Here is a 55,749-nt window from a genome sequence, read left to right as displayed (position 1 = left end):
CGTACGAAAAACTCCCCGATTACTCGCTCGTCTTCGGGGTGCGCGACGATGCCGCCGGCATCTGGTGGGACTGGGACATGGTGACGGCGCAGGCGACCGACCTCGGCCTTCCCACGGCGCCCGTGCTTTTCCGCGGCGTGGTCTCGTCGCTGGACGAGCTCCGTGCGCTCACCGATCGACTCTCACGCGAGCCCTCGACGTTCGGCGGCCCGCGCGAAGGCGTCGTCGTGCGCGTGGCTTCGCAGTTCCCCGACAACGCATTTGGTCGATGCGTGGCGAAGTGGGTGCGCAAGGGCCACGTGCAGACGGACGAGCACTGGCTGCACCAGGCGATCGTCCCGCAGCGCCTCGCCCGGTCCGAGTAGGGCGACTACCGCTTCCCGCCGAGCTTCGTGAGCTCGGCGCAGAGCGCCTCCCGCGCCTTGCCGAACGTCTCTTCGTACCACGCGAAATCGTCGTCGGGCCCCTCCCAGAGCTCCGCGAGAAAGTGGTTCGCGGCCGCGTAATCGGTGATCTTGCCAGTTTTCGCGACCTGCAAGGCGAAGACCGGCACGCGCAGCGCGTGAAACGCCTTCTTCCGGGACGGGCCGGGCTCGTCGACGAAGCGCTTCTTCGCTTTCTGCCAGTCTGCCGTCGATCGACCGATCGCCGAGGACGCGAGTTTTTTTCGGTCGAGCGTGAACCGGAACGGCGGGCGGGGCGCGACGAGCACGTGCGCCGGCGGCGCGAATTGGCATTCGAGCGCGAAGACGCTCTGGTCTTCGAGCGCGTCCTCGAACGTCGCGACCCCGTGCATCACGATGTTGAGGCCTGGGGCGAAGGCGAGGTCTTGCCTTTGCCCCGGCTTTCCGAGCACCACGAGGAAGTCCTCGTCGGAGGCCGGTCCGGCCGTGCCGTACACGCGCGAGCCCACGCGGTACGCCGCGCGGATCTCGGCGCGCGGGACCCGAAGAACGGCGAGCAGGCGGCCGAGGACGTCGTCGGACACGATCGCATCTTACAACGGGAGGGCCGCGCTGGAAAGTTCCCACGTGCCGGCATTACGGAGGAGCCTCGGCGCGAAGAAACGAGTAGCATTCTCGGCGGTTTCGTGATCCAATGGGCGTCGTGGTATCCTTCTCTGCCTTCCGCCAGGCCGGGCGTCTCTTCGCGCTCGGAATCGGAGCGGTATCGCTCTTGTCGGGATGCTCGCCGGAAGCCCCTCCTGCAAACCCCGACACGGGGCCGAAGATGCCGGAGGGAGGCCTGCTCGACTACCCCGTGGATGCAATCGGCCCGTTCCGGGTCGGCTATCGCTCCTTTCTGCACACGTACCAGCCGAAGGGCGTGGAGGGGCCGCGGGAGATCCGCATCAATCTCTGGTATCCCACGCTCGACGAGGAAGGTACGTCGCCGAAGTACCTGAACGTATTCCCCGACGACGACGTGTTCGAGGGCGCGAGCGTCGCGCCGCCGATGGAGGCCGCGGGATACCCCGTGCACCTGCATTCGCACGGGTATTCGGGGTTCGGTGGGACGAGCTCCGACATGATGCACTGGTTCGCCTCGCACGGCTGGGTCGCGATCGCGCCCGATCACAAGGGCAACACGCTGCCGGAGCACGAGGATACCGTGCCGCTCACCATCAGCTTTTGGCGCTCGATGGATTTGACAGCGTCGCTCGATGCCCTGGAGGCGCTGCCCGCGGAGGATCCGCTCGCCGGCAAATGCCGCACGGACGAGGTTCTGCTCTCCGGGCATAGCTTCGGCGGTCGCACGGCGTGGGCGAGCGGCGGCGCCGCGCACGATCTCGCCGCGATTCAGGCCATGTGCGACGACGGTACGAAGTTCTCCGAGCCTTGCACGCCCGAGCAGATTGCCGTCTTCGGCGAGGGGCTCGGGGATGCGCGCGTCAAGGCGGGCATTCCGATGGCGAGCGGTGTCGGAGACGAAGAGCCGGGCTGGTTCGGGTTCGATGGGTACGATTCCGTGAAGAAGCCCTACATGCAGATGAGCGGGTCGCTCGATCCTGTCGGCGCCGAGAACGTGTTTGCCCGCGTGACCTCGATCGATTTCACCTGGCTCGATTTCGAGGGCGGATGCCACCAGCTCTTCGCGCTCGGCGGCTGCCAGGAGTTCGATTCGTACGAGGGCTGGCGGCTCGTGAACACGTATGCCTTCGCGTTCGCGCGCCGGCACATCCTCGGCGATACGAGCGACAGGGTCCAGAAGATCCTCGACGGCACCGAGGTCCTCTCGCCGAAGGTCAAGTTTCAGCACAAATGAGGTGTGCGATGTCATTCCGGGACGAACCTCTCCAAACGACCTATCTCTCCCGGGCGCTCCTCCCCGCGGCGCTCGCGGCTTCGCTCGTCGCGTGTAGCGAAGAGGCGCCCCCGCCGAGCGGCGGGATCGGGCCGCGTCCGCCGATGCCGGAGATCGCCGCGCAGACGGGGGCGCAGCGCCTCACGGTCGCGCAGTATGGCAATGCCATCCGCGACCTCTTCGGCGAGGACATCAACGTGCCGACCTCGATCGAGCCCGATGCCCCGCTCGACGGCTTCGTCACGCTCGGCTCGTCGGTCAGCACCATCTCCTCGCGTGGCGTCGAAAGATACGAAAAAGCCGCGTTCGCGATTGCGGAGCAGGTCGTTTCGGACCCGGCACGGAAAGCCTCGGTCCTCCCGTGTGCGCCCGCGGGGACGAACGACCTCGATTGCGCGAAGAAATTCGCCGCCTCGCTCGGGCGCCGCGTCTACCGCCGTCCGCTTGCGGCCGCGGAGGTCGATCGGCTGGGCGGGCTCCTCGTGCAGGCGGCGACCACGCTCGGCAGCTTCGACAAGGGGATCGAGTTTGCCCTTGCGGCGATGCTCCAGTCGCCGAATTTCCTCTATCGCCCCCAGGTCGGCGAGCCGGACCCGAAGAATCCGGACAAGCGACGCTACACGAGCCTCGAAATGGCCTCGAAGCTCTCGTTTTTCCTGTGGAACAGCATTCCGGACGAGGAGCTGCTCGCGGCGGCCGAGGCCGGAAAGCTCACGGAGGACGAGGGCCTCTCGGAGCAGGTCGTGCGCATGATCGAATCGCCGCGGGCGAGGGAAGGCCTGCGGGCGTTCGTCACGGATTGGCTCCACCTCGGCGATCTCGACGCGCTCTCGAAGGACCCCACGGTCTTCACGTATTACAGCCCCGAGGTCGGCCCCGCCGCGCGCGAGGAGACACTGCGGGTCTTCGAGCACTTCGTCTTCGACCTCGACGCCGATTACCGCGACGTCTTCCTCACGCGGACGACGTTCGTGAATCCGAAGCTCGCCTCCATGTACGCCGTGCCCGCGCCGACGGACGAGGGCTTCGGCAAGGTGGACTTCCCCGCGGATTCGCCGCGGATCGGCCTGCTCGGGCACATCAGCATCCTCGCCTTGCATTCGCATCCGCGGTCCACGTCGGCCACGCTCCGCGGCAAGTTCGTCCGCGAAGATCTGCTCTGCGACGGCATTCCGCCGCCGCCCGTCAACGTGAACACGGGGTTGCCGGATGCCTCGACGGAGGCGCGGACCCTGCGCGAGCGCATCGCGCAGCACAACACCGATCCCACCTGCCGGGCTTGCCACACGCTCATGGATCCCATTGGCCTCGGCCTCGAAAACTTCGATGGGATTGGCCGGTTCCGCTTGAAGGAGACCGACGCGGTGATCGACCCGTCCGGCAACCTCGACGGCGTGGCGTTCGCGAACGCGCGCGAGCTCGCCTTGCGCGTTCACGACAGCGACAAGGTCGCGCCTTGCTTCGTGCGCAAGCTTTATTCGTATGCGACGGCGTTCGAGCCCACGAAGGAGGAGACCGCCGCGATCAACACCCTCACCTACGATTTCCGCGCGGCGGGGCATCGCGTGAAGTCGCTTCTCTCGTTCATCGCGACGAGCCCGGGTTTCCGGCTCGCGCACAAGCCTTGACCACCGGTGACGAAGGGGATCATGCCATGAAGCGAACCAAGCTCAGCCGAAGGACGATGCTCCGGGGCATGCTCGGGGGCGCGGCGGTCGCCATCGGGCTGCCGGCGCTCGAGATTTTTTTGAACGCGAACGGGACGGCTTATGCCGGGGGCGACGCCCTGCCGAAGCGATTCGGAATATTTTTCTGGGGCAATGGCACCCTGCCCGATTTCTGGGTACCCAAGGGGACGGGGCCGACCTGGGAGCCCTCTCCCACGCTCGCGCCGCTCGCCGAGGTGAAGGACAAGCTCTCGGTCATCACCGGCATGAAGGTGTATACCGGGAACACCGTGCCGCATTTCTCGGGGTCGGCGGGCATCCTCTCGGGCGCCGCGCCGCTCAACAATGGCACGGAGCTCCAGACGTTCACCCAGCCGAGCATCGATCAGGTGATCGCCGAGGCCGTCGGACAGGACACGCGCTTCCGCTCGCTCGAATTCGCGGTCCAGCCCGGCGGACGGAGCCTCTCCTATTCGGCGCCGCATAGCGTGAACCCGCCGGAGAACTCGCCCGCGGCGCTCTTCCAGCGTGTCTTCGTGGACGGGTTCGTCATGCCCGGCAGCACGCCGATGCCCGATCCACGATTGCCGCTGCGGCAGAGCATCCTCGACGGGGTGATGGAGGAGGCCGCATCGCTCCAGCAAGTCCTCGGACAAACCGACAAGGAGCGCCTGGAAAAGCACCTCGACGGCATCCGCGCGCTCGAAAAGCAAATCGAAAAACTCCAGCAGAATCCGCCGAGCCTCGCGGCGTGCATGGTGCCCGAGAAGCCGCTCGACGAGTATCCGGACGTGGACGGCAGGCCGCCGATGTCCGAGATTTCGCGGGCGATGGTGGATGTCCTCGTCATGGCGCTCGCCTGCGACCAGACGCGCGTGTTCAGCCAGTGGTTCTCGAGCCCCGTCGGCAATCCGCTTTATCCCGGGGCGACCGCCGGCCATCACCAGCTCACCCACGACGAACCCGGCGACCAGCCGCAGGTGCAGAGCATCTTGCTCTACATCATCTCGGAGTTCGCTTACCTCGTGAAGGCGCTCGCCGCTGTCCCCGAGGGCGACAGCACACTGCTCGACCATTGCGCGATCCTCGGGACGAGCGATTGCTCGTACGGCAAATCGCACCTGCTCGAAGAGTATCCGATCCTTATCGCGGGGACCTGCAACGGGGCGCTCAAGACGGGGCTCCATTATCGGTCTCCGTCGGCCGAGAACGCGAGCAAGGTGCTCCTCTCGCTCGCGCGGGCGATGGGGATGACGCTCGACAGCTTCGGCCAGGGCGATGCGCGCGCGACCACCAGCTTGACGGCGATCGAGGTATGAAGACGAAAGCTGTTTCCAGGCTCCTGCCCGTGCTCTCCCTCGGCCTCTTCCTCGTCGGCTGCGGCGAGGAAGAGGCGCTCGGCGCCGCGGCTTGCACGACCGGCGAGACGTACGGCGCCATTACGACGAAGCTCGCCTTCTCGCGCCTGGTCTCGCCGACCGTGGCGCCCGGCTTCGATCTCGACGGCCGGACGAGCGATTCGACCGACTCGCTCTCCTGCGGAAAGGCCGATTTCACCGATGCCGACGGGCGGAGCGGCGTGGACAACCAGCTCGCGCCGCTCGTCCCTGAAGTGGAAAAGTTCGTCGGCGACGCGATCGACGGGCTCTTGCAAGGGTCCATCAACGACGGGCAGCTCGTCATCTTGATGGAAATGGAGAACGTCGACGATTTCACGAACGACACCTGCGTGAACCTCGGCGTGCAAGTCGGCGTGAAGAAGCGGCCGACCCTCGGCACGGACGGCATCATCGAGGCGTATCAAACGTTCGAGCCCGACCCGGCGGCGAGCCGCAGCTACGTCATGAATGCGCGCATCGAGAACGGCGTGCTCGAAACCGGCCCGTTCGCCCTCGCGATTCCGCTCGCGATTTTCGACGTCGCGTTCACGTTGAACGTGCAAGACGCGCGTTTCCGTTTCACGATCGACGAGGAGCACAGGCTCAAGGGCATCCTCGGCGGTGGCGTCTTGCCGCAGGAGATCATCGACGGCGTGAAGGACGGCGACGGGCTCGAGGATCTGCTCCCGCAGATCAAGCTCCTGCTCGACGCAAACACGGACCTCGCATACAACGAGGACACCGGCAAATGCGAGCAGCTCTCGGCGACGCTCGATGTCGAGGGCGTGCCGGCGTTCCTCCGCCGCTGACGTGCCGCGCGCGGGGGCGAACGTGACCTCCGCGCGCGTGCCGTCGCACGGGCGGCCGCGTGTTCGTCCACCATCGCCATTGAGCCTCGGCGCCGCTGCCGATATGCTCACGTGATGCGACTTCCCCTGCGAACCCTTGGTAAGGTCGCCTGTGTCCTCGCTTTCTCGGCCCTCGTGGGCTGCGGGGACGACGAAGGCGGCCCGAGCACGACCGGCGGCGAAGTGCCGCGCAAGCCTTTGTTCCTCGTGGCGAACAGCCGCGGCGACGATGTCCTTCGATTCGAGCAGGACACGGGCGCGTTCGTCGATGCTTTCATTCCGAAAGGCACGGGCGGCCTCTTCCACCCCGACGCCATGACGCTCGGCCCCGAGGGCGACCTCTACATCGCGAGCGGCGATACGCCCGAAAACTCCGCGGTCCTGCGGTTCGACTCCTCGACGGGCGCATTTTACGGCGAGTTCGCGAAGGGCGGCGGCCTGCACCGTCCTTATGGTATCGCCTTCGGGCCGGACGGAAGGCTTTACGTTTCGAGCTTCCTCACGGACCAGATCCTTCGTTACGACGGGAAAACCGGCGATTTCATCGACGTCTTCAAGGAGGGCAATGGAATGCCCGGCGGCCTGAACGGGCCGAATGGGCTGCTCTTCGGGCCCGACGAAAAACTTTACGTCACGACCGAGGGCTCCGTCGCCGAGAACGGCATGCCCACGTTCCCGGGGCTCCCGAGCCAGGTCTTGCAGATCGACGTCACGACCGGCGAAATGAAAGTTTTCGTCGACCAGCCCGACCTTTCGCCTGCCGGGCACGGCTACATCAGCCTGCTCGGCCTCGCGTACGGGCCCGATTGTAACGCTGGGCTCTGCGAGCTCTATGTCAGCGATTACGCGAACGACATCCGGCGCTACGATTTCACGACGGGGATGTTGCTCGGCACGATCTCCACGAACTACACGGGTAGCACGCCGAGCGGCAATTACCTCGGCGGGGTGAGCTTGGGCGACGGCGGGCGTATTTTCACCGTCGGCTTCGACGAGGACGAAGCGAAGGGCAACCCGGGGACGGTGTTGCGTTTCGAGGCCGATGGGACGCCCTTGCCCGCGTCGGGGCAGTCGGGCGCGGTGCTCGTGAACGCGGATGCGAGGCTCGCGCGGCCGATCGGGATCCTCGCGCTGCCCTGAGAAATGCTAGAAGGGGCGGCGATGTCCGATGCCGCCCTCGCGCCCGCCTCCTCCGCGCTCGCCGACGCGCTGGCGATCGCCCGATATCACATCGTGCTCGTGGCCATGGCCGCGTGCGTCGTCTTCGGATGGCTCATGACGGGCCGTTACCTGCCGCTCGTCGCCCTCGTCGTTGGACTCGACTGGTTCCTCATCAACCTGATGAACCGGATCACCGACATCGACGAGGACCTCAAGAACGGAATCCGCGGCACCGAGCGCGTCGCGCGCCAGAAGCGTTTGCTCACCGTGGGCGCCGTCCTGCTCATGGGCGGGTCGTTCGTCGCGACGCACCTGGTTTGGCCGGGTCTCACGCCGTTCCGGATCGCCGTCCAGATCATCGGCCTCGCCTACAATTACAACATCGTCCCCACGCCGCGCGGTTTCTCCCGGCTGAAGGAGATCTACTTCTTCAAGAACTTCGGCTCCTCGGTCCTGTTTGTCCTCACGTGTTTCGTGTATCCGCTCGTCACGAGTCCCGGCGCGCGCGTGATGCCCTGGAGCGGGGTCGTTTGCCTTGCACTGTTTTTCGTTCCGTTCGAGCTGACGTACGAGATCCTTTACGATCTGCGTGACCTCGAAGGGGATCGGCAAGAAGGAATCCCCACGTATCCCGTGGTGCACGGGCCCCACCGCGCGCGGCAGATCATCGATGGTCTGCTCGTCGGCGCGGCTGCCATTCTCGTCGCCGGAATCGTCTCCGGCTCGATCGGCGTCCGCGAGGGCTTGATGCTGGCCGCGCCCGCGACGCAGCTCGCGTTTTATCGGCCCCGCTACTGGCGAGGCCTCACTTCGCATGATTGCATCGTGCTCACGCACCTCGGCACGGCCCAGCTCGTTTTTTATCTCGTCGGTACGGCGCTCTGGGAACACGCGGGAATGCCCGCGAACATTTTTCTTTGATCAGCGCAGCGTGAGCTCGCTCGCGGCGAAATAGGGGATCGCCACGATCGCGGTGTGGTGCCAGAGCGAAAGCTCCGCGGGCGCGGTCGAGAGGAGCAGCACGAAAAAGAGGCCCGCCGCGACCAAACGCGGCAAGGCGACGGAGAGCGGAATCGCGCCGCCCCGACGGCGCGCCAGGACGACGGATGCGAGAACGAACGCGCCAATCACCGAGAGTCCCCAGATCGACGCCACGCCGAGCGCTTCCCGCTGCGACCAACGGAAAAACCCCCACCACGTGATCTGGATGAGCGCATGCGCCACGAGCGGAGCCGCGACGATCGTGGCGAGCGCGCGCCGGATTCGCCCGTCCCCGGACGAGAGCCGGCCCGACAAGGCGAGGTCCGCGCCAATCGCAAAATATCCCCACCCGAGAATGCCAATGATCGGCACGCCGAGGTGCCCCGCCTCGGCCCACGACCAGAGCCCCGCGCGCACCGCGATCACCTCCACGAGCGACGCGTCGAACGCGACGATCGCGAACACCACGAGCGGGCGGAGCCGCTCGATCCGCGGCCAAACGCAAGCCGCGACCTCCCGGGCCGAGAGGATCACGAGCGGCCAGATGAGCGGCACCAGGATCGGCACTCGGTCGAGCCGGACGTGCCACCCCATCGCGTAATGGTAATATTCGTAAAACGCGACGCACGTCTCCTCGCCGATCCATCCCGCGACGGCGAGCGCCGCATAATCGGTCAAGAGATCCGCGGGCGGCCGCCTCCGCGCCATGGCCGCGAGCGCGAGCAGGACGACGGCGACGCAGGCAATCTCGAACACGAGCAAAGGCACGGGCCGACGCTAGCACGCCACAACGAGCGGCGACGTCACGACTTCAGCGTGAAGATCCGGATCCCCTGCTGCCGCCCGCGCACCGGCACGATACCGAGGTCCTCGAACGTCACCTCGGGCACGCGTTGCGCGGTCTCCTCGCTGACGAGCACGTCGACGCCTTTTTCCTTCGTCATCGCTTCGAGCCGCGAGGTCGTGTTCACCGCGTCGCCGATGACCGTGAACTCGAGCCGACTCCCGCCGCCGAGGCAGCCCGCCACCACGGTCCCCGAGTGCACGCCGATGCCGATTCGCAGGCCCGCCGAGCGGATGCGGTTCTGCTCGTCGAGCGCGGCGCGAATGCGGCGCACGGCCTCGATGGCGCGGCGCGCATGGTCGTGGCCGGGCTCGGTCGCGCCGAACACCGCGAGCATGCCGTCGCCCATGAACTTGTCGACGATGCCGCCGCACGCGTGCACGGCCTCGGAGAGCGCGCCCTGGAGCTGGTTCAGCATCTCGAAGACGTCGCTCGGCTCCATGCGCTCCGAGAGCGACGTGAAGCCGCGCAGGTCCGTGACGAGGAGCGTCGCCTCCACGGACCGCGGCGCATCGAGGAGCGAGAGCGGATCCTTGAGCGCCGCGCGCCCGACGGTCGGCAAGAGCCGATCGAGGAGCAATTGCCCGCGCGTGGCCTCCATCGCGCGACGCACCTGATCGGCGAGCCAGACGTTGAGCATTCCGATCGCCACGATCGCGACGCCCGAGTAAAGCAGGTGCACGCGTGAGGCATGATCGCCGAGGAGGCGGACGAGCAGGACGACGGCGAGAAACGTGGTCCACGCAGCCGCGCGGCGATCGAAGCGGATGCCGCCCGTCGCGGCGAAGAGGCCGCAGGCGAGCGCGGTGACCGCGGCCATCGCGGTCGTGACGCCCTGGGCCGCGATACGCGTGTCGAGGATGCCGTCGATGAGGAAGAAGTCGACGACGGGCACGATGAACCAGTACACGCGGCCGTACGGGAGCCGCAGGGTCGCGAGGAGGAGCACGCCCGAGAGCAGCACCCAGAGCGCGCCGCCGCGGATGTTCGTCGCGGGCCTGAGGCCCCGGGCCCAAAGCGTGACGTCGAGCATGAGCACGAGCGAGTAGGCCGACATGCGGACGACCGCGACGCGCATCTCGTTCCGGCGCGCCTCGCGGTTCAACGCCTCCTTCATCGCGGCGGCGAGCTCGCTCCGGTTCGAGGCGTGGGCCACGGTTCCCATGTCGGCCCCACCAACGCAAATCGGATCCCGTGCGTCAAGCGTTATTCGCGCGGATCCCTCGTTTGCTTTGGCCTTGACCCGTGCGAGATCCGGTGACAGACCCGCAGGGCAAACCATAACGAGAGGAGTTGCCCGTGTCCCGACCCATCAAGAACCTCGACGAGCTCCAGTATTTCCCGATGGGCAACGGCGAGCGCTTCGCGTGTCGCGTGAGCCTCGTCGGACAGCAGATCGGCGCGCAGAAGCTCGGGTACAACGTGACGATCATCCCGCCCGGCAAGCGCGCGTTTCCCTGTCACGCCCACCGCGTGAACGAGGAGATGTTTTTCGTGCTCGAAGGCGAGGGCGAGATGCGTCTCGGCGCGGAGCGACACCCGATCCGGCGCGGCGACATGATCGCGTGTCCGCCCTCCGGGCCGGAGTCGGCGCACCAGTTCATCAATACGTCCGAGACCACCGAGCTCAAAGTGCTGTCCGTGAGCACACGGATGTCGCCTGATCTCGTGGAGTACCCCGACACTGGCAACTTCGGCGTCGTCGCCGATCTTGGTCCGGGCGCGGACGGAAAACCGCGCCTGTTCCGTTATGTCGGACGTGATGGCGAGAGCCGCGATTACTGGGAGGGGAACGAGTAGGCGAGCAGGTCAGGCCGAGGCCGAGGGTTCGTCCGGATCGGGGAGCAGGAGGCCCATGCCGATATCGTCGACGAAGTTGCCGTCGTCGCGACGAATGAGCCCGCGGCGGGAGCCTTCCTCCTGGAACCCGAGGGATCGATAAAGGGCGACGGCGCGCGGGTTGTCCGCGCGGACGTGGAGCTCGACGCGACGGATGCGGCCTCCGTCCGCGTCGCGATGGTCGCGCACCCAGCCGAGGAGCGCTTCGAGCAGCGCGCGGCCGAGGCCGATTCCTTGCGCGTCAGGATGCACGCCGATGCCGAGAACGGCGACGTGGCGAACCATGCGGAGCGTGAGGCGAAGGATCGACGCCTCCGCCACGATTCCGCGTCCTTCCTCTTCGGCGACCATACAAAAGGCCGAACCGTCCGTCGCCGCCATGCCCGCGCGAATCTGTAGATCGCCGTAGGTGGTCGGGTCATCGGGCAGCTCGTCGGGGTATTTGACGATTCCTTGCCGGGCTTTTACGATCGCGCGCTCGAGGTCGAGCAGTCCGGCGGAATCGGCGGGGTAGGTGGCCATTCGGAGGAGGGCGCGGCGGCCTCCCCGGAGCGGGACGTGCGAGGGCGTGAGAGGCGTGAAGGACATGGGCGTGCGGCCCGAGCAAGCGCCCGCAGGCTTCGGATGTCAAGCATCCGTGCACGCAGACGCCGAGGTTTCACGCGGACGTCACGCGGCGCGACGGATGCCCCGGCCCTGGTGACGTTCGGGCACGAGGGCACAACGTTCGAGATTTCCTCGGGTTGGATGCTCGATCCCGGCGCCCGACGAGCCACCCGTTCCCGCGAGGTCCGCGCCCACCGGCGTGGAAAGAAGCACGATTCTCCCGCTCGCCTCCAGCCGGAGAAGACCCTGATCCACGGACGAACGCGGGAGCCCGAGGAGTTTGTCCCGGAGCAGTGCGAGGGACACGATCTCGCCCGGCGTGGGCATGAGGCGGGCGAGCACATACAGGATTCGAGCGTCCACTGCGGCTTCCGCGCCCGCGTTGCGGGCCACGCGTACGTGTTCGGCGAGGCGCACGACGGCGTCGAGCTGCTCCGGCGAGAGGCGCCATAACTCCGAAAGGATTTCCTCGAAGGCAAACACGCCGGAGGATACGAGCGTGGGCGAGCTGCTCATGCGCTCGCGCGCGGGCGGGAGAGGCGGCGGGGCGGGGGTGCGACGGAATCGGGCACGGAGGCGATCGAGGAGATCACGAAGGCGAGACCTCCATCCGTTTGGGGGGACGCACGAGGGATCGACGATGGTCGGCCGCATGTCCTCGGGCCAGGTCGGTCGTTCGTGGATCCCGAGCGGGACGTCGTCGTCGTCCGATTCCGGCAAAATCGTGGGCATGGAATCCCTCCCATTCTTTGATCACCGCTCGTAGGCGACCCGCCGAGACATGCTTCTCGGATTGGCCTTGGTTTCGTGCGCGCGAGCAGGGGTCCTCCGTTCCGTCTCTGCCACGGCGGGCCGCCTGCGAGCGGTGATCGTCTGTCGAAATCGTGGATCGTCGTCCCCAGGCGACCGCGCCACCAAGCTCGCCCAGAATGAGTGGCAACGCGGCCGGCTGCGAACGACGATCCTTCGCGTCAGGGTTTGGGTTTGTCCTCGGTTGAAGCCTGTTTCTTTGCGGCTTCTTGTGCAAGCATCCGAGCGAGTTTTTTTTCTGCTATGCTTTTGAGCTCTGCGCACTCGTCCAAATGCGTGCTTTTGGGAAAACGGCGCGCGTGCTCCTGGAGGAGTTCGAGGGCTGCTTTCGGATTTTCGTCTTTGAGGGCACGCCGTATCGTCCAAAGCATCGGAACTTCAGGATCCCCGGGGCGAGCGGGGGCTGGTTCCTGCGATGGCGGTGCAGCCCGCGGCGCCCCGGAATCGCCCTGCGGCGTATTCCTCACGAGAGCATCGGCGACCACGGCGATCGGCGTCGTTGCCGCGTGGAGCGATGGGGCCGCGGTGGTATGCGCCGAAGCGACACCTGCGCCGAGATGCCCGAGCAGCATGCCCGCGAGCGCGGACGGCAGTGCCACAGCAAACGCGGTCGTGAGTTTGAACGGAAAACCTGCCGCCCCGATGCCCGGTTCGATCGCCTGAGGCGCCTCGCGCCTCGGCGCGCCCGCAGCGATCTTTGCAGCGTCGATCGCCCGCGACAACCGTTCCCAGCCGTCGAGCTGGGCCTTGGCAAGGACCTCGCTCGACTCCCACACGCGCGGCAGGAGCCCGGCCAGCGAGAACGAGGCAAACAAGCTCTCCCGCGAGCTCTTCTCGGGATCCACCCCGAGGAGCGTCTTGATCCACCCTTCGAAGGCCGTCTCGGCGGCGGCGAGGCGGAGCTGCACGGTCGAACGCGCGATCCCGAGGCTCTTCGCGAGCGCGTGAAGCGGCTCTTCGCGAACGTAGTACCGCAGGAGGAGCATGCGCTGGTCCGTGGGCATCCGTTCGAGCGCTTCGAGGACGACCTCCGTCATCGTTTCATCGGAGGCGTGCTGGTCGACCGCGGCATCGATCACCTGCGGGGCGAGCCGCTCGAGACGCCGCGCAGCCTTGCGCCGGTAGTTCCGGACCATCTCGTAGCAGACGCGCGCGAGCCATCCCTGGGGATAAGCGGGGATCTCGTCGAAGTGGTTGTACGCGAAGACGAGGACGTCGTGCGCGATGTCCGCCACATCGGCTTCCCGGACGCGGAGGCGATGCAACGTACGCCACACGGTGGGGAAGTTCTCCTCGTAGAACGTCCGGAACTCCTCCCGTGTGGGTGTGGTGTCGACCGCGGCAAGCATGATGGGCTGCGCCTCCGCTTGCTATATGTCGTCAGACCCCCCGGATGTACCGACGGTCGGCGAAAATTTTTGAGGAGGCGGTGGGGGAGGGGGTTTGGCGGTGGGGTTGGTCACGTCGAAGGCGTAGACGAGACCAACCTGGAGGGCGGCCGAGGCGTAGGGGTAGGTCCAGATTTCGCGGTCGAGGACAATTTCTTCGGGTGGGTCGGGCACGAAGAGAATATCTAGTCGAGTCTGGAGGGTGACGGACTGTCCCAGTGGGAACGACAAGCCACCGCGGAGGCCCACACCCCAGGTAAAGGTTGGTTTCTCCTCCAGAAAGTTCCACACTTTACTATCGTGCTCAATACTGCGATCCAGATATCCAACGGAGATGAGGATACATTTATCCAGTTGAAGCCAAGAACGTACCCTCGCATGCTGGCAGGGTATGAGCATTCCAAACCGCTGTGATCCACGGATGCGGTATGGCTCTTCAATGCGCTCACTCTCTGCGTCATAGCGGATTTCTACGCCTAACGACAGTTCAGCCTGTCGGAGTCCAAGGCCGAACACCAGCGAGGGTGACCAAGTCGGTGTACTGCCGGACGCAGCGCCTCCAGCAAACGAAATCAGGATGCGTGTGGGTGGCCCTGGCCGGGGTAGCGGCACTGCACGCACGGTTTGCGCGGCGGTAGGCGGAGGTGGCGGGCTCGATGGTGGAAGGGATGGCGCCGGAAGCGCAGGTGGCGCAGGTGGCGTAGGTGGCGCGATGTGCGGCTCAGGCTCCGGCGGTTCGAGCGGCTCGATGAGCATCCCGGCGCTGAATGCCGCATGATGCAACAACCCAGCACATTGCCAGGTGGGTTTTTCGTGCTCAGGTGCGCGCTGTTCCGCACCGGAAATGCTTTTCGCGACGATCTGGACACGAACGTTCTTTTCAGAACGTCGGAAGACGACCGTGAGCAGATTCGGCGCGTCAGGCTGGAACGGATCTCGTCCAACCTCGCGGGAGACGGCAGCACGGAAGACCGCCTCGTTCGGGCAAATCTCCGTGCCGGGCTCACGTACGTAGTCGAGGCGGTAGGTCTCCTGTGCGGCGGCAGGCGCTGCAAGGAGGCAGATCGAGGCTGCCAGTACCGTCCCCCCGCGGAGAGCCATGGTGCCCGACCCTACCAGCTAGGGGTGGGATCGAGCAAGGCGGCTTTACGCGAGGCAGCAGAACGTGATGGGTTTCCCCATCTCGACCTTGCCCGTGGGCTCACCACCCTGGGGCATGCACACGCCGGGCACCCTCTCGATGACTTCAACTCTCTTGCTGCCGAGAGAAATGCCTTCCATCAGATCGTAGCAGGGAGCAGGCATGTCCGAGGACACATACGGAGACAGTTGCTCGTTCATGCAGGCGCTGTCCGTATATACGTGAATCTGAACGGTGCACATGCCTCCCGTGGGTGGAGAACAAGTGCAAGAGCTGCACTCGCGTTTGTCGGTGCCATCCTCGAAGAACACGAGGCGTTTTGTCCAGTCTTGAGGACACTCAACGTCCTCTGTGGCGTACACGCAGACATCGAAGGGGGACGGCGGCTCCGGCGAGCAGGATGCATATTTGCACGGTTTTTTCACGTCATTCGCGCAAGCCAGCGCTGCAACCGAGATCGGCGTAGGCCACTCGTTGATGCTTCCGTTGTAGGGGATCGGGAGGTCCGTTGGTTCGTCGCCCTGGGCCAGGACGAGACAATCTCCCTCCACGACCACGGGCGGAGCCACGGAAAGGGAGCGGACACAGGGCACACCACCACAGAGCTTGCCCTCCGAGAGGGCATTGGCGGTCGTGCACGATCCGTCCCAGCTTGCCGGCGCGTCGAACGACGCACTCGCTGGCATGGGATCCTGACAAACGGTGGCGTGTGTATTCCAGGAAGTCGGGAGCTCGCAGGTTACTGGGGGTTCGCCGCAAGCGCATGTTGGGCAATCACGAGGCCCGAGCACCGGGTCGGCCCAGGCCCAAACTGCCTCTTTCGTGCCTACCGGACAACCAGGCAAGCCGATGGCTGGGCCGGTGGCCACGAGAACGGGACCTTCCCAACCGGCGGGCTTTTCCGGGGCGCACACACCTGGGCAGCCGACTGTGCCAGCGTCCGCGGGGCAGGTCTCCGGATCGGGAGGCCAACCCTCGGCAAGGCATTTCGCAAATTCTTCAGGTGTGCCAACACCGCAGACACACACGGCTTCATACTTGGCGTCTTCGCTCCAGCCGACATCACCGCAGGCTAGCGCCAAGAAAGGTAGAGCGGCAGGCAAACTGAGATACGGCCACAGGCGCATAAAATACCCCCGATTAAAAGGATGCATGACCCGATGACGTTTCTTGCGTACACATTTCAAAGCATCCTATCGGGTCAGGCATCAGTTGCACCATCAGTACCAGCGTCCACAGGGCAAGTTTCAGGATCGGGCGGATAACCCTCGGCCAGACAGTCCGGAGGCGGTGGATTGCCATTTTCGCAGGGGCACCAGACTCGCGAGTCGAAGTCCTCCCCCCACCCGACGTCACTACAAGCCAATACGATAAACGGCAAGCCTAGCGGGAGAGCGAGGATTTTCCACAGACGCATCACCGGGTCCCGTTCATTGAAATCAACCACCGTTCAAGCCAAGAATACTTGCACCTTTTATTGGTGCGTCTCGGGATCGGTACCATGGGGTTTGTCGATGGGGAAAGAGACAAACACCAACCTCGTGCAAGTTTCTGAGCAAGATCCCGACGCGGCCAACGCGGTTTTTCCGCGAACTACCAACTACCTGGACAAATGAACCGTGCCCGGACCAACCTCCCCAGATCGCCCTCAAAAATCGGCCCGGCCGTGTCGTTTCCGGTGGACGATCCGCCTTCTCAACACACTTCCCCAACAGGGAGTTCTACCTCCCAAACCCGTTCGTCCGAGGACCCCCCGCCGAACCCCCCGCCCAGAAAAATCACCGACCCCGTACGATCTTTTCGGACAAAACGCCCCCTCAACACACTTAGGGGTACAGGAGGAAACCTCACCCACTAGGGTAGGTGAATGTGTGATGAGTGTTTGGATCGAAGCTTCTGGTGAGCCCCTTTGCCTGCACTGGACCATCCTGCCCGGGCTCGAGCTCGTCGTGTCGCGCCTCTTCGGCAAGATCACCGTCGGCTACATGCTCGGGACCGACGGCGACGAGGTCCTGCTCCGCGCCCGCCGGGACGACATGGAACGAAGCCGCGAGCTCTTTCACCTCGCATTCACCTGGGGCGAAGCATGAAAAAGCCCCCCGAGCCGCCGGCCGCCTCTTTATAGAGAGGGCGAGGGCGCGTCGAGGTCGAGGACGACCGGCTCGTGACCCGTCGCCCGGAGAAACCGGACAAGGTCCGCTCCCCGGATCGCCGTCGTGTGGTCGTTCGTCAACGGATGGCAGTGCACCGGATCCCGCGCGAGGACCTTCGCGTCGAGGACGACCTGCACCACGCCCTCCTTGTCCATCAACGCAGCGAGCGGCGTGACCGACCCAGGCTCGACGCCAAGGTGCTGCCGCAGGCGCTCGTGCGAGCAGAACGAGACATGGCCCGCGCCGATGCGGCGGCCAAGGTCCTTGAGGTCCACCGCGCGATCCTCGTCGAGCACGACAAGCCACATCGCGCCCTTCTTGTTGCGCAAGAAGAGGTTTTTTACGTGCGTGCCGTCGTGCCGCACGCGATGCGCCTTCGCCTCCTCCACGGTGAAGACGGGCGGATGCGTGACCGTCTCGGTCTCGATGCCGAGGGCCACGAGCCGCTCGAAGAGCGCATCCCGGGGGGAGGTCGTCATGCGCGACTCGTTACCCCGCGCAGGGCCGTCGATCAACGTTTCGTGCGGGGATCTCCCCGGCGGCACACACGTGCGCTACAGATGCGGCCTCGACCAAGGAGCGACGCGATGGCGAAGGATCTCGAAGGCAAAGTCTTTCTGGTGACGGGCGCGACCGAAGGCATCGGCAAGGCCGCCGCCCGGGATTTCGCGCAGCGAGGCGCGACGCTCGTGCTCGTCGGCCGGAGCCGCGAGAAGAGCGAGCGCGTGGTGAACGAGCTGAAGGAGGCGAGCGGGAGCGAGAAGATCGAGCTTTTGCTCGGCGACCTCTCGAAGATCGCCGAGACCCGCGCCGTGGCCGACGCCTTCCGCGCGAAATACGACCGGCTCGACGTGCTCGTGAACAACGCCGGCGCCATCTTCACCGACTACAAGCTCAGCCCCGACGGCATCGAGATGACGTTCGCGCTGAACCACATGGCCTACTTCGTCCTGACGACGAGCTTGCTCGACCTGATCAAGAAGACGCCGAAGGCCCGCGTGGTCAGCACGTCGAGCGACGCCCACAAGATAAGTAAGATGGATCTCGCGACGGTCGCCAAGCGAAGCGGCAAGGCCGGCTTTGGCGCCTACGGCGACTCGAAGCTCGCCAACATCCTCTTCACGCGCGAGCTTGCCCGGCGCCTCGCGGGTTCGAGCGCGACGGCGAACTGCATGCACCCCGGCTACGTTCGCACGGGGTTCGCGCTGAACACCGGCCCGATCGCGGCGCTCTTCGTCAAGGCGGCCGCCGCGCTCTTCGCGCGTACGCCGGAGAAGGGCGCGGAGACGATCATCTGGCTCGCGACGAGCGACGATGCCGCGTCGTACAACGGGGAGTACTTCTTCGATCGCGCGCTCACGCGCACGACGAGCCACGCGCGGAACGACGCCCTGGCGAAAGGCCTGTGGGAGCTGTCGGAGAAGCTCTCGGTCTGAACGCGGGGTACGATCCCCGCATGACGTTTTCTCCCGACACGTACGCGCGCGCGCTCGACTTCGCAGCCGAGGCCCACGGCGCGCAACGCGTGCCCGGCAAGCAGCATCCGTACATCACCCACGTCGCGACCGTCGCCGCGGAGATCCTCGCGGTCGCGACGAAGGACTCGTTCGACGTGGAGCTCGCCGTCACGTGCGCGTTGCTCCACGACACGCTGGAAGACACGAGCGCGTCCGAGGACGAGATCACGCGGCTTTTCGGCGCCGCCGTGGCGCGTGGGGTACGCGCGCTGAGCAAGGACACGCGCCTGCCGAAGGAAGACCAGATGGCCGACTCGCTCGCGCGCATCCAGCGCGAGCCCCGCGAGGTGTGGATGGTGAAGCTCGCCGACCGCATCACGAACCTCGCCGCGCCGCCTCCCTACTGGTCGCGCGAAAAACGGATCGCATACCGCGAGGAAGCACGGCGGATCCTTTCAGCGCTGGGCCCGGCGAGCGCGCCGCTCGCTTCGAGGATGGAAGCGAAGATCGAGGCGTACGGCGACTACATCGAAGGCGCGCCGTGACCTTCGCCCGCGTCCCTCATCGCTCGCCGAGCCAGATCGCCGCGAACTCCATCACCCGCGCGTTGTCGGGCACCTGCTCGAGGAAGCTCTGCCGCCAGCGCGGATCGCTGATCCGATCGGCCCGCTTGAGCAGCCTCCGCCGCGCCTCCGTGATGCGGTGGAGCGCCTCCTCCTCGACGCCGTTCACCCGGAGCGCGAGCGCGTAGGTCCACTGGATCAGGCTCTCGCCTTCCTCGATCCCTTCGAGGCGACTCAAGATCTGCATCGCCTCCGACGCCTTCAGGTACGCCTCCCGCACGTTGTTCCGCGCGATCGCGATCCCCGCGATGAGCGCGAGCGCGCAGGCCCGGGCCGCGGGGACGCCCTCGGAGACCTCCATCGCCAGTCGCGCCATCGTGAGCGCCTCGTCCGTGCGCCCCGCGAGCCGCAGGATGATCGAGAGGTACCCCCGCACGAACCCCTCGCCGCGCCGGTTGCCCTGACGCACGAGGAGCTCGAGCGCCGCCGTCTCCACGGCGATCGCCTCCGTCAGGTTCTCCATGTGCGCGAGCGCGTAGCCGAGGTTCGCGAGGAGCGAGGAGACGAAGTCGAGCTGCATCGGCTCGGCGATCGCCTGCGCCTCGCGGAAGGCCGCGACCGCGAGGGCATACGCGCCGAGCTGCAGGTACGCGTTACCGATGTTGCAGCGCTGCAGGCAAGCGTTCCGCATGTCGCCCGCCGACGTGAAATTCTCCACGGCCGACTCGACCCGCCGCACGTAACCGATGAGATCCCCCTCGTGCAGCGCGATCTCGACGCGCGCCACGTCGAGCCACGCGAGCACGAACGGGCTCACCACGCTGTGCCGCTGCGCGAGCCGCTGCGCGCCCGCGAAGACCTCGTGCGCTCGATCCGGCAGGCCCGCGCGTACGAGCGCGATGACCAGGCGTGCCGCCGTGACGATGTGCGCTTCCGTGGTCACGCCCTCACGCGCGAGCGCCGCGAGCTCGTCGACGAACGCCCCGATCCGCGCGACGTCGCCCATGCTGCCCGACGCGATGACGAGGTGCCCGAGCGCGGCGTGATAGGCCGTGCTCCCCCTCGGCAAGCGCGTGATCGCCTCCTCCGCCGCGCGTCGCGCTTCGGCCATGTGCCCGAGCCAGCGATGCGCGATCGCCTGCACGAGCCGCATGCGCGCGATCGTCTCGGGCGTGCCCGACGCCTCGATCGCGCGCGCCGCGTGCGCCTCCGCGTCGCGCAGCGCGTTCACGCTGAGGGCGTCGAACGCGGCCGTCTCGTCGGCGGTCAGGGGTGAACCGGGGAACAACGCGGCCGCGTCGCGCCACTCGATCTCCGAGCGCGGGACGGTGGCGATTCGCGTGGTCGCGAGGCTCGCGATGGCCTCGTCGAGCTCGCTCACCGTGTCCTCGTCGAGCACGAGATCCGCCGGATCGAGCTCCAGCACGTCCGCGCCGCCGGCCTCGTGTGTCTCCGCCTCGCCCGGCTGCGGCTCGGGCGCGACCTCGCCGTCGTCCTTCGGGCCTCGCGTCGGCGCGAGGACCACGCGGTGCGAGATGTTCTCGTACGCGAAGACGAATTTGTCGCGGAATGCCTGCATCGACGGATAACGCCCCTCGCGCTGCTGCACGAGCGCGCCCTGGACGACCTCCAGGAAGGCCGAGGGGATGTCGTCGACGAGCATCGACAGGATCGGCGGCGCCTCCGTGACGATCTTGATCAGCACGGCTTGATGCGTGGGTCCGTCGAAGGGGCGCCGGCCCGAGAGCAGCTCGAAGAGGACGGCGCCGACGGACCAGACATCGGCGCGCGCGTCGATGCCGGGATCACCCTTCGCCTGCTCGGGCGCCATGTACTCGGGCGTGCCCATGACCACGCCGCTCAGCGTGAGCTTGCGGTTCGGGTCGAGCGTGTTGACGCGAGCGAGGCCGAAATCGATGAGCTTCGGGACGATCTCGCCGGACGCGGACTCCGTGAGGACGATGTTCTCCGGCTTGATGTCGCGGTGCACGATGCCCCGGCGGTGCGCGGCGATGAGCGCGCCCATGATCGGGACCATGATCGTCATCGCCTCGTGCTCGGTGAGCCTTCCGCGCGGCATCAGGTATTCACGCAGGCTCTCGCCTTCGAGTAGCTCCTGCACCATGTAGAACGTGCCGTCGCGGCGTTGCCCGACCTCGTGCACGGTGACGACGTTCGGGTGCTGGATCGCGGCGGTCGTCTGCGCTTCGCGGCGGAAGCGGGCGATCATGCTGGGGTCGCGGTCGTAGTTCGGGTGCATCAGCTTGATGGCGACCCGCCGCTCCACGAACATGTCCCAGGCCTCGAAGACGGTGCCCATCGAGCCCGCGGCGATGAGGCGCTGCAGCGTGAACTTGCCGGCGATCTGCATCCCCGGCTTGAACGTCGCTTTTTCGAGCTCCGCCGCGCGCGCCGCACCGTCGTCGGCCCCCTCCAGGGACGGAGGGCCCGCGCGCGGGTCGTCTTTGCGGCGTTGCCAGAAGCGAAGCATCGGTGCTCCTCCTCAGCGAGCAGCCGTGAGGACAACGCGAGCCAAGGTAGGTGTCAAGGTGCGCGGCCTTCGAGCATCACACCGTCGCGTCCGCCGCGGCCTACGCTTCGTCCTCGCGCACGCGCGCCACGATCGCGTCGAGCGTCGGCCGCTCGCGAAGAGCCGCGAGGCGCGCGGGTTGATCTTCCGCGCGAACGGCGGCGAAGCGGTTCGACCCGAACACGGCGAGCGTGACGTCGAGGTACGTCTCGAAGGACATGAAATCGGAGCTGACGAGGTCGGCGCCATGATCGGTGGACACGAGGACCACGGGATCGGGGCCGATGATCAGGTCGGCGTGGTTGAACTTGCTGAAATTGTCGATCGTGATGGCTTTCAGCGGGCGCTCGGGATCGAGCTCTTGGCCGAAGAAGAGCTCTTCTTGTCTGTGCGAGAGCTCGTTCACGTGGAAATTCCTCTGCCAGTCGGGCGTGAATGCGACGTCGATGGGGACCAGGTTGATGCACCCCGGAGGCGTGCCGTAATCGGGGTAATCGTACGGATTGGTCCGGGTATACGTACTGCCGCGGAGGCCCCATTCCAGAAAAACGCCGTCGTGCGCCGCGTAAAACTCCAGAATGGAGTCCGGCAGCTTCATGCCGGCGGCTTGCTCCGCGCGCGCGAGCGCGGCGCCTGCGGCCGGGGAGCCGAGACGGAAATCGAGAACCTCGATGTCCGGATGCGCGCGCAGCGCTTCGACCATGGCTTCCAGCCGTTCACGAAATGAGGTGGCCATGGGGGCGGATCAGACGTCCCCGCGCGCCGCGCTGTCAAGCGCCGCGCGATGGACCTTGCGCGTGCGGCTGTCGTGCGCTACCACGCTCGGGCTCACGATCCTATCCGGCGAGCATGCGCGGGCAGAGCCCCGCGTGCTTGCGTCCGAACGAAGGCGACCGGGAAGGCGTGGCGGAGCGCACCGTGATGAGTGTCGCCCCGCGGTGGAGCGGCCAGACGGGTCGTTTCACGCCCTTCCCGAACCCTGGCGGCTCGGCGGGAGGGGGAGAGCGACAAGCACACCCTTTCACGGGTTCGGGCCGCGAGAGAGCATTTTCATCGTGACTTTTTCCGTTTCCGGGCGGCCCACGTCGGCCCCCGTCGAGGCGCCGCGTGCCGACGGCAGCGCGCCGATCGCTCCCGTTTCCATGGCCTCCGAGGCCCCCGGCGCCGCGTTTGCCACGCTCGGCCTCGCGGCGCCGCTCGTGCGCGCCCTCGTGAAAGAGGGCTACGAGCGCCCGACGCCCATTCAATTGCAGTCCATCCCCGAGGCGCTCTCCGGCCGTGATTTGCTCGGCTGCGCGCAGACCGGCACCGGCAAGACGGCGGCGTTCGTCCTGCCAATCCTCCAGCGACTCTCGAAGACCCAACGCCACGGCGGCATTCGCGCGCTCGTGCTCACGCCGACGCGCGAGCTCGCCGCGCAGATCGGCGAGCGCGTCACGGCGTACGGGCGGCACCTCGGACTCCGTCACACCGTCATTTACGGCGGCGTCGGGCAGCGGCCGCAGGAGGAGAACCTCGCGAAGGGCCCCGACTTGCTCGTCGCCACGCCGGGCCGGCTGCTCGACCTGATGCAGCAGGGGTTCGTGCGTCTTGATCGCGTGGAGGTCTTCGTCCTCGACGAGGCCGATCGGATGCTCGACATGGGCTTCATCCACGACGTGCGGCGCGTCGTCGCCGCGCTGCCCAAGCAAAAGCAGACGCTCTTCTTCTCGGCGACGATGCCGCGCGAGATTGCCGCGCTCGCCGATAACATCCTCGTCGATCCGGCGCGCGTCTCGGTCACGCCCGCGCGCGCGGCGGCCGACACGGTCGAGCAATCGATCTTCTTCGTCGAGAAGGCCGAGAAACGCGCGCTGCTCGAGCGGCTTTTGCGGACGTCGAGCGTCGAGCGCGCGCTCGTCTTCACCCGCACGAAGCACGGGGCAAACCGCATCTCCGAGCAGCTCGTGCGCGCCGGCATCGAGGCGCTCGCCATTCACGGCAACAAGTCGCAAGGCGCCCGCGAGCGCGCCCTCGATCGGTTCCGCCGCGGCGTCACGCCCGTGCTCGTCGCGACGGACATCGCCGCGCGCGGCATCGACGTCGAGGGCGTCTCGCACGTCATCAATTACGACCTGCCGAACGTGCCCGAGAGCTACGTGCACCGGATTGGCCGCACGGGGCGCGCGGGCGCGACGGGCAGCGCCATTTCGTTCTGCGATCGCGAGGAGCGCGCGTTGCTCTCGGACATTGAAAAGCTGCTCCGCCGCCGCATTCCGGTGGCCGAGGGACAGACGCCTCCCGCCGAGGAGACGCCCGCCCCGCGCCCCGAGCCGCGCCGCGCGTTCGCGCCCGAGCAGCAGCGCCCCCGGGGCCCGCGCCCGCCGCGTCCTCCGCGCGGCCGTCGGAGCTGAATTCCGACCATTGAGCACGGGCCGCTCGCACGCTATGTTTGCGTGCATGGCCCGTGCTCCGACCAGGCGCCACTTCCTCCTTGCCGCGGGGGCTGCCATTCCCGCGGCGACGTTCGCCTTGCTCTCGCGTGAATCCGACGCGCCTTCGCCGCTCGGCGCGGGGGTCGGGCTCGATCCTGACGCGCGTCCCGTGCGGCGGATCGTACAAGCGCAGCCCACGCGGGACGGCGCCGGCGTGCGCCTCTCGCGCGCACTCGGGGGCCAGGCCCTTCCCGATCTCGACCCGTTCCTCCTCCTCGACGAGTTCCACACCGACCGCGCCGACGATTACATTGCGGGATTCCCCGATCATCCGCACCGCGGGTTCGAGACCGTCACGTACATGATCCACGGCGCCATGGAGCACCGGGACAGCGTGGGTAATCGGGGGCGGCTCGGCCCGGGCGGTGCGCAATGGATGACCGCGGGGCGTGGCATCGTTCATTCCGAGATGCCGAAGCAGGAGCAGGGGCTCATGTGGGGCTTCCAGCTCTGGGTGAACCTCCCGGCCGCGCGGAAGATGGTGAAGCCGCGGTATCAGGACATCGAGCCGTCAGCGATTCCCGAGGTCGATATCGCGGACGCCCGGGTGCGGGTGGTCGCGGGGGAGGCCGGAGGGCGGCGCGGGCCCGTGGACGGCGTCGTCGTCGCGCCGAGCTTGCTCGACGTCACGCTTTCGGCGGGCGCGAGCTTCCGGCATGCGCTCCCTCCGGAGCACAATGCATTGATCTACGTCATCGACGGCGCTGCGCGGATCGGACCCGAGGGCACGCCCGTCGCGCGGGGCGAGCTCGCCGTGCTCGGCGCGGGTCGATCGGCCGTGTCGACGAGCGCCACGGGGGCGCGCCTCCTGCTTCTCGCGGGTCAGCCCATCGGGGAGCCCATTGCGCGCCGCGGGCCTTTCGTGATGAACACGGCCGAGGAAATCCGACAGGCGTTCGAGGATTATCGCTCGGGGCGCCTCGTGGGCGGCTGACCGAGCGGACGCGTTTCAACGCATCTCGACCTCGATCGACATGGGTTTGCCCCCGCGGACGATCCGCACGTCGAGCCGATCGGCGGCGCGTAGCCGCGTGAACGCCTCCATCATCTTCGTGATATCTCCCGCCTCGAATCCGTTGATGCTGTCGAGCCGATCCCCATTTTGAAGCCCGAGCATGCTGGGGAGCGAGCCGGGCCGAACTCCGCTGACCCGCATGCCTACGACCCGGTCGCCTTCGCGGGCCGGCACGAAACGCGCCGCGCCGAGGAGGTCCGGACGTTCGAGGATCGTGTCGACGACCGAGCGCTCCACGGTGTAATGGTTGTCCGCGTCCTTGCGAATACGGTCGGCGATTTCGGGCGGCACACGCGAGGCGGGTTTTGCGGGTGCATCGCCGCGCTCCTTCTGCGCCACGGGGCCCTCGCGCCTCTCGTGCAAGGGGAGCTGACACCGCGCCTCGCCCTGCCGGAGCCATACCCGATCCCACGCCATCGCGTGCACCGTGCGCCCGCCGATGTCGTCGCCGAGCCGCCGCAGTGCCGGCTTACCGTCCGACCCTGCAATGGCCGCGAACGACCAGAGCGCGTCGTCCGCCTCCGTGATGAGCAGGACTGTCGCGGCGTCGCAGATCGGATCGGCATAAGGATCGCCGAGCGGTTCGGAAGGTTCCGGGGCCCCATCGTCCGGCGGGCCCTGGCGCGCGAGGGGGCCGGTGATCGAATCGAAGGGATTTCGCCCGAGAATGGCCTCGCCATTGTTCTCGTCTTGCACCGCGGCGAGCGCGTTTCGCACCTTCCTGGGCGGCTGCGGTGAGACCGGCTCGAACGGCGGGCCCGAGAGGCTCGACGAGACGAGCCGCCCGAGCCCGGCCGCCTGGAAATAGGCGGCGAGACCCACGAGCAGAACCAGGACCGCGGGGAACCATCGTTTCAAGCGCGCGTCGAATCCCATGAAAACGGGAACAAGCGAGCGCCGTGCCAGCTTGAAAGCGCGGAAGATCCTCGCGAAAACGGCGCGGGACCCGTCCGGACGGGCGACAAAATGGCCGTCGCGCCGCGGATCAGCGCCGTGCTTCTGTCAGCTTGGCACGGGCGGCGTGGGTATCGAGGAAACGCGAGACCTCGGCGAGCACCTCGGGGGAGATGTCGCGCCCGATGTCGTCCGGCTTGATTCGCGTGGCGTCCGGCTGGGTGATGCAGTTCAGGGCGTGCGTGACACAATCGAGCACGCGCACCCGGTGCGGAGCGCGCGACGAGCCGTCGAGCCACTTCGCCCAGCTCTCGATTTCCGAGGGTGCGACGTTGTAATCGTAGCTCCCGCCGAGCACGAGCAGCGGCCTGTCGAGCTTTCGGGCGAGGTCGGGCGCACGCCGTGCGAGCTCGATCCACGATTCCCACAGGCCCGGCGGCTGCCCGAGGATCGGCGCGCCGAGGTGCGTTCCTCGCTCGATTTGCCGGAGCGCCTGTGCGGCGGCGAGCAATTCGCGGCTTTCCGCGTCGGCGCGCTCGGGCTGCCCGGCCATGGTGAAGGACCAGCGCACGCGCTCGCTTTGCTGCTCCAGCACGACGGTCATCGTGTGAAAGGGCGGCGCGAGCATGACGCCTGCGCGCACGCGCGGCCTGTCCGAGAGCAGCACGGGCACGAGCTCTCCGCCCTCGCTGTGCCCCGCGAAAAAGAGGCGATCGGGATCGATCTCGGGGCGTTCTGCCACCGCGTCGAGCGCGGCTTCGGCGTCGAGCACGTATTCGGTCGTGGCGAACTCCACTTCGAGGAGCGTATACGGCACGGACGTGAAGCCGCCGTCGGAGCAATCGTTGAATGTGCCGCACGTACGTTTGTCGTAACGATACACAGCGTACCCGCGGTCGGCGAGCGCGTCGGCGAGGCGCTGGTAGACGGGGATCTGGAAGCCGAAGCCGAGCCCGATCTGTCCACGCATCACGCCGTCGCGCGACATGGGCCCGCTGCCGTGCACGATGACCACGGCCGGCACGCGCTCCCCCTCCTCGCGCGCGGGCAGCGTCAACGTCCCTTCGAGACGCCACAGGCCTCGATCGAAGGAGACGGCCACTTCTTCTTTCGGCAGCCGCGGCCGGGCGGGCGCGGCGACGTCTTGCGCGGGCGCGGCCTTGGGGACGACGCGCGCGGGCGGGGCCGCGGGCGGCGCCGAGCCGCAGGCGCCGAGGAGGAACACTGCGAGCGGCAGCGAGGCGAGACGCATGGGATTCCTCCAGACAGCCGAGCAGCGCACGCCTTGGATGGTGACACCCTCGGGCGCGGGGTTCAATCCCGCGTCGTGGCGAGCGCGGCCGTGAGGGCCTGGATCTTCTCCTCGTCGGACTTGTCGAGCGGCAAGGCGATATCCGGGGCGATGCCCTCGACCTCGTTCGTCCCGTCGGCGAGGAAGCGCGCGCAGTTCGGCATTCGCACCTCGAAGCCGATTTCGCGGAGCTCGAATCGCCCCCCGTCATTCACGTATCCACATCCCGCGCCTGCCGTGCGGGCGCCGAGGATCGTGGCGGCCTGGTTGTCCTTGAGCCAGGCGACGAAATCCTCGGAGGCCGAGGCCGTGCCGCGATCTGCGAGGACGAACAGCGGCCCCTTCCAGGCGCCTTTGCCTTCGAGCGTCGCCGTCCCGGGCGGGTCGCCGAAGATCGAGCAGACCTTTTCGCCCTTCCAGATCGGCGTGCGATTGCAGGTCGGCGCGACGATGCGGGCCTCGCTCCGTCGCATGGTCTTTTCCGTGAACAGGGCGACGGCCTCTGAGACCCACTCGGTTCCGCCGCCATTGCCGGTGAGATCGACGAGGAGCCGTTTGGCCCCGCGATCTCGCAGCGCTCCGATCGCCGTCTGCAAGGCCTCCTGGAGCTTTGCCCGGACCGCGAGCCGCAATGCCGTGTCATCGATTCCGGCGGTGAAGACTTGCTCACACGTGGTGAGGTACCTGTTTTCCCCGAATTGAGCGATACGAATCACACCGAGCTCGCCGGCCACCCCGGCGGGGAAGGGCGCTTCGTGCACCGCCGTGAAGCCGGGCATTTTCTTGAATGGAAATCGGTAATCGACCGCGCGCGCCTCGTATCCGGCCGCCGCGCAGCTCGCGACCGGCGCGGAGGGCGCCTCGGGCGGCGAAGCGCTCTGGGAAGGAGGAGCGCTCGGGCGGTTTTCGCCTTTCGTCAGCTTGAAATGGGGATCCTGGAACGTACGAACGAAGCGGCGGAGGGCGAGGAAGGCCTGCACCCGCGAGAACGCGCCGCCGAGCGAGGCGCGCGTGTCGTGGTCGAGCTTTGCGAGATCGACCCCGCGATGCTCGACCATCCAGTCGAGGTTCGCGTACTCCTTCGCCATCGCGGCCTCGAGCGCCTCGAAATCGCGTACCCACGCACCGCGGTCGAAGGTAACCACATCCCAACCGAGGAGCCCGAGCACGATCGACAGCAATCCGATCCCGATCCAGCGGAAAACCCTGCGCACTGTCTTTCGGCTCGCCTTCGGCGGCGAGGCGCTCCCGCTTTGCGTGTCGCTCATGTGCGGGCGATGTCTACCGCATCCCGGCCGGCGATGCACCTTTCGAAAACCTCACGGCCAAGGTGCTCGGGGATCTGGCGGACGAGCTTGCGTGGCGCCTCCGGCTCCCGGCGGAAACGGATTCTGAGGTTATTTCTTCGCGGGTTTCTTGCGCGCCTTCGCGGGCGCTTCTCTCACGCCGAGGCCCCCGAGTACGAGGGACCAGACGCCCTCGAATGCAGCATCGATGCCCGGGTCGAACCATTCCGACGCATGGCTCGGTTTGTGGAATTTCGTCGTCGCGTTGAACACGGCCCAACCCGCGGCGACCGGATCCTCGATCGTGAACGCGCCCTGTTCCACGCCGTCGGCGAGGATCTGGGCGATTTGCGAGGCGAGCGTCTCGACGTGCACGCGGACCACGTCCCGCGCGTCGGCGACGAGCTCCCTGTACGTGGCGAAGAGCTCGGGATCGTCGCGCGCCTTTTTTCGCTTGAGCTCGATGAGCAGGTCGAGCCAGCGCCGCAGGCGCTCGGGAGCCGGGCCCTTTTCGGCCGCGACCTCCGCGAGCGGCTTCGACACGCGGGCGAGCCAGCGCTCCGCGACGGCGTCTCGCAATGCCGTCTTGCTCGGGAAATGCCGATACACGCTGCCATGACTGACGCCGAGCGCGCGGGCCACGTCGACGACCGTGGCCTTGGCGGGCCCAAAGCGGCGGAGGACCTCCTCGGCGGCTTCGAGAATACGTTCGGCGGTGAGCGCTTCTTCGACCACGTCAATGCGCCTTGCGTTCGCTGTCGAGATGCGCCATTTGCGCCGCGGCATACCGCTCGCCCGCGGCCGCGCCAGCCGGTACGGCGCGCTCGATCCGCGCGAGGTCCTCGGGACCGAGGTCGATCGAGAGTGCGCCGAGCGCCTCGGCGAGCCGGTCGCGTCGCCGCGCGCCGACGAGCGGGATGATGTCGCTGCCGCGCGAGAGCACCCACGCAATGGCGATCGGCGCGACGGTCGTGCCCTTCGCCTCGGCGACCGCGCGGAGCGCTTCGACGAGCGCGAGGTTTTGGTCGAGGTTCTCCGGCGCGAAGCGCGGGCTGTACTTGCGGAAATCGGTGGGCGCCATCGCGCGCTCCTTCGACCAATGCCCGCTGATGAGGCCGCGGGAGAGCACGCCGTACGCGGTGATCGCAATGCCGAGCTCGCGCGCCGTGGGGAGGATCTCGGCCTCGATGCTGCGCGAGATCAAGGAATACTCGATCTGCAGATCGCAGATGGGGTGCGTCGCGTGGGCGCGGCGCATCGTCTCTGCGCCCGCCTCGGAAAGACCGATGTGGCGGACGTAGCCGGCTTTGACCATGTCGGCGATGGCGCCGACCGTGTCCTCGATCGGCACGTTCGGATCGACGCGGGCGAGGCGGTAGACGTCGACGTAATCGGTGCCGAGGCGGCGCAGCGTGTAGGCGAGGGAGTTCTTCACCGCGGCGGGGCGGCCATCGATGCCGACCCAGTTGCGGCCCGGATCGCGCATCGCGCCGAATTTGACGCTGATCCGCACCTTGTCACGGGCCCGCCCCTCGAGCGCATCGCGGATGAGCAGCTCGTTGTGGCCCATGCCGTAGAAATCGCCCGTATCGAGCAGGTCGATTCCTGCGTCGAGCGCGGCGTGAAGGGTGGCAATGCTCTCGTCCCTGTCGGACGGGCCGTAGAGATCGGACATACCCATGCACCCGAGGCCCAAGGCCGACACCTGGGGCCCCTTCGAGCCGAGCGAACGCGTGATCATGATGGACTCCTGTCGCGAACCTGAACGAGCAGGAGTATCAGCAACGCGATGACAAAAGTCAACATCTGTCAGTCGACGTTTGTCTGCTCTTGAAGAATAGTGTGCCAGGATACTGTGTGCTGCTTCGGGGCTTCGAGCGGCGCGGCAGGTGGAGACGCCCGCGCCGACGACCTGGAAGCCGATGTTCGACTTCAGGTTCACGGTGGTCCCGTCCTTGGGGCGATAGCGATCGATGCGCGAGGCCACGCCCGGACACGTGAACAGGTAGAAATCACCTCCCCAGAACGCGAAGGCCCACGCCGTGCCGATGTCGAGGGTCGGCTGCGACGACTGGGAGATGATGTGGGACGTCTTCGGGTCGAGCTCCGCGACGATCGGCGGGGATGTCGTGAAAAACCCCCAGAGGTGCCCATCACCCGTGCCCGAGAGCTCGGCCGAGTCGAGAGCGCGTCGTAAAACCCGAGCGTCTCGAGCTCCATCGTGTCGCGATCGATCCGCCCGAGCCCGCTGCCGCCGAAATCCGCCACGTAGAGCGTCTCCTTCGTGATGTCCGACCCGTCGGTCGAAAAACCCATTCCGAATCGCCCGAACGCCCCGGTCTTCGGCACGAACGACGTGCTCTCGCACGATGCGTCCTCCGTGCTCACGCGAAACAGGTGACCATCGTCGTACAGCACGTACGCCGTCGCCGTCGCGATCGATGGCCATCGAAAACGGCGACGCGCCTTGCGTCGCCGCTCACCGTGAAACCGAACGACATGAGGCCCATGCCGTCCAGCGTGACCAGATCCAGATGGCAGTCGTCATCCACGTCGCACCCGGCAATGGCCGAGGGCATATGATTCCCCTCGGTCGTCAAATACGACGTGTCCTCCTCCGCCCGGCGACGACGAAGAAGGAAGGTCGCCCACGTGTCGCCGCGCAAACCGCCGCCGAGCGAGCACGGATTCTACAACATTCCGCCGCATGGACATCCGTTGGGCACGAACTCGGTCATGTGAACGTTCATACAAGCGTGTCCGCGTCGCGCCCGGGTCGAACGTCATTCCTTTCATAATTTCGATGTGCTCACGATTTCGACCAAGCGAACATGCCCGGCGGCTGATTCCGTGTCATGTCGAGCCCGCAATCAGGGAGGGCACGATGGCGCAGAGCAAGACCGCTTCGATCGACGAGCAAGCCAAAATTCGCGATCTGGAACCCGAACGGAAGGATTCGACCGGTACGCACCTGACAACCGATCAGGGGATCCGCGTCGACGACACCGACAATTCGCTCAAGGTCTCCGCCCGTGGGCCCACGCTCCTCGAGGACTTCCACTTCCGCGAGAAGATCACGCGATTCGATCACGAGCGAATCCCCGAGCGCGTGGTCCACGCCCGCGGCTCGGGCGCGCACGGGTATTTCCAGGTCTACGCGTCCCTGAAGGACCTCACCCGCGCGCGATTCCTGAAGGACCCTGCCGTGAAGACGCCGGTCTTCGTGCGTTTTTCCACGGTCGTCGGCTCGCGCGGCTCCGCCGATACGGTCCGCGACGTGCGCGGATTCGCGGTCAAGTTCTATACCGAGGAGGGCAATTTCGACCTGGTCGGCAACAACATCCCGGTCTTCTTCATCCAGGATGGAATCAAGTTCCCGGACGTGGTTCATGCCGTCAAACCCGAGCCGGATCGCGAGATCCCACAGGCCTCGTCCGCGCACGACACATTCTGGGATTTCGCTTCGCTCGTCCCCGAGACCACACACATGCTGATGTGGATCCTCTCGGACCGCGCCATTCCGCGCAGCTTTCGCATGATGGAGGGCTTCGGCGTCCACACGTTCCGGCTCGTCAACGAGGAAGGCAAGTCACGATTCGTCAAATTCCACTGGAAGCCGCTCCTCGGCGTGCATTCGCTCGTCTGGGACGAGGCCCAGAAGATCGCCGGCAAAGACCCCGACTTCCACCGGCGTGATCTCTGGGACGCCATCGAAAAGGGCGCCTATCCCGAATACGAGCTCGGCCTTCAGATCATCGAGGAGGACGAGGCGGACAGCTTCGATTTCGACCTGCTCGACCCGACGAAGATCGTCCCCGAGGAGCTCGTGCCCGTGCGGCGCGTGGGCAAGCTCGTCTTGAACAGGAACCCCGACAACTTTTTCGCCGAGACGGAGCAAGTCGCGTTTTGCGTGCAGAACGTCGTGCCTGGCATCGATTTCACGGACGATCCGCTCATGCACGCGCGCCTGTTCTCCTACCTCGACACGCAGCTCACGCGGCTCGGGGGGCCGAATTTCGCCCAGATCCCGATCAACCGGCCCGTTGCGCGCGTCGACAACCACCAGACGGACGGCTTCCACCAGCACCGCATCCCCACAGGGCGCGCGCATTACACGCCGAACTCGCTCGGTGGCGGCTGTCCGATGGTCGCGGGCCCCGGCGCGGGCGCGTTCACGCATTACCCGGAAAAACTCACCGGCGTGAAGCAGCGCGCGCGTAGCGAGAGCTTCGGGGACCATTTCACCCAGGCGACGTTGTTCTGGAACAGCATGTCGATGCCCGAGAAGGAGCACCTCGTGAAGGCGGCGGTCTTCGAGCTCGGCAAGTGCGAGAGCAAGGACATCCGCCAGCGGATGGTCGAGCGATTCACGCGCGTCGACGCGGGCTTCGGCCAGGCCGTCGCCGCGGGGCTCGGGCTCGCGGCGCATGCGGGCGTGGGCGCGACCGTGAAGAAGGCCGCGCAAGCGGTGGCACAGAAGCTCACGACGAAGCGCACGGTGGACGCGTCGCCCACGCTCAGCATGGAGAACACCGTGAAGAACTCGATTCGCACGCGCCGGATCGCCATCCTCGCGGAGAAGGGCGTGAGCCTCGCGGAGCTCTCGGCGGTGCGCAATGCGCTCGTCGCCGAGGGCGCCGAGGTGCACGTCATCTCGTCGCGGCTCGGCACGATCGAGGCCGCGGAGGGCGGCGACATCGAGGTGGATCAGGCGAGCATCCACGTCGGATCCATTCTCTACGACGCGGTCTTCGTGCCCGGGGGAGCCGCGAGCGTCGAGGCCATGAAGAAGCTCGGGGACCCGATCCATTTCATCAACGAGGCATTCCGGCACAACAAACCCATCGGCGCGACGAGCGAGGGCGTCGAGCTGCTCCTCGCCTCGAACATCAAGGGCGTGACCGTGGCGAGCGCGCAGGCGGCAGGACAAACCTTCCAGGCCGATGGCGTGGTGACCGTGCGCGGCGCGAGCGACCTCACGACCTTCATCCAGGACTTCGTGAAGGCCATCGCGCAGCACAGGCACTGGAACCGCGGCGAGAAGGAGGCCGTGCCGGCTTGAAGTCCGGGGCCGCCGAAACCGCGCTTTTCGCGCGAACGCGTCCGGTTTTTCGGTTCCTGGCGCGCGTCTGTGGCAGGATGCCGCCTCCCGGCGCGCGCGCCGACAAAGGACGGAGACGGAGATGAAGAGAGTCGCGGTTGCCTTCGTGATGATGGGTGGGATGCTGCTTGCCGCCGCTTGCAGCAAAGAGGAGAAGTCAGAGGCCAAGCCGACGGAGGCCGCGGGCGCGGCGGCGCCGGCTGCGGAATCGATTGGCGTCCCGGAGTGTGACGCGTACTTCAAGAAGGTCGCGGAATGCATGGGCAAGAAGCCCGAGCTCAAGCCCATGCTCGAGCCGGCGATGAAGCAGAGCGCCCAGGCCTGGAAGCCGCTCGCGGCGAACCCGGCCACGCGCGACGGGCTCATCAAGGGCTGCAACGCGGCCGTCGAGCAGCTCCAGAAGCAGTGTAACTGAAGAGCGATCGCGGGCGCCGGCGTCCACGCTGGCGCTGCGCCGAAAGGCGCGCGGTTAAGGCATGCACGTTCCGCAGGTGCAGGTCCCTGCGCCGCAATCGCCGCCCGCGCAAGCAAAGCCGGACATGCACGGGGTTTGCAGGCAGGGCTCCGGCGGCGGTGCCATGCCGCCGCTCGCGAGGTCGAGGCAGGCGCGGCCGCGATCGAGCGCCCGGAGCGCGTCCTCCGACATGCTCACGAGCTGCGACGTCATGAGGCTGAGCGCCAGGCTCGCGATCGTACCCGACACACCCGCGCCGCAGATCTCCACGGCATCCTCGAGCTGCGAGCTGTTCACGGCGAGCGTGGTGACCGCGACGGGCTCGCACCCGAAACGGATCTGACCGTCCTCGGACGCGACGGCATTGCCGTCGATCTGCACGCCGATGTCCGCCCATGCAGGGGAGCCGCAGGTCCCGCCGACCTGCACGGTATAGTTTTGCGTGAAGCCGGCGAACGTCGATTTCATCGGCAGATTCGCGACGCGTATCTTGATCGCACCGACGTGCGACACGGCCTCGCAGGCGCCCGCCGTACCCGATCCGAGCGAGAGGGAGCCGACCTCGACCTCCAGGATGCAGCGGGGCGGTGAGGCCAGGGGATCGGGACCGCCCGGACAAACGGTGGTCGTGACCCCGGAGCTGTTCACGGTCTGCGTTTGAATGGGGATCGTGAGCAGGCAGGAGCCCGGGATCTTGCACGCCGCGACGGTCCCCGCGTCCATTTCGGAGCCGCCGCTGCCGCCCGCGCCGCCATTTCCGCCGGTGCCGCCTGCACCCCCGCTGCCGCCTCCGCCATTGCCGCCAGCGCCGCCTGTCCCGCCACTCCCGCCGCCGGTGCCGCCCGCGCCGCCAGCGCCCCCGCTGCCGCCATTTCCGCCGGTGCCGCCCGCGCCGCCATTTCCACCGGTACCGCCGCTACCGCCTGCGCCGCCGGTGCCGCCTGCGCCTCCGGTCCCACCGCTCCCGGCCGTCCCACATTGACACGGCTCGAACCCGCTCCCCTGCGCATTGCATACTTGCACCCCCTGCGTGTCGCCCGGACACGCGCACGAGACCTGCGCGCCGGGAATGCAAAGCGGGCTGCCACCCGCGCCGCCACCGCTGCCGGTCGGGCCCGAGGAAGCGCCGGCCGTGCTTGTGCCTCCGTCGCCCGACGTGCAGGAAACTGCGAGCGTGAGAGCGCTGAAAAGGCCGAACAGCCATCCGTTTGCGTGGTTCGAGCGGCCGCGAGCATGAACACGTTTCATCGTCACTCCCAGGCAGGTTCGCGTGAAGAACGCGACCATGATCCCGCGCTCGGGCTCGCTTGACAAGAGTCCCCGTGCCAAAGGCACCCATGGTGCCCTCGCATGCCCGCTGTCAGCATTCGTCTGCCGCCATAGCGCGAAATCGAGAGAGATGTTTGTCGAGCACATCCATTGCGGCTCGCGTCGACAGGTGGCCGATGAGCACGTGGGTGGTCAAGCCGTCCGCGAGGGCGAGCAGGGTGCGGGCCTCGGTCCTGGGGTCGAGGCCTGGGATACCGAGCGCGCCGATGAGGCGCTCGAGCAGCCCGTGGAGATCGGCGTAGCTCTCCCGGATGACCTCGGCCAATGGTGGCGTGACCGCGGCTTGCGACACGAACACGAGCCAGACGCCCGCCTCGGCTCGGTGCTTTGCGTCGAGGAGCGCCACCTCGGTCACGAGCTGGGTCAGCCTCGCCCGAGGCGTTCGCGCGCGCGACGAGGCGAGCCTCTCCCTGGCACGAGCGGTCACACGTTCGCCCACGTACTGCAGGGCGAAGACGAGCATCTCGTCCCGCGTGGGAAAACATCGCTGGACCGCGCCCATCGAGACCCCCGCCCGCTCTGCGACGTCGCGCAAAGTGACGCCCCCGAGGCCGCGCTCGTGGGCGAGCGTGCAGACCGCATCGGCGAGCTGTCGCCGCCGGCTCTCGTGATCGACTTGCTTCGGCATGGCCGCTGGTTCTCTCCCAGGTCGTTTTTCCGATGCACATGCATCGGATCCGCGCTAAGCATACGATGCAAGCGCATCGGATCCAAGGACCTGCCGGCGAGGACATCGTGCAAGGAACATTTTTCCGTTGGAGCGCACTCGAGCTTTCGGCTGCCGTGAGGCGCGGCGAAGTCAGCGCCGCCGAGATCGTGGAGAGTCACCTCCTTCGGATCGCCGAGGTGAACCCGACGATCAACGCCATCACCCAGCTCCTCGGCGATCGGGCACGCAAGGAAGCCGCAGAGCTCGATCGGCGGCGGGCGGCAGGGGAGGCCTTGGGGCCCCTCGCCGGCGTCCCGTTCACGGTGAAGGACAACATCGCCATCGGAGGGGTGGCGACGACCCACGGCATTGCTCGTTTCCGTGAGCTCGTGGCGACCGTCGACGCGCCGCCCGTCGCGCGACTGCGAGCCGCCGGTGCCATTCCCATTGCGCACACCAACCTGCCGGACCTGACGATCGGCGGCATGCATACCCGCAGTGAGCTGTTCGGCGAAACCAGAAACCCGTGGGACCGAGCCTGCACGCCGGGTGGAACGAGCGGCGGCGACGGGGCGGCCGTGGCCTCTGGCATGGCGCCGCTCGGGCTCGGGAACGATTCGGGCGGGTCGATCCGTATTCCGGCGGCTTTCTGCGGGGTGGCCGGCTTGAAGCCGACGTACGGACGATTCCCCGCGGATCATCGCATCGGGCCCGACGACCCGACGCTGGCCTCGCAGCTCATTCCGGTCGACGGTCCGATTGCAAGAACCGTCCGTGATCTTCGCGCCGTTTACGAGATTCTGGCGGGCCCCGATGCGCGTGATCCGCGCGTGGTCCCCGTGCCCCTCGCCGGACCTCCGCTACCGTCTTTTCCGCGGGTCGCAGTGGTCGCAGACCCCGGTGGAAAGGGTGTACATAGCGACGTTCGCGCGGCGGTGGAGCGAGCGGCGGCCGCGCTCGAGGATGCGGGTTACCCCGTCGTCGAGGTGCAGGACGTGCCGCGGCTCGAGGACGCGCTCTCGGCCTACGGGCAGATGATCATGACGGAGTTCAGCCTGATCTGGCCGATGTTGAAAACGATCCTCCCGAGGAGCAGCCTCCCCTACATCGAAATGTCCATGGAGAGGTCGAAGCCCGTCGATCTCGCCGGATACCTGCGACTCACCAGCGTGCGGCTCGGTATCCAGCGAGATTGGGCGCGGTTTTTCCTGGAATACCCCCTCGTGCTCGGACCGGTGTTCACCGAGCCGCCCGTCGCGCCCGGCCTCGAATCCAGCGGGCCGGAAGGACATGCGCGTGTGACGTCCGGCATGCGGCTCTGCACGGCTACGAGTTTCGTCGGGGTGCCTGCCGTCGCGGTCTCGGCGGGGCTTTTCGGCGGCATGCCCCAGGGCGTGCAGATCATCGGCGCGATGTACCGAGAGGACCTCTGTCTGGACGCGGCGCAGGCCATCGAGGAGCGAATCGGCCAAATCACCCCCATCGACCCTCGTTGAGCCCCGAGGACATCAAAGCGCGACGGCCATGGCCATCTCCGGTTCGCGCGTGAGGATCTCGCAGCCTTTTCGGGTCACCACCACCGTGTGCTCGAATTGCGCCGAGAGCGAGCCGTCCGCGGTGACCACGGTCCATTCGTCCTCGAGCAGCCGCACTTCCGCGCTCCCGAGGTTCACCATCGGCTCGATCGTGAAGACCATTCCCGCGCGCAGCCTGATGCCCGAGCCGCGCCGGCCGACGTGGCTCACGTGCGGCGCGGCGTGCATGGAGCGGCCGATCCCGTGCCCGCCGTATTCACGCACCACGGAGCATCCTTCTTTGCGCGCGAGCTCGTCGATCGCCGCGCCGATATCGCCGAGCCGCGCGCCGTCGCGGACCTCTGCGATTCCCGCATCGCGGCAGCGGCGCGCGACGTCGACGACGTGCCTCGCCTCCGGCGACGGGCGGCCGATGAAAAACGTCGCCGAGGTATCGCCGTGATATCCGCCGAGCTCCGTGGTCACGTCGACATTGACGATGTCCCCGTCGGCGAGGACCTCACGCGCGGTGGGGATGCCGTGGCACACCACGTTGTTGCGGCTCACGCATACCGAGGCGGGAAAGCCGTGGTAGCCGAGCTGGCTCGGACGTCCGCCGCGGCGCGCGGTGTCTTCTCGCACCCACTGATCGATCTGGTCGGCGCGTACGCCGGGGGCGAGGCGCGCGGCCACGGTCGCGAGGGTCGCGGCGGCCGCGCGGCCTGCGAGGCGCAGGGCTTCGACCGAACGGGGCGTATGAATCTCGATGGACGGCATGGTGCGGGCGAGGATGCTGGCGCTCGCGGGCGAGATCCAATACCGTTTCGATATGGCTCACGCGGGGCGCTTGGATCCCGGCGCGAGTCGTGGTAGCGATCTTGGCATGAGCCTGGCGCAGCTCAAGTACTTCGTGGCGGTGGCCGAGGAAGGGAACGTGACCCGCGCGGCGACGCGCCTCCGGATTGCGCAGCCGCCCTTGACCCGGCAGATCCGCAGCCTGGAGGACGAACTCGGCGTCCCGCTCTTCGAGCGGACTGCGCGCGGGGTGCGCCTCTTGCCGTCGGGGGAGACGATGCTCGCGCACGCGCGCGCGATTCTGGCGCAGGTCGACGCGGCCGTGATGGCCGTGCAGGCGGGCGCTCCGGTCTGCACCGGAGCGCCCGTCCTGGATCGGTCGCGCTGACGTTCAGCCGGTCGAGATCCGCTTGAACGCCGGCCGCTCCCTACAGCGGTCCGTCCACGCCTGGACGTGGGGCCAGCGCGCGAGCGAGGGCACGATCACCATCTGATACCACCAGAGATCGGCTGCGAGGAGCGCGTCTGCGAGCGTGAACGCGTCTCCGGTCAGGTAGGGTTTGTCCTTGAGCTCCGCGTCGAGCAGGTCGAGCAGCCCTTCGAACTCCTTGCGCGCGCTCTCCCCCTGCGCCGCATTCTTCTGCTCGTCCGGGACCTCCGGGGACGTATTGTGCATGACCCGCGTCCCGGCATTGAGGAGCGAGGCGGCGGCCCATACCGTCCACGACATAGCGCGCCCGTGCGCGTGCGTGCCGGCCTTCGGCCAGAGTCCCTTTGCGACGCCGTATTTCTCTCCGAGGTAGATGTTGATGGCCGCGGACTCGAAATACGGCACTCCGTCGTCGACGATCGTCGGAACCTTGCCGTTCGGGTTCAGCTTGAGGAAATCGGGCTTCTTCTGCTCACCCGCCTTCAGATCCATCCGCACCCCGTCGTACGGGATGCCGAGCTCTTCGAGCGCCCAATGCGTGCGAACCGCGCTGGAGAACGGCGAAAAATAGAACGTGATGGCCATGTGATGGTTACCTCCCTGGGCATCGCTGTTTGGCATGAACGGACGGCGAGCACAAGAGGGTAGCTGTCTTGACGCGCGCTGATAGTTAGGTTCCCATCCTCTTGTCATGTTACGGCGCGCGTTCGTGCCAGGGTTCGTCGTGACCACCCTCCTCTTCGCCGCGTGCAGCAAAGGGGCGCCCGAGGTGGAGGCTGATCCGAGCGCGGGCGCCGCGCCGGATGGCGGGGCGCCGTAAAGGAGGTGCGTGTCGTGTCGTTCCACGTCCCTTTCCCTTCGAATCCGGATACGTCCGGGCAGGAACGCCTCCCTGGGCTGCACACGCGGCTCCTCGCCGATGATTTCGTGGTTCTTCACCGGTTCGCCTGGGACGCTCCGAATGATTTTTGCGTGTCCAGCCGCCTCGCGGTCCAGTATGCGCATCGGTACAAGGAATTCTGGTCACCTCTTTACTGGGTCGAGCAAGGCGCCGATCCGGCCGCTTGTTTCGCCCTCCTCGCCGAGCAGCTAGATCTCACCGGGCCGGGGGTCTCGCGCGCTCTCAAGCTACGCGCCCTCGGGGCACACCTGCGACGACAACACGAGGCCTTGCTCATCGTCGATAACGTGGACGACCCAGGCCTGCTCCGCGCCGAGCTCGACGCGCTCTTCGGATGTACGCCCTTTCCGACGCACGTGCTTGCCGTGACGCGGACGCCCGATCCCAACGAATCAGCCGTCCCGGACGAGGGGCCCGAGGCGCTTCGGCCCCGTTGGGATGCGCTCGAGAACGCCCATGCGCGGCGCCTCTTGCAGGCGGCGGCCATGCTCGAACCGAGAAGCTCGCTCCCTCGGGAGCTCTTCGAGGCGCTGCTCGGGCTCAAGCCCTCCGAGGTCGTCGCGGCGCTCGACGCGGCGAGCGCGCAAGGGCTCGTCGAGCGGTTCACGGCGCGTTTGTCCCGGCTACCTCCCGCCGTGCTCGGGTTCGTCGTGACGACCCTCGACGACCTGCCGGGCCTGGCTGCATCCATGGTGGCGGAGATCAGCGTGAAACTCCTCGATCCGTCGCAGCTCGTGGCGGAGATGCAGCGGCGCGGTCCTTACGACGTGCTCGGGGATCTGCGCACCGCCTTGCGCCTCTGCGCGCTCACCGGAGACGAGGGCCGGACCCTCGCGCTCGGCTCGCTCGTCGCTGCGCTGGAGCCTGCCGCGGGGGCCTTGCGCCACCGGGAGGCGGCGCTCGTACCGCAGAACCTCTTGCAGATGATCCGCAATGGTTGCCTGCGCCCCGAGCTCGGCGCCCTGCGCGCGTGTGCGGAGGCGAGCCTCGGCGAGGGAGAAGAAATGCCGCACCTGCGCGAGCGCTTCGATCCTTCGGCGCTCGCCGCGGAATTGCGGGGCGCCGTGGATTTGCTCGCGGCGGGGGCTCGGCTCGCGCTCACGGCGCGTCTCCGCGCGTGGGCGAAAGAGCCTGCGATCGACGTCTGGGACGTGGAGCGCGGCGAGGTGGTCTGGACGCTCCATTGGGCGGCCACGCAGATCACGGCGCTCGGGCTCACGGCCGACGATCGTTTTGCCGTGGCTGCGTCGAAGGACGCGCTCGCCCTCTGGGAGATTCCCGAGGGAGAGCCCATTGCGGAGGTTCGCCTCGCGCGTGAGCCGCGCGCGCTCGCGGTGGCGGGCGGGCGGCTGCTCGTCGGGATGCGGGGAGGCACGGCGCTCGTCATCGATATCGAGCAGGAGTGTATCCTCCACGAAATCGCGGCCCACGAGGGCGACGTGTGCGCCGTGGCCATGACGCCGGACGGCAAGATCGGCATTTCCGCGTCGGACGACGGCGCGCTCCAGGTCTGGGACCTCGAAACGGGGACCCTCACGCGTACGCTCGTGGGAAAACCGGGGTCCGTGCGTGCGCTCGCCGTGACGGCCGACGAGGAGCGGCTCGTCGTGGTGGCGGACGACGATACGTTGTGCCTCGTCGATTTGCAGGATCGCGACCCCATCTTTGCGCTTCATTCTCACCCCGGCGTTCAGAGCGTCGCTTGCCCGCCCTTTCGCAATGTCGTCGTCTCCGTGGGGCGGGATGGCACGCTGCAGGTATGGTCGCTTCCGCCTGTGCGGGGGCGCGGCAGTGTCCTCTTTCATCTCCAGCCGTGGAGCGCGCCCATGCTTTGCTGCGCGGTGGTATCGAGCCAGCGCACGTTCGTCGTGGGGGACGAGGCAGGTGGCGTGCACCTCGTCGATTGGTACACGGGCCCGCCGCTCGGCGCCGTGGAGAGCGTGGCTGCCGAGCGTCGTCGGATGCTCGCTCAGCCGCTCCCACCCCCGCCGCCGCCACCCCCGCCGCCCCCGCCGCCGCGGGAGGGCAAGCGGATGAAAGAATGGATCGAGGAAAAGGCGTCCGTCTGGATGTGCGGGGGGTGCAGGAGCGACGATTTGCTCGAGCCCTGGGACATCGTGATTGCCGCCGCGTGGAACATCAGCGAAGGCGGGCGGCACGACGTGCTGTCCGACGACGCGAAGGAGCTCATCAAAAAGAGCTTCGAGGCCAAGGAAGGCTATTACTACGGCATTCTCGAAGACCGCAGCTATTGCTCCCGATGCAGCGAACGGTACCGGGTCGAGAACCTGAGCCTGTGCACGCATTGCCCGGCCGAGTATTGTTATCGTTGTACCGAGAGCTTTCCCCGGCACGAGAACGGGAACCTCCGCTGCGGCTGCAAGTGGGGCGGGGAGATCGTGGGCTGACCCTGGACGTCCCGGAAAAAACGCCCCCGCGCGCTTGACATCTACGAAGAAATTCGTACATCATCCGGACCATGGTGAACAGGTCGCTCCCCACGGACGCGGAGCTCGCGATCCTGCGCGTCCTCTGGCGCCGCGGCCCCTCGACGGTGCGTGAGGTCCACGAGGATCTGAAGCCTGTCCAGGGCACGGGGTACACGACGGTGCTCAAGCTCATGCAGATCATGGCCCAGAAAGGGCTCGTCGAGCGCGACGAGGCGGGCAAGAGCCACGTGTATCGAGCGACGATCCCCGAGGAACAGGCTCAAAAAGGGCTCGTGCACGACCTCGTGGAAAAGGCGTTCGGCGGCTCGGCGTCGCGGCTCGTCATGCGCGCGCTCTCGACCGAGCGAGCGTCCCGCGAGGAGCTCGCCGAGATTCGCGCGCTGCTCGACGACATGGAGCGAAAGAAGTCGAAATGAGCCTCGCCAACCTCGCCACCTCGCCGTTCGTCGCGGCGCTCGGGCTCGCGCTCCTCCATTTCCTCTGGCAAGGCGTGGTGATCGCCCTCTTTCTCGCCGCGACCCTCGCAGGCCTGCCGCGCAGCCACGCCGCCGCGCGGTATACGGCCGCCTGCGCCGCGCTCGCCCTCATGGCGCTCGCGCCACCTTTGACGTTTGCCTATTTCCACGCGGCCCTCGCCGCCGAAGCGTTCGTCCCGCCGAACGCCTGGGCCACGATCGCCGCGCCCGCGGCGGGCAGCGGTCCGCCCCTGTGGCCCGCGATCGTCGTGATGGCGTGGACCCTTGGCGCGCTCTTCATGTCGGCCCGCCTCGCCGTGGGGCTCGCGCGCCTCTCGGCTTTGATTCGCCATCACACGGTGCCCGTGTCTTCGGCGCTCGAGGTTCGCTTCGACAAACTCGCCCGGCGCCTCGGCGTCCGGAAGGGCGTGCGGCTCGTCGGCTCGGATCGCGTGGACGTGCCCATGGTCATTGGCTGGCTCCGGCCCGTCGTGCTCGTGCCGCTCGCCGCGCTCACGGATCTTCCGCCGTCTTGCCTCACGGCCCTGCTCGCGCACGAGCTCGCGCACGTGCGCAGGTTCGATTTCCTGACGAACATCCTGCAATCGATCGTCGAGGCAGCGTTGTTCTATCACCCGGCCGTCCACTGGGTCTCGCGCGTCGCACGGAGGGAGCGTGAGCACATCTGCGACGACGACGCCGTGGCGGCCGTCGGAGACCCGGTTCGTTATGCCCGCGCTCTCGCCGCGCTGGAGGGGATGCGCGCACGCACGCCCGAGCTCGCGCTCGGGTCGAATGGAGGTTCGCTCGTCATGAGGATTCGACGTCTGATCGATGGCAAAACGCCCCACGCGCCCACGGGCCGCGCCCTCGCCGCGCCGGCACTTGCGCTCGCGAGTACGCTCGGTCTCGCCCTCGCCACGCTCGCCGCTTGTGGCGGAGAGCCGCCGCCCGCCGTGGAAAAACCCGGCATCACCGGGACGAAGGCCCCGTCGGCCGCGCTCGGCATTCCCTGGCTACCGCCCGCGATCTTGCGCTGGGAATCGGCCATCGCCGCGTCTGCCCGGAAGGGCAACGTCGATCCCGAGGCCGTCGCGATCCTCACGCTCGTCGAGTCGGGAGGCGATCCGAAGGCGAAGAGCCCGGCCGGCGCCCTCGGCCTGATGCAGCTCATGCCCGGCACGGCCGTCACGGTCGCCAAGGAGCTCGGCATTGCCGATCACGCCGACGAACGCCTGCTCGATCCGGCCTACAACCTCGATCTCGGCGCCTCGTATTTCGGCAAGCAGTTCGTCGAGTTTGGCAAGAAAGACCCGGCGCGCGCGTTCGAGCTCTCGGCCGCGGCGTACAACGGCGGCGAGAACCGCGTGCGCGCGTGGCTCGATGGGAAGGCCGAGCTCTCGGAGGAGACCGAGAAATACCGCGCGCTCACCACGGGCATGTGGAACGAGCGGCACGCGGCGCGCTCGACGACGTACGACACCTGGCGTGAGCGCGTACGTGGAAAAGTGGCCTCGCGCTCCTCGCACCCGCTCCCCGGCGCGCGCGTGACCTTGCATTTCGGCGACGCAACGCCCGGACAAACCAGCGCGCCGCACGAGGGCGTGGACCTCGCGGCCGCGGCCGGGACGACGGTGCTCGCGCCCCTCGACGGGACGGTCGACCGTATCGAGAAGAATGCGAAAGGCGAGCCCGTGCTGGTCCTCGCGCACGGCCGCGGCATCGAGACGCGGTATCGGCACCTCGCGAACGTGAAAGCAGAGGTCGGCGCGGTCGTCGCTCGCGGAGATGTCCTCGGCGAGGTCGGCGCGCCCGAGGGAGGTCCGCACGTCCACTTCGAGGTGCGTGACAATGGCGAGGCGATCGATCCGGCGCGTTATCTCGGGCAGAACGCCGCGCCCTGAGCGCAAGCTGCGTCGAGCGTGCGCCCGAGGAGCCCCGGCGTCTCGACGGCGTCGGGGCAATGGGCGAGCGGGTAGGTTTTTCCGTCTTCGCGACACGTGAAGAAATCGGCCGACGTGGTGCCCAGCGTGTCCACACGCCCGTCGTCGGTCATGACGAACACTGCGCCGGGTCGATCGAGTACGCCGAAGCGCGCCAAAAGACGGATGGAATCACCACCTCGCGACGCGTCTTCCTCGGAGAGCCGGCAGACCGCGTCCCAGCAATCGAGCCGGAGCCGCGGCTTGGCCGTCCCCCAGGACTCGGTCGGCGCATTGGGATCCCCACCCAGCAGGCCGATGGTGCCTTTTTCCTCGTCGGGTTTCTGCTTTCCCGTCTCGAGGTCGACCATGAGCATCTGGTTCCATTCGCGGTCCCAGGCGACCTCGACCCACGCCGTCTTTTCGCCCATCATCTTGATGGACAACACGGGCTTGCTCCCGGTGCGCACCACTCGCCGGGTTTTTCCGGTCGAACTCTCGGCGATCACCATCTCGCCCCGCCGCGTCCCGACCAGGATCCGATCCCCCGACCCGTCGAACGTCACCACGGTCGCGGGGCTGTTCGTCCGCAAAGCGTGACGCGGCTTCAACGTCGTGCCCTGTCGATCCCACAGGATCGCCGTGCCGCCCTGGTCCACCGTGGCCACGGCGCCCTTTTCATGGATCGCAAGCGAGGACAAGCGCGGCAGCGGACCGTTTTCCAGGACGATCGGTTGTCCTGTCCGCACATTCCATATCCGCGCCGTGCCATCGTCCCACCTCGCGCCGAGGAGCACGGCTCCGTCCGCGAGCGGGCCCACGCCGAAGGCCGGGATCGCGAGGTGCGGCCCGAGTGTGATCCCGTCGGCCGTGAGGTCTCCCGGGCGCCGAAGGAACACGCGCGAGCTGCGCGCCGCGACGACACGATCCCCCTCCGGCGACAGCGCCGCCACGACGTCGGCGTGAAGAGGATAGGATCGCGGCAGGGTGAACGAGCGCGGGCCCTGCGCCACGGTCGCCACCTCCTCCTTGCGTAACACGTCGACGACCTGGCCGTCCGAGGCAACTCCGACGAACCTCGCGCCCGGACGAACCTGCCCGAGGCGCACCGGCGGCGCCCCGGAGACCGGGACGCCCCAGATCTGCCCGCCTTCCACCTCGGAAATGATGCGCTCGCCCCGGAACCGCAGGCTTTTCGGCGCACCGGACGGGCTCGCGAGCTCACCGACGACGCGCCCGTCGGGTAAACCTCGCAATCGGATCCGACCGTCCTTCGTGCCGAGTGCCAGCGTGCTCCCGTCCTCGGAGAGCGCCATGGCGGTGAAGGAAGGATCGCTGAACGTGGCGAGCGGCTCGCCCGAGGGGAGTTTTCGCAGAAAGACCTTTCCATCGGGGAAAACGCCGACGACCACGGCCGTTTTTGCGACCGAGAGCCGGAGCCCGCCGTACCCGGAAGGCGGTTCGATATCGAACGCGTGGGACGCGCCCGTGCGCGGGTCGAGCAGCGCGAGCGTCGCAGCGGGGCCACCAAAACCGCCGATGCCCCGCCGGGCCACGATCGCGAGGGTCTCGCCCGAGGGCGCGAAGGCCATTTCGTCGAGGCTGAGGTCGTGCAAACGTAGCGAGGCGATCTCGTCGCCCTCCGCGCCCGTGTGCACGGTGATCTCGACATTGGTGTACCCGAAGCACCCGGCGGCCGCGGATTCATGGTCCGCGACGGCCACGAGCACGCCCCCGGCCGACACCGCCACACCGCCGATCTCCTCGAAATCGTGCGACAACTGCACGCTACGGCGCGAGGGCCAGGCGTCCCCGGCAGGCGGCGCACTCTCCTTCGGCGCAGCCCGAGCCGCAGGTGCAGCGACCTTTTGCGCTTCCCGTCCCGCACACCCCCCGGCGAGCAAGACAGCTGCGAGCGCTGGAAACAAAAGCAAACGGGGGCGCATGGTCCTTCTAGTCCGATGCGCCCCCGTCCTTGGGTCGTGGGGAGAAATTACTTCTTCGGCTTCACGAACTTGAGCGTCATGCGATCGCTCTCGCCGATGGCCAGGTACTTGTCCTTGTCCTTGTCGCCGAGCTCCAGCGTGGGCGGCAGCGTCCAGACGCCTTCGGGGTAGTCCTTCGTGTCCTTCGCGTTCGCGTTGACCTCGGACTTGCCCTCGAGCTTGAAGCCTGCGGCCTCGGCCTGCTTGATCACGAACGCCTCGGGCAGGTAGCCCTGCTCCGCGCTCTTGTCGGGGTCCGCGTCGGCCTTGGCGCGGTGCTGCTCGACGCCGAGCACGCCGCCGGGCTTCAGCGCCTTGAACACCTCGGCGAGGAAGCCGGGCAGGAGTTTGTCGCGGTGCAGGCCGTGGAGCGACCGCATCACGATCACCAGATCGACCTTGTTTTCGAGGCCGAACTTCGGGCTCTTGCCGTCGATCACGATCCGGTCGACCTTGCTGTAGAGCTCGGGCGCGCGATCGAGGAAGCGCACCAGGCGCTGCCCGTAGAACGTGCTCCGCGCGTCGGCCGGGCCCTTCGGGTCGGTCGTCGTCACGAGCAGCTTGCCCTGCGTCGCCAGCGTGGGCGCGAGGATCTCCGTCCACCAGCCCTCACCGGGGCCGTATTCGAGCACTGTCTGCTTCGGCGTGAGGCCGAAGAACTTCAGCGTCTCCTGGGGGTGGCGGTACTTGTCGCGCTCGGCGTTTTTGGCCACGCGGTGCTTGCCCGCGAGCACGACCTTGAGCGCGGCGTCGAGCGACGCGTGCTTCGCGTCGGCGAGCTTCTTCGCCTCGGCGTGGATTTCCGGCGTGAAGCGCGTGTCCTCGGCCTTCGCCTCGGCTTCCCACTTCGTGCGGTCGGCGGCGAGCTCCTGGGCCGCCTTGGCCTTCTTGAGCTCCTCGGGCGAGGGCTCCTTCGCGGCCGCCGGCGCGGCCGTCGGCGTTGCCGTGGGCGCGGCTTCCGGCGTCGCCGTGGGCGTGGGGTTCGTCGTGGTGGTGGTCTCGGTGGCGCTCGTCTCGGGGTTTTCGGCCTCCGGCGTCGAGGAGCCACAAGCGAGCATCGGCGCGGCCAGGAGGGCCAGCGCAAGCAGTCGTCGTTTCATGGGGCGCATCCTTGCCCCAACGGAAACGAGAAGGCAACGGGGCGGCAGTTTCGTGTTGCCACACCGCGCCATCCCGGTAGAGTGGGAATTATGTCCACGCTATCGCAAAAGAACATGCTTGTGTGCTTACTCGCGTTTTCCGTGGCCGCGTTTGGCGCGCTCGCGGGTTGCGGGAGCGACAGCGAGGGTCTCGGCGAGTGCCCGCCCGACTCGTCCGCGCAGCAGACGGCGGGCCTGAGCGTGATCACCAATTCCTGCACGGTTTGCCACAATCCGAATTACGCCAACGGGACGCCGGCGGGCGGATACGATTTCTCGTCGGCGGACGAGATCAAGGCAGAGGCGGCGGAGATGTACAGCGAGGCCGCGGAAGGCGCGATGCCTCCGACCGGCAAGCTGAGCGAGACCGACCTCGAAGCGCTGCGGGTTTATCTGGCCTGCACGCAGTGAGCGTCGCTCAGTCGTTCGCCACGTCGAGCACGTCCGCCATGAACCGGACGAGCTCCCATTGCTGCGCGAACGACGGCTCTCCGAGGAGCTCGACATGCTCGACGGCCGGCGTCACGAGCGCGGCGCGGAGCAGCGCCGGCGGGACGTCGTGGGCGAGCCATTGGGTCTCCGAGGCCGGAATCACCGAATCCGTCGCGCCGTGAAGCAAGAACACCGGAGCGTGTAGCTCGCCGAGGTGCCCCGCGGGCGAGACCGAGAGCGCTTGCTCGGGGTGTTTCGTCATCTCGTCGATGAGCGCCGGCACGTCGGCCTTTCCTTCGAGCAGCGCCTCGACCTTGGTCCTCGCCTCGGCACTGAGCTCCGCGAGCTTCGCTTTCGAGGCCTCGCGATCGTCCCAGAGCCAGAGCCGGATCGCGCCCTGCGCCGCGGCCACGTCGGCCGGCGGGACGAGGGCCTCGACGTGCGAATAAAGCAGGACCAACGCGCCATACGGGTGCGCGGCGAGCGCCTCCTTGTGCCCGTCCGGCCACGAGGTCTCGTTCTTCTTGAAAAACTCGAGCACGCGCCGCATGTCGTGATGCGCCCCGATTGCCACGACGAACCCGATGTCCTTGGCGAACGCCCCGTCCGACGCAGCGCGGAGCGCGAGCCCGCCCGCGAAGCTCATGCCCATGAGGCCCACGGGCCGGTCGCCGAGGCGCTCGCGCAGCGAATGCGCGGCCGCGCCGAGCGTCTCGATCGAGGCCGGATCGATACGATAATCGGCGATCTCCTTCACCTCGGGCGTGAGCACGACGACGCCCGACGCCGCGATCGCGCGGGCGAACCGCATGAGGCGCGGCTCGTCGATGGCGAGGCGATGCACGCCGTGCACGATCACCACGCCCGGCGCATTCGCCACGCCCACGGGCGAATACACGCGCGCCCGTACGGGGCCACGCGTGGAGGGCACCTCGGTCAGGCTTTCCTCGAGCGCGTGTTTTCCGTACTCCGGCAAGAACCCCTGCGCTCGTTCGTCCGCGAAACGAAGGAGCAGCGAGGCCGCGCGCAGGTGCCGATCCGCGGGCCGCGCGAGGAGCACGATCGCCGCGAGGATCACGAGGAGCACGGCTCGCCCGATTTTTCGTCGCTTTCGAGGCGCCTCCGCCGCCGTCGTCTCGGTCATCGCGGAGGGAGCGTAGCAGGGCGGGGCGCTGTCCGTGGTGCGGGTTTCGTTCGAGGTCGGGAGGAACGAGGTGAAGTTCGCCATGACCTCCATCGTGGGGCGCGAAAGAGGAGGGGGCCTGTGCCGGTGGTCATGGTCCTAGGTCGATTTCCACCATGACTTTCGGCACAGGCGCGCGTGAGAGGCGCTACGATGCGCCGCGCATGGACCGGCCGCCGCCCACCCGGATGCTGCTCTTCGTCGCGGGAACGCTGGCGTGGGCCGCGATCGCGCAGCCGTTCTTGCTGCCGCTCGTGCGGGATCCGGCGCGCCTTCTGGATTCGACCGCGGCGGTGAGCTTCGCGGCGCACGCGGCGTATCTGGGCGCGTTCCTCGCAAGCGCGTCGCGGCTCGACAGGCTCGGGCCGAGGAGCCGGATCGTGCTGCTCGTGGTGCAATCGATCTCCGCGCTCGTGCTCGTGCACCTCCGGAACCTGTGGCTCGAGGCGGGGCTTTTGGCGATCGTCGCGGCGCAGGCGTCGCTCCTCCTCTCGCGCGGCGCGGCGCTCGGCTGGGTCGCGGCGCAGACCGTGGCGATCTTTCCGTTTTACGTGGGACGCGCCGACGTGGCGCAGGCGGCGTTCTGGACGGCCGGCGTGCTCGGCTTTCAGCTCTTCGCGACGACGATCGGGACGGTGGCGCGACACGAGGCGGTCGCGCGCGCCGAGCTTTCGCGGGTCAACGCCGAGCTCCGCGCCGCACAGGTGATGCTCGCCGAGAGCGCGCGCACGGCCGAGCGGCTGCACATCGCGCGCGAATTGCACGACGCCGTGGGGCATCACCTCACGGCGATGAGCATCCACCTCGAGCTCGCGCGCCGCACGTCGCCCGGCGAAGAGACCCTCGCGCGAGCGCACGAGCTCGCGAAGAGCACGCTTTCCGAGGTGCGTGGCGTCGTGCGCGCGATGCGCGAGGAGCGCACGCTCGACCTGCCACGCGCGATCGAAGCGCTCGCCGCGGGTTTGCCGCGCCCCCGGGTGCACGTCGATCTGGCCGAGGGGCTCGTGGTCGAGGACGACGCGCTGGCCCACGCGCTCTTTCGTGGCGTGCAGGAGGCGATCACGAATGCCGCGCGCCACGGCGGCGCGGAGAACCTATGGATCCGGCTCGCCGAGGAGCCAGAAGGTGTCGTGCTCGAAGCGCGTGACGACGGGCGAGGGGCGACAAGCGCCACGGAAGGCAGCGGCCTTCTGGGCTTGCGCGAGCGGATCGAGGCGCTCGGCGGGGTCTTGACCGTGACGCCTGGTCCGGGCAAAGGTTTTGAATGGCGCGCGGTCGTCCCGCCGCGCCAGAGGACGATGACTGCGCCGTGATTCACGTCTTGCTCGCGGACGATCAGACGCTCGTGCGGCAGGGCATCAAGAGCCTGCTCGCGCTCACGCCCGACATCCGCGTCGCCGCCGAGGCGAGCGACGGGGAGGAGGCGCTCGCGATCGTGGCCACGACCGCGCTCGACGTGCTCCTGCTCGACGTACGAATGCCACGAAAAACCGGGCTCGACGTGCTCACGGCGCTGCGCGGAAAGCCGAAGGTGCCGCCCACGATCCTGCTCACGACGTTCGACGACGACGCGGTCGCGGCCGCGGGGATCCGGCTCGGGGCGCGGGGGTTTTTGTTGAAGGACATCGGCCTCGAGCAGCTCGCCGAGGCGATTCGCACGGTGGCCTCCGGCGGGACGCTCTGGAACCCGGCGATCACCGAGCGCGTCCTGCGCGGGCTCGACCGCCTGAAGCCCGACGTCCCCGTGATCGAGCCGCCCACCGCGCTCACGGCGCGCGAGGTCGAGGTCCTGCGCCTCATGGCCTCGGGGGCGAGCAACCGCGAGATCGCCGAAATGCTCGGGACGGCCGAGGGCACCGTGAAAAACCACGCATCGAGCATCTTCTCGAAGCTCGGCGTGCGTGACCGGACGAAGGCCGTGCTGCGGGCGATCGAGCTCGGATATATCTAGCGAGGTGCTTCAAGGCCGCGACAGGTACGCGACCATGAAGCACATCTCCTGGTTCGTCCCTTCGCCCCAGGCGATGTCGAGCGGCGGGAAATGGGTTTGCCCTTTTCCGGTCGCCGAGTTGTCCCAGGTGCATTCGGTGACGAACCGCTGTCCCGGCTGCCACGGGATTGGCTCGTCGAACATGTAGAGCGCCTGGTGGTGGAAATCGAAATCGCCTCGCGCGACGCACGCGTTCGCGCCTGCGTCATCCTCGATCCACGCGTCATAGGAGCGGCCGAGCAGGTGCATGTGCGGTAGGAGGCCGTAAATCGTGGCTTTCGGGCCCTCGTTCGTGATCACGCTTCGCTCGACGTGCTGCGAGGCGCCCGCGGGGATCGTGAACGGCACGGGGCCGAAGACGTCCATGAAGACCTCCGCGGCGGGCGCCTCGGTCGCGAGGCGCATCCGGTATGCCGACCGATCCAGCGCGCCCGACTTCGGCGCGTAATAATGCATCTGGATCACGATCTGCTCGCCCGGATCGAGCCGGATGCCCGTGTCCTTCGGAAGCTCCATGACGCCGACGCCCGGTGCGAAGGCGTGCAGGAGCTGCCAATCGAGCTCGAGCACCGGATCCCGGCACGAAAACCCCTTCGTGCCCGGCGGAACGCCGTACCCCGCGCCCGCGTCGTGCCCCGCGTCCCGATAGAGCCCGATGTGATGCACGACGAGCGGGTCGCCGGGCACCGCCTCGATCGCCTGGATCCACGCGGGCGTGGCGAGCGGATTGTCGAGCACCACGCACCAGTATTCATTGCCGTCGTCGTCCGGAGTGACCTCGTGGGCCTCGGGCATTTCGAGCACGAGATCCGGGTCGTCGATGTGCGCGACGCTGCCCGGCTTTGTCGTCGCCTCGCTTGGATCGCCGAGCGGCGCGCCTGCGTCGGCCCAGGCGCGAAAGCGCGCGCGATCGTCCGGGCCGAGGTACATCTTCTCCGCGCCGGCATAGGGCCGGCACGATGGATCGAGCGCGGGGGGCGGCATCTCGCCCGACTCCACGCGCGCGGCCATCGTGCCCGCGAGCGCCCGCGCCGTCGCGGCGTCGCGCAGGTTCACCCGACCCACGCCGCTTCCGTCGTGGCACGCGGCGCAGGAGCGATCGACCAGCGGCTGGATGTCCCGATACCATGTCGGCGTGCGCTCCGGCTCGCTGCCGCATGCCGGCACCACGGCGGTTACGCATCCCACGAAGACGAACCCGAACCCCCGCCTTTTCCAGGCGTTTTCTTCCCTCATGACGCACCTCTCCTGCCTGCGCGCGCCCTGCGACGCGGCAGTTCAAACGGTTGTTTCAAACAGTTGTTTGAGGCGGAGGATTCGTTCAACGAGTAGCAGGATTTCGACGCCGGCCACGGCAGGGAGCGCTCGGGGGGCTCGACCGCCTCGCGGGATCTGGGCTAAGACCGAGGGCCGTGATGGACAGCGAGCAGGGCGGCGCGCGCGAGCGGATCATCGAGGCCGCGATCGGGGTCATCGAGCGGGAAGGGATCGAGGCCCTCACGGTGCGCGCGATCGCCCAGGAAGCGGGCGTGAACGTGGCCGCGATCAACTACTATTTCGGGAGCAAAGAGCGGCTCGTCGAGGTGGTGCTCGCGCGGACCTTGGAGAATGGACTCGGGGGGCAGCTCGTCGAGCTCGACGCGCTCGTCGAGGCCGAGGGCGGGGACGTCCGCGCCGCGCTCGAACGCTTCGTGCCTGCGTTTTTGCCGGACGCCGTCCGGTACCCACGCCTCAGCGCGGCGCACCTGCACGACGCCATCACGCGTCAGGACTACACGGGCCCGGCGGTCCAGGGGTATCGCGACTTCCTCGAAGGGTTTTTTCGCCGCGTACGCCCCGCCTTGCCGGCGGTCTCGGAGGAAGAGCAACGCCTCCGCGTCGCCGCATTCTGGTCCGCCATTCACATGGTTTGCCTCGCGCCGCGCCTTTGCGAGGGGTTCGTCCCCGCAAACCTCCACGAACCTGCGGGGGCCGCGCCGTTCGCGCGTTTGCTCGTCCGCCAGCTGCTCGGCGATCGCCCCGAAGCGGAGAGCCGCCCCCGAGGCCGGAGGCGGCGGCGCGAGCGCGCGTGAAGGCGAGGGGGACGTCCGTGACCGCGTGAAGAGCTTCCCAACCGCGGTTCGAACCTGCATACTCGCGGCGATGGCCGTGAAGAGCGACACCGGGAGAGTTTCGCGCCGCGCGCTCCTGGCTGGCGGCGCGCTCGCCGCCATCAGCGCGGGTTGCAGCGTTGTACCGGCCGAGGCGCCCCGCGCGCCTTCGCCTCGCCGGAGGCTCCGGGATCTCGGCATCGCGATCGGTTCGCTCACGCCCGGCCGCTGGAATGCGATCACCGACGTGCCCGGCGTGCGCGTGGGGCACTTGACGCGTATCGAGGGCGAAGGCCCGCTCGTGCCCGGCCGCGGGCCGATCCGCACGGGCGTGACCGTGATCCTGCCAGGCGACGACGTTTGGCGGGACAATGTCCCCGCGGCGCGTTTCACGCTGAACGGCAATGGCGAGCTCACGGGCGTCTCCACGCTCGATCGGCACGGCCTCCTGGAGACGCCGATTTTCCTGACCGACACCTCGAACATCGGCCGCGTGATGGACGGGGCGCTCGCGTGGATGCTCGAAAAATACCCGGAGATCGGCGACAGCGCGCCCGTCCCCACGCCGATCGTGGGCGAGACCTGGGCGGCGTTCCTGCACGACGCCGAGGGTCGACACCTCACGGAGGAGCACGTGCGCGAGGCGATCCTCGCGGCGCGTAGCGGTCCCGTCGAGGAGGGGGCCGTGGGCGGCGGCACGGGCATGTTGTGTTACGAGTTCAAGGGCGGCATCGGGACCGCGTCGCGGCGGCTTCCCGCCGCGATGGGGAATTATACGCTCGGCGTGCTCGTGCAGGCGAACCACGGCCGGAGGGCGCAGCTCCGCATCGACGGGGTGCCGGTGGGTCGAGAGATCACCGAGGGAATGCCCTACGAGGGCCGGAAGTCGAAATCGATTTTGATCATCGGCGCCACGGACGCGCCCATGACGCCGGTGCAGCTCGGTCGGCTCGCGAAGCGGATGGCGCTCGGGCTCGGGCGGACCGGCGCGGTGTCGATGCACGGCTCGGGCGATCTGCTGCTTTTCTTTTCGACGGGCGTCCGCGTGCGGCGCGGCGCGGCGTCGACGGCGGTGCCCGTCTGGAACGACGAGCACATCAGCGTGGCGCACGAGGCGGCGGTCGAGGCCACGGAAGAGGCCGTGCTCAATGCCCTCGCGATGGCCCAGACGATGACCGGGATCCAAGGGAATACGGCCTACGCATTGCCGGTCGACCGGCTGCCGGAGATCATGCGCAAATACGGGCGCCCGATTCCGGGGCGTTAGGAGCCAAGCGGAGACCATGCCGGCCGATCGCACCCTGCGCAATTCGATCACCGACGTCCCCGGCGTCGAGGTCGCCCACGTGACCGTGGCCGAGAACGATGTGCAAACGGGCGTGACCGTGATCTTGCCATGCCCGCCGTCCGTGCGCCATCGAAAGTTTTCCCTCGGCGCGTACGCGGCCGGCGGCGCGCTCGCCTGGACGGGCGTGGAGGTGGCGGAAGATTTCGGCACGTTCGCGTCGCCGATCGTGCTTTGTAATGCGACGAGCGTGGGCGCGGCCTACGACGCTTTGATCACGCGGGGGCACAAGCGGGACCCGGAATTGCCGGTCGACGATGGATGGCCGCCCGTCGTGGTGGGAATCGACGATGGGTACTTGAATGATCTCCGGCGTCGGCGGGTGAAGCACGACGATGTAATCGCGGCGTGCGATGCGGCGCGTGGCGAGGCGCCGGCCTGCGGGAGCGTGGGCGTGGGCCGGGGGCTCGTGGCCCTCGGGTACAAGGGCGGCGTGGGGGACGCGTCGGCCGCGGCGCGTATCGGCGCCGATGCATTCGTCGTGGGCGTGCTCCTCGTGGCAAACGGCGGGGCGCCGCGAGGGACGAGCTCCGTGCGCGCGGTTTCACCTGGATTCGTGGCGATCGTCGCGACGGATGCGCCGCTCTTTCCCGCGGAGCTTCGATGGCTGGGCGAGGCGGCTCTGCGTGGGATCGACGCGGCCGTGACGATCGGCGGCGAGGAGGGGCGGCTCGCGCTCGCGTTTTCGGTGGCGAATGCAATCGACGGGTCCCTCACGGCGCCGCCGGAGCGGCTTTACGAGGCGCGCAGGCTCGGGGACGACGGGCTCGGCCCGCTTTTCGACGCGGCGGCCCGTGCGGCGCGGGCGGCGCTGGGGAAGGCGCTCGGGGAAGCGACGGCGGTGACGGGGCGGAAGGGGCGCACGGTCGAAAAGGCGCCCGCGGAGATCGTGGCGTCCCTTGCATTCGTCGGACGTTGACCGGAAGCCGGGTGTAAGTCCAAGAGGCGATCGAC

Annotated in this window: 51 protein-coding genes (1 of these 51 running past the window's edge); 27 read left to right on the top strand and 24 right to left on the bottom strand. The window is 67.7% G+C overall.

Features of this window, described 5'->3' with window-relative positions; genetic code table 11:
* A protein-coding gene (locus KEG38_RS16720; RefSeq protein WP_272420498.1) for an RNA ligase family protein crosses the window boundary here: on the top strand, nucleotides 1-365 show its end. 376 nt of this gene lie to the left of the window's left edge; only the last 365 of its 741 coding nucleotides appear in the window; its start codon lies beyond the left edge, outside the window; the stop codon is at nucleotides 363-365.
* A 5-nt stretch (nucleotides 366-370) separates the two neighbouring features.
* On the opposite strand, the gene KEG38_RS16715 is transcribed toward KEG38_RS16720, so the two are convergent.
* On the bottom strand, nucleotides 371-988 hold the full coding sequence (locus KEG38_RS16715; protein WP_272420496.1) for a nucleotidyltransferase domain-containing protein: 618 nt from the start codon (nucleotides 986-988) through the stop codon (nucleotides 371-373).
* A gap of 119 nt (nucleotides 989-1,107) precedes the next feature.
* Here KEG38_RS16715 and KEG38_RS16710 point away from each other — a divergent pair, with 119 nt between their 5' ends.
* The 6 genes from KEG38_RS16710 (at nucleotide 1,108) to KEG38_RS16685 (ending at nucleotide 8,280) form a co-directional block, all read left to right on the top strand.
* On the top strand, nucleotides 1,108-2,265 hold the full coding sequence (locus tag KEG38_RS16710; protein WP_272420495.1) for an alpha/beta hydrolase family protein: 1,158 nt from the start codon (nucleotides 1,108-1,110) through the stop codon (nucleotides 2,263-2,265).
* 8 nt (nucleotides 2,266-2,273) lie between these two features.
* Nucleotides 2,274-3,932, top strand: a complete 1,659-nt coding sequence (locus tag KEG38_RS16705; protein WP_272420494.1) for a DUF1592 domain-containing protein — start codon at nucleotides 2,274-2,276, stop codon at nucleotides 3,930-3,932.
* Nucleotides 3,933-3,958: 26 nt separating this feature from the next.
* A complete protein-coding gene (locus tag KEG38_RS16700) occupies nucleotides 3,959-5,290 on the top strand; it encodes a DUF1552 domain-containing protein (RefSeq protein ID WP_272420492.1) in 1,332 nt (443 codons plus the stop codon).
* Entirely contained in the window at nucleotides 5,287-6,159 is an 873-nt protein-coding gene (locus KEG38_RS16695; RefSeq protein WP_272420490.1) for a hypothetical protein, read from the top strand. The genes KEG38_RS16700 and KEG38_RS16695 overlap by 4 nt, the downstream gene beginning before the upstream one ends.
* Nucleotides 6,160-6,273: 114 nt before the next feature.
* On the top strand, nucleotides 6,274-7,338 hold the full coding sequence (locus KEG38_RS16690) for a Vgb family protein (RefSeq protein WP_272420489.1): 1,065 nt from the start codon (nucleotides 6,274-6,276) through the stop codon (nucleotides 7,336-7,338).
* A gap of 21 nt (nucleotides 7,339-7,359) precedes the next feature.
* Entirely contained in the window at nucleotides 7,360-8,280 is a 921-nt protein-coding gene (locus KEG38_RS16685) for a UbiA family prenyltransferase (protein ID WP_272420488.1), read from the top strand.
* Here KEG38_RS16685 and KEG38_RS16680 read toward each other — a convergent pair whose 3' ends face one another.
* Complete coding sequence (locus KEG38_RS16680) at nucleotides 8,281-9,108, bottom strand: carotenoid biosynthesis protein (RefSeq protein ID WP_272420487.1); 828 nt, start codon at nucleotides 9,106-9,108, stop codon at nucleotides 8,281-8,283.
* A gap of 35 nt (nucleotides 9,109-9,143) precedes the next feature.
* A complete protein-coding gene (locus KEG38_RS16675) occupies nucleotides 9,144-10,349 on the bottom strand; it encodes an adenylate/guanylate cyclase domain-containing protein (protein ID WP_272420485.1) in 1,206 nt (401 codons plus the stop codon).
* A 134-nt stretch (nucleotides 10,350-10,483) separates the two neighbouring features.
* Here KEG38_RS16675 and KEG38_RS16670 point away from each other — a divergent pair, with 134 nt between their 5' ends.
* The gene (locus KEG38_RS16670; RefSeq protein ID WP_272420484.1) at nucleotides 10,484-10,984 is read left to right on the top strand and encodes a cupin domain-containing protein; all 501 of its coding nucleotides are present in this window, start codon (nucleotides 10,484-10,486) and stop codon (nucleotides 10,982-10,984) included.
* A gap of 9 nt (nucleotides 10,985-10,993) precedes the next feature.
* Here KEG38_RS16670 and KEG38_RS16665 read toward each other — a convergent pair whose 3' ends face one another.
* The 5 genes from KEG38_RS16665 to KEG38_RS16645 form a co-directional block, all read right to left on the bottom strand.
* Complete coding sequence (locus KEG38_RS16665; protein ID WP_272420483.1) at nucleotides 10,994-11,611, bottom strand: GNAT family N-acetyltransferase; 618 nt, start codon at nucleotides 11,609-11,611, stop codon at nucleotides 10,994-10,996.
* A gap of 81 nt (nucleotides 11,612-11,692) precedes the next feature.
* Entirely contained in the window at nucleotides 11,693-12,361 is a 669-nt protein-coding gene (locus KEG38_RS16660; RefSeq protein ID WP_272420481.1) for a hypothetical protein, read from the bottom strand.
* A gap of 239 nt (nucleotides 12,362-12,600) precedes the next feature.
* The gene (locus KEG38_RS16655; protein WP_272420480.1) at nucleotides 12,601-13,788 is read right to left on the bottom strand and encodes an RNA polymerase sigma factor; all 1,188 of its coding nucleotides are present in this window, start codon (nucleotides 13,786-13,788) and stop codon (nucleotides 12,601-12,603) included.
* A gap of 21 nt (nucleotides 13,789-13,809) precedes the next feature.
* Nucleotides 13,810-14,928, bottom strand: a complete 1,119-nt coding sequence (locus KEG38_RS16650; protein WP_272420478.1) for a hypothetical protein — start codon at nucleotides 14,926-14,928, stop codon at nucleotides 13,810-13,812.
* Nucleotides 14,929-14,973: 45 nt separating this feature from the next.
* Nucleotides 14,974-15,537 carry a hypothetical protein gene (locus KEG38_RS16645; protein WP_272420477.1) on the bottom strand — a complete coding sequence of 188 codons (564 nt, stop codon included), beginning with the start codon at nucleotides 15,535-15,537 and terminating at the stop codon, nucleotides 14,974-14,976.
* 1,305 nt (nucleotides 15,538-16,842) lie between these two features.
* Between KEG38_RS16645 and KEG38_RS16640 the strand changes: the two genes are divergently transcribed.
* Nucleotides 16,843-17,058 (top strand): hypothetical protein, encoded by a 216-nt coding sequence (locus KEG38_RS16640; protein WP_272420475.1) that lies wholly within the window; start codon nucleotides 16,843-16,845, stop codon nucleotides 17,056-17,058.
* Nucleotides 17,059-17,087: 29 nt separating this feature from the next.
* Here the strand turns inward: KEG38_RS16640 and KEG38_RS16635 are convergent, their stop codons facing one another.
* Complete coding sequence (locus tag KEG38_RS16635) at nucleotides 17,088-17,600, bottom strand: prolyl-tRNA synthetase associated domain-containing protein (RefSeq protein WP_272420473.1); 513 nt, start codon at nucleotides 17,598-17,600, stop codon at nucleotides 17,088-17,090.
* A gap of 108 nt (nucleotides 17,601-17,708) precedes the next feature.
* Here KEG38_RS16635 and KEG38_RS16630 point away from each other — a divergent pair, with 108 nt between their 5' ends.
* Together KEG38_RS16630 and KEG38_RS16625 are read left to right on the top strand one after the other, a co-directional pair.
* On the top strand, nucleotides 17,709-18,557 hold the full coding sequence (locus tag KEG38_RS16630; protein WP_272420472.1) for an SDR family oxidoreductase: 849 nt from the start codon (nucleotides 17,709-17,711) through the stop codon (nucleotides 18,555-18,557).
* Nucleotides 18,558-18,577: 20 nt separating this feature from the next.
* Nucleotides 18,578-19,123 (top strand): HD domain-containing protein, encoded by a 546-nt coding sequence (locus KEG38_RS16625; protein ID WP_272420471.1) that lies wholly within the window; start codon nucleotides 18,578-18,580, stop codon nucleotides 19,121-19,123.
* Between the two features lie 16 nt (nucleotides 19,124-19,139).
* On the opposite strand, the gene KEG38_RS16620 is transcribed toward KEG38_RS16625, so the two are convergent.
* Together KEG38_RS16620 and KEG38_RS16615 are read right to left on the bottom strand one after the other, a co-directional pair.
* Complete coding sequence (locus KEG38_RS16620) at nucleotides 19,140-21,632, bottom strand: serine/threonine-protein kinase (protein WP_272420470.1); 2,493 nt, start codon at nucleotides 21,630-21,632, stop codon at nucleotides 19,140-19,142.
* 100 nt (nucleotides 21,633-21,732) lie between these two features.
* The gene (locus KEG38_RS16615) at nucleotides 21,733-22,407 is read right to left on the bottom strand and encodes a hypothetical protein (protein ID WP_272420468.1); all 675 of its coding nucleotides are present in this window, start codon (nucleotides 22,405-22,407) and stop codon (nucleotides 21,733-21,735) included.
* A gap of 319 nt (nucleotides 22,408-22,726) precedes the next feature.
* Here KEG38_RS16615 and KEG38_RS16610 point away from each other — a divergent pair, with 319 nt between their 5' ends.
* Together KEG38_RS16610 and KEG38_RS16605 are read left to right on the top strand one after the other, a co-directional pair.
* Nucleotides 22,727-24,064 (top strand): DEAD/DEAH box helicase, encoded by a 1,338-nt coding sequence (locus KEG38_RS16610; RefSeq protein WP_308215626.1) that lies wholly within the window; start codon nucleotides 22,727-22,729, stop codon nucleotides 24,062-24,064.
* Nucleotides 24,065-24,110: 46 nt separating this feature from the next.
* Nucleotides 24,111-25,079 carry a pirin family protein gene (locus tag KEG38_RS16605; protein ID WP_272420467.1) on the top strand — a complete coding sequence of 323 codons (969 nt, stop codon included), beginning with the start codon at nucleotides 24,111-24,113 and terminating at the stop codon, nucleotides 25,077-25,079.
* A gap of 15 nt (nucleotides 25,080-25,094) precedes the next feature.
* On the opposite strand, the gene gspC is transcribed toward KEG38_RS16605, so the two are convergent.
* The 5 genes from gspC to KEG38_RS16580 form a co-directional block, all read right to left on the bottom strand.
* Nucleotides 25,095-26,018 (bottom strand): type II secretion system protein GspC, encoded by a 924-nt coding sequence (gspC, locus tag KEG38_RS16600; RefSeq protein ID WP_272420466.1) that lies wholly within the window; start codon nucleotides 26,016-26,018, stop codon nucleotides 25,095-25,097.
* A gap of 127 nt (nucleotides 26,019-26,145) precedes the next feature.
* On the bottom strand, nucleotides 26,146-27,306 hold the full coding sequence (locus KEG38_RS16595; protein ID WP_272420464.1) for an alpha/beta hydrolase family protein: 1,161 nt from the start codon (nucleotides 27,304-27,306) through the stop codon (nucleotides 26,146-26,148).
* A 62-nt stretch (nucleotides 27,307-27,368) separates the two neighbouring features.
* Nucleotides 27,369-28,613: a S41 family peptidase gene (locus KEG38_RS16590; protein ID WP_272420462.1), complete on the bottom strand. Its 1,245-nt coding sequence runs from the start codon at nucleotides 28,611-28,613 to the stop codon at nucleotides 27,369-27,371.
* A gap of 129 nt (nucleotides 28,614-28,742) precedes the next feature.
* Nucleotides 28,743-29,366 carry a TetR family transcriptional regulator gene (locus tag KEG38_RS16585; protein WP_272420460.1) on the bottom strand — a complete coding sequence of 208 codons (624 nt, stop codon included), beginning with the start codon at nucleotides 29,364-29,366 and terminating at the stop codon, nucleotides 28,743-28,745.
* Between the two features lies 1 nt (nucleotide 29,367).
* Nucleotides 29,368-30,372: an aldo/keto reductase gene (locus KEG38_RS16580; protein ID WP_272420459.1), complete on the bottom strand. Its 1,005-nt coding sequence runs from the start codon at nucleotides 30,370-30,372 to the stop codon at nucleotides 29,368-29,370.
* 1,143 nt (nucleotides 30,373-31,515) lie between these two features.
* Between KEG38_RS16580 and KEG38_RS16575 the strand changes: the two genes are divergently transcribed.
* Entirely contained in the window at nucleotides 31,516-33,693 is a 2,178-nt protein-coding gene (locus KEG38_RS16575) for a catalase (protein ID WP_272420457.1), read from the top strand.
* Between the two features lie 121 nt (nucleotides 33,694-33,814).
* Nucleotides 33,815-34,147, top strand: coding sequence for a hypothetical protein (locus KEG38_RS16570; protein WP_272420455.1), 333 nt, complete (start codon nucleotides 33,815-33,817; stop codon nucleotides 34,145-34,147).
* 54 nt (nucleotides 34,148-34,201) lie between these two features.
* Here the strand turns inward: KEG38_RS16570 and KEG38_RS16565 are convergent, their stop codons facing one another.
* Together KEG38_RS16565 and KEG38_RS16560 are read right to left on the bottom strand one after the other, a co-directional pair.
* On the bottom strand, nucleotides 34,202-35,434 hold the full coding sequence (locus KEG38_RS16565; protein ID WP_272420454.1) for a hypothetical protein: 1,233 nt from the start codon (nucleotides 35,432-35,434) through the stop codon (nucleotides 34,202-34,204).
* A gap of 112 nt (nucleotides 35,435-35,546) precedes the next feature.
* Nucleotides 35,547-36,143, bottom strand: a complete 597-nt coding sequence (locus tag KEG38_RS16560; protein ID WP_272420452.1) for a TetR/AcrR family transcriptional regulator — start codon at nucleotides 36,141-36,143, stop codon at nucleotides 35,547-35,549.
* A gap of 32 nt (nucleotides 36,144-36,175) precedes the next feature.
* Between KEG38_RS16560 and KEG38_RS16555 the strand changes: the two genes are divergently transcribed.
* The gene (locus KEG38_RS16555; RefSeq protein ID WP_308215625.1) at nucleotides 36,176-37,660 is read left to right on the top strand and encodes an amidase; all 1,485 of its coding nucleotides are present in this window, start codon (nucleotides 36,176-36,178) and stop codon (nucleotides 37,658-37,660) included.
* A 12-nt stretch (nucleotides 37,661-37,672) separates the two neighbouring features.
* Here KEG38_RS16555 and map read toward each other — a convergent pair whose 3' ends face one another.
* On the bottom strand, nucleotides 37,673-38,455 hold the full coding sequence (gene map, locus KEG38_RS16550) for a type I methionyl aminopeptidase (protein WP_272420449.1): 783 nt from the start codon (nucleotides 38,453-38,455) through the stop codon (nucleotides 37,673-37,675).
* 106 nt (nucleotides 38,456-38,561) lie between these two features.
* Here map and KEG38_RS16545 point away from each other — a divergent pair, with 106 nt between their 5' ends.
* Entirely contained in the window at nucleotides 38,562-38,861 is a 300-nt protein-coding gene (locus KEG38_RS16545) for a LysR family transcriptional regulator (RefSeq protein WP_272420448.1), read from the top strand.
* A 3-nt stretch (nucleotides 38,862-38,864) separates the two neighbouring features.
* Here the strand turns inward: KEG38_RS16545 and KEG38_RS16540 are convergent, their stop codons facing one another.
* Nucleotides 38,865-39,488, bottom strand: a complete 624-nt coding sequence (locus KEG38_RS16540) for a glutathione S-transferase family protein (RefSeq protein ID WP_272420447.1) — start codon at nucleotides 39,486-39,488, stop codon at nucleotides 38,865-38,867.
* 106 nt (nucleotides 39,489-39,594) lie between these two features.
* On the opposite strand from KEG38_RS16540, the gene KEG38_RS16535 reads away from it, so the two are divergent.
* The 4 genes from KEG38_RS16535 to KEG38_RS16520 all read left to right on the top strand — a co-directional run bounded on the left by KEG38_RS16535 (nucleotide 39,595) and on the right by KEG38_RS16520 (nucleotide 44,613).
* Entirely contained in the window at nucleotides 39,595-39,723 is a 129-nt protein-coding gene (locus KEG38_RS16535) for a hypothetical protein (protein ID WP_272420446.1), read from the top strand.
* Nucleotides 39,724-39,875: 152 nt separating this feature from the next.
* Complete coding sequence (locus KEG38_RS55520; protein WP_272420444.1) at nucleotides 39,876-42,212, top strand: WD40 repeat domain-containing protein; 2,337 nt, start codon at nucleotides 39,876-39,878, stop codon at nucleotides 42,210-42,212.
* Between the two features lie 71 nt (nucleotides 42,213-42,283).
* The gene (locus tag KEG38_RS16525) at nucleotides 42,284-42,670 is read left to right on the top strand and encodes a BlaI/MecI/CopY family transcriptional regulator (protein WP_272420442.1); all 387 of its coding nucleotides are present in this window, start codon (nucleotides 42,284-42,286) and stop codon (nucleotides 42,668-42,670) included.
* Entirely contained in the window at nucleotides 42,667-44,613 is a 1,947-nt protein-coding gene (locus tag KEG38_RS16520) for a peptidoglycan DD-metalloendopeptidase family protein (RefSeq protein WP_272420440.1), read from the top strand. The genes KEG38_RS16525 and KEG38_RS16520 overlap by 4 nt, the downstream gene beginning before the upstream one ends.
* On the opposite strand, the gene KEG38_RS16515 is transcribed toward KEG38_RS16520, so the two are convergent.
* Nucleotides 44,586-46,418 carry a WD40 repeat domain-containing protein gene (locus tag KEG38_RS16515; protein WP_272420438.1) on the bottom strand — a complete coding sequence of 611 codons (1,833 nt, stop codon included), beginning with the start codon at nucleotides 46,416-46,418 and terminating at the stop codon, nucleotides 44,586-44,588. The genes KEG38_RS16520 and KEG38_RS16515 overlap by 28 nt on opposite strands.
* 206 nt (nucleotides 46,419-46,624) lie before the next feature.
* A complete protein-coding gene (locus tag KEG38_RS16510; RefSeq protein ID WP_272420436.1) occupies nucleotides 46,625-47,716 on the bottom strand; it encodes a class I SAM-dependent methyltransferase in 1,092 nt (363 codons plus the stop codon).
* Nucleotides 47,717-47,830: 114 nt separating this feature from the next.
* On the opposite strand from KEG38_RS16510, the gene KEG38_RS16505 reads away from it, so the two are divergent.
* Nucleotides 47,831-48,166, top strand: coding sequence for a c-type cytochrome (locus KEG38_RS16505; RefSeq protein ID WP_272420435.1), 336 nt, complete (start codon nucleotides 47,831-47,833; stop codon nucleotides 48,164-48,166).
* A 7-nt stretch (nucleotides 48,167-48,173) separates the two neighbouring features.
* On the opposite strand, the gene KEG38_RS16500 is transcribed toward KEG38_RS16505, so the two are convergent.
* The gene (locus tag KEG38_RS16500) at nucleotides 48,174-49,331 is read right to left on the bottom strand and encodes an alpha/beta hydrolase family protein (RefSeq protein WP_272420433.1); all 1,158 of its coding nucleotides are present in this window, start codon (nucleotides 49,329-49,331) and stop codon (nucleotides 48,174-48,176) included.
* Between the two features lie 155 nt (nucleotides 49,332-49,486).
* Between KEG38_RS16500 and KEG38_RS16495 the strand changes: the two genes are divergently transcribed.
* Together KEG38_RS16495 and KEG38_RS16490 are read left to right on the top strand one after the other, a co-directional pair.
* Entirely contained in the window at nucleotides 49,487-50,683 is a 1,197-nt protein-coding gene (locus KEG38_RS16495) for a sensor histidine kinase (protein WP_272420432.1), read from the top strand.
* Nucleotides 50,680-51,321, top strand: a complete 642-nt coding sequence (locus tag KEG38_RS16490; protein WP_272420430.1) for a response regulator — start codon at nucleotides 50,680-50,682, stop codon at nucleotides 51,319-51,321. The genes KEG38_RS16495 and KEG38_RS16490 overlap by 4 nt, the downstream gene beginning before the upstream one ends.
* Before the next feature lie 9 nt (nucleotides 51,322-51,330).
* Here the strand turns inward: KEG38_RS16490 and KEG38_RS16485 are convergent, their stop codons facing one another.
* Nucleotides 51,331-52,596, bottom strand: coding sequence for a monooxygenase (locus KEG38_RS16485; RefSeq protein ID WP_272420429.1), 1,266 nt, complete (start codon nucleotides 52,594-52,596; stop codon nucleotides 51,331-51,333).
* Between the two features lie 179 nt (nucleotides 52,597-52,775).
* Between KEG38_RS16485 and KEG38_RS16480 the strand changes: the two genes are divergently transcribed.
* The 3 genes from KEG38_RS16480 (at nucleotide 52,776) to KEG38_RS16470 (ending at nucleotide 55,714) form a co-directional block, all read left to right on the top strand.
* Nucleotides 52,776-53,432 carry a TetR/AcrR family transcriptional regulator gene (locus KEG38_RS16480; RefSeq protein WP_272420428.1) on the top strand — a complete coding sequence of 219 codons (657 nt, stop codon included), beginning with the start codon at nucleotides 52,776-52,778 and terminating at the stop codon, nucleotides 53,430-53,432.
* A gap of 70 nt (nucleotides 53,433-53,502) precedes the next feature.
* Nucleotides 53,503-54,717: a DmpA family aminopeptidase gene (locus KEG38_RS16475; RefSeq protein WP_272420427.1), complete on the top strand. Its 1,215-nt coding sequence runs from the start codon at nucleotides 53,503-53,505 to the stop codon at nucleotides 54,715-54,717.
* Nucleotides 54,718-54,733: 16 nt separating this feature from the next.
* Entirely contained in the window at nucleotides 54,734-55,714 is a 981-nt protein-coding gene (locus KEG38_RS16470) for a P1 family peptidase (RefSeq protein WP_272420426.1), read from the top strand.
* Nucleotides 55,715-55,749: the final 35 nt, after the last annotated feature.

The organism is Polyangium jinanense (assembly GCF_028435265.1).
GTDB classification, from domain to species: domain Bacteria; phylum Myxococcota_A; class Polyangia; order Polyangiales; family Polyangiaceae; genus Polyangium; species Polyangium jinanense.
Note: the sequence above shows the minus strand (reverse complement) of the source record. Positions and strands in the feature narration are given on the sequence as shown.

What these genes read in the sequence shown, in the direction of transcription:
- KEG38_RS16705 (WP_272420494.1), top strand. Translation starts at nt 2,274, where the DNA reads ATGTCATTCCGGGACGAACCTCTCCAAACGACCTATCTCTCCCGGGCG.
- KEG38_RS16700 (WP_272420492.1), top strand. Translation starts at nt 3,959, where the DNA reads ATGAAGCGAACCAAGCTCAGCCGAAGGACGATGCTCCGGGGCATGCTC.
- KEG38_RS16695 (WP_272420490.1), top strand. Translation starts at nt 5,287, where the DNA reads ATGAAGACGAAAGCTGTTTCCAGGCTCCTGCCCGTGCTCTCCCTCGGC.
- KEG38_RS16690 (WP_272420489.1), top strand. Translation starts at nt 6,274, where the DNA reads ATGCGACTTCCCCTGCGAACCCTTGGTAAGGTCGCCTGTGTCCTCGCT.
- KEG38_RS16685 (WP_272420488.1), top strand. Translation starts at nt 7,360, where the DNA reads ATGTCCGATGCCGCCCTCGCGCCCGCCTCCTCCGCGCTCGCCGACGCG.
- KEG38_RS16675 (WP_272420485.1), bottom strand. Translation starts at nt 10,349, where the DNA reads ATGGGAACCGTGGCCCACGCCTCGAACCGGAGCGAGCTCGCCGCCGCG.
- KEG38_RS16665 (WP_272420483.1), bottom strand. Translation starts at nt 11,611, where the DNA reads ATGTCCTTCACGCCTCTCACGCCCTCGCACGTCCCGCTCCGGGGAGGC.
- KEG38_RS16660 (WP_272420481.1), bottom strand. Translation starts at nt 12,361, where the DNA reads ATGCCCACGATTTTGCCGGAATCGGACGACGACGACGTCCCGCTCGGG.
- KEG38_RS16655 (WP_272420480.1), bottom strand. Translation starts at nt 13,788, where the DNA reads ATGCTTGCCGCGGTCGACACCACACCCACACGGGAGGAGTTCCGGACG.
- KEG38_RS16650 (WP_272420478.1), bottom strand. Translation starts at nt 14,928, where the DNA reads ATGGCTCTCCGCGGGGGGACGGTACTGGCAGCCTCGATCTGCCTCCTT.
- KEG38_RS16640 (WP_272420475.1), top strand. Translation starts at nt 16,843, where the DNA reads ATGAGTGTTTGGATCGAAGCTTCTGGTGAGCCCCTTTGCCTGCACTGG.
- KEG38_RS16635 (WP_272420473.1), bottom strand. Translation starts at nt 17,600, where the DNA reads ATGACGACCTCCCCCCGGGATGCGCTCTTCGAGCGGCTCGTGGCCCTC.
- KEG38_RS16630 (WP_272420472.1), top strand. Translation starts at nt 17,709, where the DNA reads ATGGCGAAGGATCTCGAAGGCAAAGTCTTTCTGGTGACGGGCGCGACC.
- KEG38_RS16625 (WP_272420471.1), top strand. Translation starts at nt 18,578, where the DNA reads ATGACGTTTTCTCCCGACACGTACGCGCGCGCGCTCGACTTCGCAGCC.
- KEG38_RS16620 (WP_272420470.1), bottom strand. Translation starts at nt 21,632, where the DNA reads ATGCTTCGCTTCTGGCAACGCCGCAAAGACGACCCGCGCGCGGGCCCT.
- KEG38_RS16615 (WP_272420468.1), bottom strand. Translation starts at nt 22,407, where the DNA reads ATGGCCACCTCATTTCGTGAACGGCTGGAAGCCATGGTCGAAGCGCTG.
- KEG38_RS16605 (WP_272420467.1), top strand. Translation starts at nt 24,111, where the DNA reads ATGGCCCGTGCTCCGACCAGGCGCCACTTCCTCCTTGCCGCGGGGGCT.
- KEG38_RS16595 (WP_272420464.1), bottom strand. Translation starts at nt 27,306, where the DNA reads ATGCGTCTCGCCTCGCTGCCGCTCGCAGTGTTCCTCCTCGGCGCCTGC.
- KEG38_RS16590 (WP_272420462.1), bottom strand. Translation starts at nt 28,613, where the DNA reads ATGAGCGACACGCAAAGCGGGAGCGCCTCGCCGCCGAAGGCGAGCCGA.
- KEG38_RS16580 (WP_272420459.1), bottom strand. Translation starts at nt 30,372, where the DNA reads ATGATCACGCGTTCGCTCGGCTCGAAGGGGCCCCAGGTGTCGGCCTTG.
- KEG38_RS16575 (WP_272420457.1), top strand. Translation starts at nt 31,516, where the DNA reads ATGGCGCAGAGCAAGACCGCTTCGATCGACGAGCAAGCCAAAATTCGC.
- KEG38_RS16570 (WP_272420455.1), top strand. Translation starts at nt 33,815, where the DNA reads ATGAAGAGAGTCGCGGTTGCCTTCGTGATGATGGGTGGGATGCTGCTT.
- KEG38_RS16565 (WP_272420454.1), bottom strand. Translation starts at nt 35,434, where the DNA reads ATGAAACGTGTTCATGCTCGCGGCCGCTCGAACCACGCAAACGGATGG.
- KEG38_RS16560 (WP_272420452.1), bottom strand. Translation starts at nt 36,143, where the DNA reads ATGCCGAAGCAAGTCGATCACGAGAGCCGGCGGCGACAGCTCGCCGAT.
- KEG38_RS16555 (WP_308215625.1), top strand. Translation starts at nt 36,176, where the DNA reads ATGCACATGCATCGGATCCGCGCTAAGCATACGATGCAAGCGCATCGG.
- map (WP_272420449.1), bottom strand. Translation starts at nt 38,455, where the DNA reads ATGCCGTCCATCGAGATTCATACGCCCCGTTCGGTCGAAGCCCTGCGC.
- KEG38_RS16545 (WP_272420448.1), top strand. Translation starts at nt 38,562, where the DNA reads ATGAGCCTGGCGCAGCTCAAGTACTTCGTGGCGGTGGCCGAGGAAGGG.
- KEG38_RS16540 (WP_272420447.1), bottom strand. Translation starts at nt 39,488, where the DNA reads ATGGCCATCACGTTCTATTTTTCGCCGTTCTCCAGCGCGGTTCGCACG.
- KEG38_RS16535 (WP_272420446.1), top strand. Translation starts at nt 39,595, where the DNA reads ATGTTACGGCGCGCGTTCGTGCCAGGGTTCGTCGTGACCACCCTCCTC.
- KEG38_RS16525 (WP_272420442.1), top strand. Translation starts at nt 42,284, where the DNA reads ATGGTGAACAGGTCGCTCCCCACGGACGCGGAGCTCGCGATCCTGCGC.
- KEG38_RS16520 (WP_272420440.1), top strand. Translation starts at nt 42,667, where the DNA reads ATGAGCCTCGCCAACCTCGCCACCTCGCCGTTCGTCGCGGCGCTCGGG.
- KEG38_RS16510 (WP_272420436.1), bottom strand. Translation starts at nt 47,716, where the DNA reads ATGAAACGACGACTGCTTGCGCTGGCCCTCCTGGCCGCGCCGATGCTC.
- KEG38_RS16505 (WP_272420435.1), top strand. Translation starts at nt 47,831, where the DNA reads ATGCTTGTGTGCTTACTCGCGTTTTCCGTGGCCGCGTTTGGCGCGCTC.
- KEG38_RS16500 (WP_272420433.1), bottom strand. Translation starts at nt 49,331, where the DNA reads ATGACCGAGACGACGGCGGCGGAGGCGCCTCGAAAGCGACGAAAAATC.
- KEG38_RS16495 (WP_272420432.1), top strand. Translation starts at nt 49,487, where the DNA reads ATGACTTTCGGCACAGGCGCGCGTGAGAGGCGCTACGATGCGCCGCGC.
- KEG38_RS16485 (WP_272420429.1), bottom strand. Translation starts at nt 52,596, where the DNA reads ATGAGGGAAGAAAACGCCTGGAAAAGGCGGGGGTTCGGGTTCGTCTTC.
- KEG38_RS16480 (WP_272420428.1), top strand. Translation starts at nt 52,776, where the DNA reads ATGGACAGCGAGCAGGGCGGCGCGCGCGAGCGGATCATCGAGGCCGCG.
- KEG38_RS16475 (WP_272420427.1), top strand. Translation starts at nt 53,503, where the DNA reads ATGGCCGTGAAGAGCGACACCGGGAGAGTTTCGCGCCGCGCGCTCCTG.
- KEG38_RS16470 (WP_272420426.1), top strand. Translation starts at nt 54,734, where the DNA reads ATGCCGGCCGATCGCACCCTGCGCAATTCGATCACCGACGTCCCCGGC.